Genomic DNA, 56489 nt, shown 5'->3' with positions numbered 1-56489 from the left:
GATGATGTAGCCGCCGGCGTTTTCGGGCAGCAAGGCTTTGAGGCGGGCACGCAATTCGTTGCGCTCTTCTTCGTCTTCAATGCGCTGGGAAATGCCGATGTGGTCGTCTTGCGGCAGATACACGAGAAAGCGGCCGGCCAGGGAGATTTGGGTGGAAAGGCGCGCGCCTTTGCTGTTAATCGGGTCTTTAATCACCTGCACCAAGATGGTTTGCCCTTCAAACAGCATATGCTCGATGCGCTGGGTTTCCTCCGGCTTCTGCCGCTGTTCGAGCACGTCCACAATGTGCAAAAAGGCGGCGCGCTCCAAGCCGATGTCGATAAAGGCGCTCTGCATGCCGGGCAGCACGCGTTTGACCACGCCCAAATAAATATTGCCCACCAGCCCGTGGCCGCTGTTGCGGTCGATGTGCAGCTCGCACACTTTGTTTTCTTCCAACAGCGCCACGCGTGTTTCCTGCGGCGTTACGTTCACCAAAATGGTTTCCGGCGGGCGGCCTGAATTATCGGCCAGCCGGATTGGGTTGATTGCCTGTAGCATGTTCAGCTTTCTGATTTCAATTAGATTTTGCAGAACAGGCTGATGGCCTGCCTGTTCTGCAAAATCTACTGTCTGCCGGCTGGCCAGAGGCAGAATCATACGATGAAAACAACCTTGCCGACAACCTGAACAGCAGCCGGAAAAGCGGTTTCAGGTAGCCTTTATCCAAGGAAAATAAGCTGTGTTTTCAAAGCGCAAACCTAAAAATAAGGCTACCTGAAAATCTGGCCGGAGCAGCTGGGTTTTCAGGTAGCCTTTAGTTATCATTCAACTCATTGCCACACCAAAAGCGCGTGGTTACGTTTGCCGCGGCGGAGGATGGTGTATTTGCCGAAGCGTTTGTGCGCGTCGGCCAGCAGATAGGCATCGTCGGGGCGTTCGGCGGCATGGTTCGGATTGTTCAATTCGGCGGCTTGGCCATTGAGCAATACCGCTTTGCTGTTCACAAAACCGCGCGCTTCTTTGTTGGACGAAGCCAAACCGGTTTTCACCAAGGCTTCCACCACATTGAGGCTACCTGAAACTTCAAATGCGGGCAGGCCGTCGAGGGCGAGCTGTTCGAAGTCGCTTTCTGTCAGGCTGCTTTGATCTTCGGCAAACAGGCTCTCAGTAATGCGCTGCGCGGCTTGCAGGGCGGTTTCGCCGTGAATCAGACGTATCATTTCTTCGGCGAGGATGCGTTGCGCTTCGGGCTTAGTGCCGCTGGCTTGGTCTTTCGCTTCGATGGCGTCGATTTCTTCGATAGACAGGAAGGTAAAGTATTTCAGGAATTTATACACATCGGCATCGGCCACTTTCAGCCAGAATTGGTAGAACTGATACGGTGAAGTTTTCTTCGCGTTCAGCCATACCGCGCCGCCTTCGGTTTTGCCGAATTTGGTGCCGTCGGATTTGGTGACCAGCGGCAGGGTCAGACCGAATACTTGTTTTTGGTTCAGGCGGCGGGTCAGGTCGATACCGGCGGTGATGTTGCCCCATTGGTCGGAGCCGCCGATTTCCAAAACCGCGCCGTGGCGTTTGTTCAATTCGGCAAAGTCGTAGCCTTGCAAGAGGGCGTAGGAAAATTCGGTAAACGAAATGCCCACGTCGTCGCGCTCGATGCGCTGTTTGACGGATTCCTTGTTCAGCATGGCATTTACAGAGAAATGCTTGCCGATGTCGCGCAGGAAGTCGAGGCAGTTCATGCTGCCGAACCAATCGGCGTTGTTCGCCATAATGGCGGCGTTTTCGCCTTCAAAGCTCAAAAACGGTTTCAGTTGGTTACGGATGCTTTCTACCCAGCCGGCAACGGTTTCGGCGGAATTCAAGCTGCGTTCCACCGCTTTGAAGCTGGGGTCGCCAATCATGCCGGTTGCGCCGCCCACCAAAGCAATCGGCGTATGCCCCACCTGTTGGAAACGGCGCAAGGCCAACACGGGCAGCAAGTGGCCGATATGCAGGCTGTCGGCAGTCGGGTCGAAGCCGCAGTAGAGGGCGATTTTCTGTTCGTTCAACAACGTGCTCAAAGCTTCAATGTCGGTGGTTTGCGCGATCAGGCCGCGCGCTTGCAGATCTTGGATAAGGGAGGCAGTCATAACAGATTTCTTTGCAAATAACTGGATGGAATAGAAAATAGTCAGCCTGGCCGAAACCTAAGTTTCAGGTAGCCTTTAAAACCGAGAGTGGCGCAGCGTTTGTGCCGCACCAAAACAAAAAGACTTGGCAGCACCAAGTCTTTTTGAAAAGCTGGTCGGAATGAGAGGATTCGAACCTCCGACCCCTTCGTCCCGAACGAAGTGCGCTACCAGACTGCGCTACATTCCGAAAGAAGGCGCATTATAAGCCCGGGAGCGGCGTTTAGCAAGCATCATCTCAACACTTTTCGCCCAAGCCCGCCCGCTTCTCGGCGCGCGCCGCCTGCACCTGCGCGGCAAAATACAGCGCTGCCGCCGCACCGGCCATATCTGCCGCCGCATCACGCCAATCGGCCTGCCGTGATGCCGTGAGCGCACCTTGCGCCCACTCGCTGCCCGCAGCCAATACCAGTGCCGCCAGCAGCAAAGCTTTCCACGGCACAGGCCGCCGCCGCAGCAAAAACACTTTAGCCAGCAGCCAAAACTGGCCGAAAAACAAAGCCGCGTGCACCACTTTATCGAAATGGGCAAACGGCAGCGGCGCGTTGCTGCCCTGATGCAGCAGCAGCGCATACATCATGCCCGCAAACCACAAAACGCTCAGCCACAGCCAGCGGTTCACGCCCGGTGCTCCTCAAGCCAGTCGGCACACATCATCGCCAGCCGCACAAACCGCCCGCCGCGCTCATCCAGCACCGCCTGCCACTGCGCCACTTCCTCTGCCGAAGGCGCTTCGTCCAAACTGCATTCGTTGAGCCAAAAATCCAGCGTTTCCGCCGCCGCACCCACGGTTTCAGTGCGGAAAAATTCCAAGAGTTCAGACATTTCACTCTCCAGCTGTTTGATTTATTGATGCGGCGGATTGTACTTGCCTTTCATTCTGCACGCCATCGGGTTTCAGGTAGCCTTTGTCGCTCAACAGGCTACCTGAAAGTTTATAGCCGTCTCCATGAAGGATATGGCATTGTCTTATTCTGATTTTGAAACACCTATGCCTTCTCTGCCCTGTCCCATATTTTTCAGGTAGCCTCCACTCCCGCCCAAGCCCTCCCATAATCTTCTATAATACCCGCCTCTTTCCAGCCACCACCTCCATGCTCACTGATTTAGAAAAAGACGCCATCCGCCGCCACTACCAGGCCATCAGCGAAAATCTGCCCCATTTCCGCCCACGCAAAGCACAGCGCGAAATGCTGGCTGCCGTGGCCAACACCCTGTCGCGTACGCTGGAAAAAGCCGACGGCGAAGAGCCGCCCAAGCGCGAGGGCGAGAGCATTGCCGTGATTGAAGGCCCCACTGGCGTAGGCAAAAGCCTGGCCTATCTTTTAGCCGGCGGCATCATGGCGCAAACGCGCGGCAAGCGGCTGGTGGTATCCAGCGCCACCGTGGCCCTGCAAGAGCAACTGGTGGGGCGCGATTTGCCGTTCTTGGTGGAAAAAAGCGGGCTCGAGCTCACCTTTGCCCTGGCCAAAGGGCGCGGCCGCTATCTCTGCCCCTACAAGCTCTACCAGCTCACCCAAAGCCAGGCGCAGCAAAGCCTGGCCGGCTTCGACACCCCGCAAATCCTGTGGGACAGCAAACCCAAGCCCGAAGAAATCCAAACCCTGCGCGAGCTGGCCGACGCCTTCGCCGAACGCCGCTTCAACGGCGACCGCGACACCTGGCCGGAGAAAATCGACGATACACTCTGGCTCAAGGTAAACAACGACAACTACGGCTGCCTCAAAGCCGCCTGTCCCAACCGCCCCGAATGCCCCTTCTACCTTGCCCGCGATACGCTCGAAACCGTGGATGTAGTAGTGAGCAACCACGATTTGCTCACGGTGGACATCGGCATGGGCGGCGGCGTGATCCTGCCCGCGCCCGAACACAGCTTCTACTGCATCGACGAAGCGCACCACCTGCCCAAAAAAGCGCTCAACCAGTTTGCCGCCGAGCATTCGTTGAACCAAGCCGTGTGGGCGCTGGAAAAACTGCCGCAAATCACCGACAAAATCGCCGCCGTGGCCGACAAAGCCGAGCTGGCCAACCTGGCCGACGAAGCCGCCGCCCTGCTCGACAGCCTCTACGAATGGCAGTTCCACCTCGGCGACACCCCCGAGCTCGCCTACAACGACAGCGGCCGTGATCCGCAATGGCTGTGGCAAGACGGCCAAATCCCCGAAGGGCTCGCCCTGCTCGTATCCAACACCGCCGCCGCCGCGCAAAGCCTCTACAAACACGCCAACGGCCTCAACGACGCCCTCGCCGCCGCCCGCCGCGAAAAAGACAGTGACAGCGCCCAAATCGACCGTCTCAGCAGCGAATTCGGCATTTTCCGCGCCCGCATCGAGCAAATCAGCGCCGTGTGGGACTTGCTCGCCACCGAGCCCGTGGGCGACGCTCCGCCGCTGGCCAAATGGATCGAATGCAGCCACAACAGCGACAAAACCGACTACTCCTTCCATGCCTCCCCCGTGAGCGCCGCCGCCATGCTTGCCGCAGGCCTGTGGCGCCGCGCTGCCGGTGCCATCCTCACCTCCGCCACCCTGCAATCACTCGGCAGCTTTCAACACCTATTGCAGCAAACCGGCCTACAATGGCTACCTGAAACCACCACCCTCGCGCTGGAAAGCCCCTTCAACTTCCCCGCCCAAGGCGAGCTCTACATCCCGCCCGTGGCCGCCAGCCCCAAGCAGGCCGATGCCCACACCGCCGAAATCGCCGAATGGCTGCCCAAGCTCATCAGCCCCGAAGAAGCCGTCGGCACCCTCGTTTTGTTCTCCTCGCGCAAACAGATGCAAGACGTAGCCTTAAGGCTACCTGAAAGCCACCTGCCCTTATTACTCATCCAAGGCGACGTGCCTAAAGCCATCCTGCTCGAACGCCACCGCCAAGCCATCGCCGAAGGCCGCGCCAGCATCCTGTTCGGGCTCGACAGCTTCGCCGAAGGCCTCGACCTGCCCGGCAGTGACTGCGCCCACGTCATCATCGCCAAACTGCCCTTCACCATGCCCGACCACCCCATCGAAAAAACCCGCAGCCGCTGGATCGAGCGGCGCGGCGGCAATCCCTTCATGGAAATCACCGTGCCCGAAGCCGGCATCAAACTCACCCAGGCTGTAGGCCGCCTCATCCGCACCGAACACGACTACGGCCGCATTACCATCCTCGACAACCGCATCCTCACCGCCCGCTACGGCAAACAACTCCTCGCCTGCCTGCCTCCATTCAAACGTATCGGCTGAGCTTGGGGTAAAAGGCTACCTGAAACTGATTAAGAGGTCATAAAGAGGCTACCTGAAAGGGCAGCTTCAACGAAATTAAACCCCCATATCCTTCCAATACCTAGGAACACTACCCTACGCCAGCCTGCCCAAATGGCAACACCGTCAATGCCGTACCGCCATCAGCTGCTTCCACAAGCTCGGCGACGTGCTCGACTTCCAACAATTCACCTACACCGCCGCCCATGGTGAAGCCGAACGCCACAAATACCATTTGCATATCGCCAACCACACTCTGCACACTGTTATCGCCAAACGTAATGAACAGGCTGTGCAGCGCGCAGCCCGATACCAAGTGCCTCCCTCGCTCGACTTATCCAACATTTCAGCCTGCAAGCCTATACAGGGCACAAAATCAGTGTGGCGGAGTTCTACGGTAACCAGCTCGATTTGCAGCAAAACCACCTCATCGTGCGCGACAGACAGAACAAAATGCCGGTGTGGCAACGTCTACCTACCCACAATCCAACATTACCGCACCCTACTACCCAAACAAAAGGCTGCTTGAACAATTTCAGGTAGCCTTTCTCGCATCAATCAAGCCATATCAAGACCCGCTAAACAGGCTCTTAAACCACAGCACGATGCTGTCCCACAGGCGGCCGAAGAAGCCGGCTTCAGCCACGTCGTTGAGCGCCACCACGTCTTTCTGTGCCACCACGCGGTTTTGCGCATCCATAAATTTCACCGTGCCGAGTACTTGGCCTTTGCTAATCGGCGCAAGCACGGGCTGCACGGTTTCTAGCACGGGCTGAAGCTGGGCGGCTTGGCCGTGCGGCACGGTGATGTAGGTGGTGTCGATAAAGCCCACGTTCACGGCGTTTTCTGTACCTTTATACACTTTCACCTGTGAAATGGCGGTCTCGGCATCATACAGCTTGGGCGTATCATAAGATTGCAGCGCCCAATTGAGCAATTTGCTGCTCTCGGCGGCGCGCGCCTGCATGCTTTCAGTGCCCACCACTACAGAAATCACGCGGCGGCCGTTACGTTTGCTGGAGGCAACTAGATTGTAGCCGGCGCTGTCGGTGTGGCCGGTTTTCATGCCATCCACATCAGGGTCGCGGTAAAGCAGCAGGTTGCGGTTGGGCTGGGTGATGTTGTTGTAGCTGTAAGACTGGATGGCGTAGAGCCGATAGTATTGCGGATAGTCGTGAATGATAGCGGCGGAAAGGGTGATGAGGTCTTGCACCGAGGTGTAGTGCTGCGCGCCGGGCAGGCCGGTGCTATTTTCAAAATGGGTGTCGTTCATGCTGAGCCGTTTGGCTTCGGCGTTCATCAGCTGCACAAACTGTGCTTCGCTGCCGGCCACAGCTTCGGCCAGGGTAATGGAGGCATCGTTGCCAGACTGCACAATCACCCCTTTGAGCAAATCATCCACGCGAGCAGGGGTTTTCGGATCGAGAAACATGCGCGATCCTTCTACTTTCCAGCCTTGCTCGGAAACGGTAAAGGTTTGATCTGGCTTGAGCTTGCCTTCTTCTAGGGCTTTGAACACCAAATAGGCGGTCATCAGTTTGGTGAGGGAAGCGGGCTCGATGTGTTCGTTTAATTTGTGCGATGCAAGTATCTGGCCGCTTTGCGCGTCATACACAGCATAGGCTGAAGCTTTGATTTCAGGTAGCCCCACGGCAGCCACGGGCTGAGTGGCGGCAGAACTGGCGGAAACAACCGAAAGAGAAGCAGCGGGAGCAGAGGCTTGGCGGGGGGAAGAAGCAGCTTGTGGCGCAGCCTGCACCTGCCAGCCGGCCACTAAAAGGGATAAGGTGAGGAGGGTGAGTTTTTGTTTCATTGCGTTGTCTGTTTGATTTGGTTGAATGGTTTGCCGGCAACAACGTTTGGTTTGAGTCTATCTGAAACTGAAACCTTTTCAGATAGACTGCTGCCAAATGCCAATCATGCAGCAAAATCGCACTAATTATAGCCATTCAAACCCGCTTTGCTAAGCGTTTAACCTGATTTTTCTTGCCAGCGGCGGCGCAAACAGAGTATCTTGCTTTTTAGTCTCATTCAAAACACCCTATCATGCCACTGCCCTACACCGACTACCTCACCCGCATCCTCACTGCCTCCGTTTACGACTTGGCTGTTGAAACGCCACTAGATTTCGCTCGCAACCTTTCCGCGCACACCGGCAACTGCATTCTGCTCAAGCGCGAGGACCTACAACCGGTTTTCTCCTTCAAAATCAGAGGGGCATACAATAAAATGGCTAAGCTTCCACCAAAAATGCTGCAAAAAGGTGTGATTGCCGCCAGCGCCGGCAACCATGCGCAGGGCGTGGCGCTTTCCGCGCAGAAGCTCGGCTGCGAAGCCACCATCGTGATGCCTGAAACCGCGCCGCAAATTAAGGTGGACGCAGTACGCTCGCGCGGCGGCAAAGTGGTGCTCAAAGGCGTGTCGTTCAACGATGCCTACGACCACGCCATGCAGCTTGCTGACGCCAGCGGTCAAACCTATATCCCGCCGTTTGACGATCCTGATGTGATTGCCGGCCAGGGTACCATCGGGCTGGAAATCGTGCGCCAGCACTCCAAACCGATTGATGCCGTGTTCGTACCTATCGGCGGCGGTGGGCTGGCGGCCGGCGTGGCCGTGTTCATCAAGCAGGTGCGCCCTGAAATCAAGGTAATCGGCGTGCAAACCCACGATTCCTGCGCCATGAAAACCTCCATCGAACACGGTCGGCTGGTCGAGCTCAAAGACGTCGGCCTGTTTTCAGACGGCACGGCAGTAAAACTGGTGGGAAAGGAGACCTTTCGCCTGTGCCGCGAATTCTTGGATGAAATCATCACAGTCGATACCGATGCCATCTGCGGCGCACTCAAAGACATTTTCGACGACACTCGTAGCATCTGTGAGCCCGCCGGCGCGCTGGCCTTAGCCGGCCTCAAAGCCTACATCGCCCGTGAGCAGGTGCAGAGGCAAACCTTGATTGCCGTAACCAGCGGCGCCAATATCAATTTCCACAGCTTGCGTCATGTTTCCGAGCGCAGCGAGCTGGACGAGAGCAACGAAAGTATTTTTGCCGTATCGATCCCCGAGCAGCCTGGTAGTTTCTTAAAATTCATCAACATATTGGGTAACCGAAACATCACCGAGTTCAATTACCGCTACAGCGACAACTCCACCGCCCACATCTTTATGGGTATCCAAAGTAAAGGCGCAGCCGACCTGGCCGCAGTCAGTGCCGCGCTCGCCGCCGCCGGCCTGCCCAACACCAACCTTACCAAAAATGAAACCGCCAAAATTCACATTCGCTACATGGTGGGTGGGCATACCGGCAAAGTAGCGCACGAACGTTTGTTCAGTTTTGAATTTCCCAAACGCCCCGGTGCGTTGGCCTATTTCCTCGACCGCATGTATAGCGGTTGGAACATTACCCTGTTCCACTACCTCAGCCACAGTTCGGATTATGACCGTGTGCTGGTGGGTATCGACATACCACCCGCTGACAACCAAGCCTTTGCCACCTTCCTGCAAGAGCTGGGCTATGTGCACACCGAACAAACCGACAACACCGCCTACCGTCTGTTCCTTGGCTAGGCCTAGAGCATTACCTGCCACTAGTTTTCAGGTAGCCCTCAAACCCATTCAGGCTACCTGAAACTTGCAGTGGATTAAGTTTAAATCAGGACAAGGCGGTGAGCTGCAGATAGTATAGTAGTACAGCAAGGCAAGCCAACGCTGTCTTGCTTTAAAATTAATTTACTATGAATCTCATTCACAAACTAAAAAACTATGCTAACTCCACAACACCTACTCTGGATAAACGGCCCTGCCGGCCGCCTGCACACCATCTACCTGCCGCCCGAAGCCCCCGAGCGCGGCGTGGCCATCATCAACCACCCCAACCCCCTGCACGGCGGCACGTTTACCAACAAAGTGATCCAAACCGCCGCCAAAGCCTATGCCCGTCTAGGCTTCCACTGCTACCTGCCCAACCTGCGCGGCGTGGGCGAAAGCGAAGGCCAACACGACTACGGGCGCGGCGAAACCGACGACTGCCTCGCCGTAATCGACTACGCCCAGAGCCAACACCCCCATGCCGCCCAATTCATCATTTCCGGCTTCTCCTTCGGCGGCTACGTGAGCCTGTTTGCCGCCCAACAGCGCCGACCCGATGCCCTCGTGCTACTCGGCCCCGCCGTGGGCATGTATGAAGTGCCCGCTGCCCAAGCCGCCGACCCGGCGCACACTTTGGTGATCCACGGCGAAATTGATGAAGTGGTGCCGCTGGCCAACGCCCTCAGCTGGGCCGCCCCGCAAGACATCCCCGTGGTTGTGCTGCCCCAATCCTCCCACTTCTTCCACGGCAAACTCATTCCCCTGCGCGACACCCTGCTGCGCTTCGTGCCCGGCCTGTTGGAAAAATAAGCCGACCGGTTTCAGGTAGCCTTTGAATTGGAAAGGCTACCTGAAACCCTATCTTCTCCTTACCACCATGTCCGCCTGCCAACCCGCCATCGTCCTCACCACCTGCCCCAGCCAAACCGAAGCCGAACGCATCGGCGGCCTCCTGCTGCAACATCAATTCGCCGCCTGCGTGCAATACGAAACCGTTCAAAGCCAATACATCTGGCAGGGCAAACTCTGCTGCGACAATGAAATCCGCCTCACCATCAAAACCGCCACTCGGCACTATCCCGCCATTGAACGCCTCATCCTCGAACACCACAGCTACGATTGCCCGCAAATCCTGCTGCTGCCCGTATCCGACGGCGTGGAAGTCTACCTGAAATGGCTGCAAGACAACCTCGCACCGTAATTCGGCAAACGTTCATCACTCAATCTTCTCCCTATATCTTGCCACCCGTTAAAAAGCTGCCTAAAAATTTCAGGTAGCCTTTCTCTCCGCCCTCTGCATATAGCTGAAGCAATTATTTTTGGAGCTGTCCTAGATAATTAGGAATACTCAGATTTGATTAAAGCATTCCCATGAGGGAAGTCGCCTCAGCCAGCCCGTTCAAAACAAACTGATCGAATTGTTCGTTGCAGGAGCAACCGCCCGTACTGCCGCTGAATTGGCCGGAGTCAATAAAACCACCGCTGCCTACTACTTTCACCGTTTGAGTTTGCTTTTTTTCATAGTTACGAGCACTTGGAACGATTTGATGGCGAAGCAGAAGCAGATGAAAGTTATTTGGACGGCTGCCGCAAAGGCAAACGCAGTCGCGGAACAGCCGGCAAAGTTATGGTATTCTGGCTGTTAAAGCGTAACGGCAAGGTTTATACCGTTACCGTAGCCAATATTAGCGGCTACCCTACTGCCGATTATCCGGGAGCAGATAAGGCCGGACAGCGTAGCTTATACCGATTGTCACAGTATCCCAATGTATTGGATGTTAGCGAGTTTAGCCGCTTGCACATTAATTACCGCACTCGTTTTGCAGGCAGGCAAAACCACATTAACGGGATTGAGAATTTCTAGAACCGGGCCAAACGTCATTTACGCAAGTTCAACAGTATTCCGAAAAAAGTATTTCGAGCTGTATTTGAAAGAGTGCGAATGGCGATTTAACAACAATGAAATGAAGTCTCAGATTGCCATGTTGAAACAAATGGTAAGAGATAGTCTGTCCTGGCTATCTAGGTCAGGCTATAATATTTTCATACAAGGCGGCGAGACCACTGATACAGTACAGCACACAGTACAAGTAGTACCGTAAAGCAAGCCAACGCAGTAAGAAGCAAGTAAGTACCTTAACTATAACCACCGAATTCAGCTACAATACAGCGCATTAGAGTTAAATAAACTCCTCCCCTTTTTTACCCAACGAACTGCAAATAATGCAAGTAGCACGGTTGGGGGCAAGAGAAGGTCTGTTCAGCTTATCCCCCCCGACACCACCAGCGTCCTACCATTGCCTTTACTAAAGGAGATCCAAGCATGTTTTCCCGCAGCATCACCATCGAACAATATGACCCCGAACTCGCCGCTGCTATTACCGCTGAAGAGCACCGCCAACAAGACCACGTTGAGCTGATTGCCTCCGAGAACTACGTCAACTGCGCCGTGATGGAAGCCCAGGGCAGCCAGCTTACCAACAAATACGCCGAAGGCTACCCCGGCAAACGCTACTACGGCGGCTGCGAACACGTGGATGTGGCCGAAGAGCTTGCCCTCGAACGCGTGAAAAAACTGTTCGGCGCCACCTATGCCAACGTACAACCCCACTCCGGCTCGCAAGCCAACCAAGCCGTGTATGCCTCCGTATTGAACCCCGGCGACACCATCCTCGGCATGAGCCTCGCCCACGGCGGCCACCTCACCCACGGTGCATCGGTAAACATTTCCGGCAAGCTCTACAACGCCATCACCTACGGCCTGGACGAAAACGAAGTGCTCGACTACGCCGAAGTGGAACGCCTCGCGCTTGAGCACAAACCCAAAATGATTGTGGCCGGCGCCTCCGCCTACGCTTTGGAAATCGACTGGGCGAAATTCCGCGAAATCGCCGATAAAGTAGGCGCGTACCTGTTTGTGGATATGGCGCACTACGCCGGCCTGATTGCTGCCGGCGAATACCCCAACCCCGTGCCGCACGCCGACTTCGTTACCACCACCACCCACAAAACCCTGCGCGGCCCGCGCGGCGGCGTGATTCTGTGCCGCGACAACACCCACGAAAAAGCGCTCAACTCCGCTATTTTCCCCAGCCTGCAAGGCGGCCCGCTGATGCATGTGATTGCCGCTAAAGCCGTGGCCTTCAAAGAAGCCCTGTCGCCTGAATTCAAGCAATACGCCAAACAGGTGAAAATCAATGCTGCTGCCATGGCCGAAGAGCTGGTAAAACGCGGCCTGCGCATCATTTCCGGCCGCACCGAAAGCCACGTTTTCCTGGTGGATCTGCGCCCGAAACACATCACCGGTAAAGCTGCTGAAGCTGCACTGGGCAAAGCGTTGATTACCATCAACAAAAACGCCATCCCGAACGACCCGGAAAAACCCTTCGTTACCTCCGGCATCCGTGTAGGCACCGCCGCCATTACCACCCGCGGCTTCGACGAAGCTGCCGCCCGCAAACTGGCGAATCTGGTAGCCGATGTGCTGGACAAACCCGAAGACGAAGCCAACCTGGCTCGCGTGGCTGGTGAAGTGAAAGCCTTGTGCGATGCCCATCCGGTATACGGCGCATAAGCAGATAGCTTGGATCGCTTCGCTTAAAATAAAACCAGCCGGCTGTTTCCAGCCGGCTTTTTTATGCCATTCAATATATAGCGGATTACAGATAAGGCGGCGAGTCACCGTCAGTATGAGTAATACGGCAAGGCAAGCCAACGCTGTAGCATTCTTGTTTAAAAGGCTACCTGAAACTTTCAGGTAGCCTTTCATTCATGCGATTGAATCAATCAAACCGAAAACGAAGAACCGCAGCCGCAGGTGGTTACGGCATTCGGGTTGCTGCGGATAACGAATTGCGAGCCTTGCAGGCCTTCGGTGTAGTCGATTTCCGCGCCGAGCAGGTATTGGTAGCTCATCGGGTCGATTAGGAAAACGAGGCCGCTTTTTTCGATTTGGAAGTCGTCGTCGTTCACGATTTCGTCGAAAGTGAAGCCGTATTGGAAGCCGGAGCAGCCGCCGCCGTTCACGAACACGCGCAGTTTCAAATCGGGGTTGTTTTCTTCAGCAATCAGCTCGGCTACCTTATTGCAGCAGCTTTCAGTGAAGATAATGGGATCGCTGTGATCAATATCAGACATGGTTTATTCCTTTTTCTGTGTTATGCGGGATGGGCTTATTGTGGCGCAAAGCGGGGTTTGCGGGCAAGTCGGCTTGGGTAAATTCTAAGCGGCAAATAAGGGCGGATGCGGCGGGTTTAAAGTGCAGGCAGGCGGTGCCTGCGGCGAAATATTTTAAGGCAGGCGTTGCGTTTCGCCATCACTGCATATAAAGGCTACCTGAAAAACCGTTTGCCATTTTTCAGGTAGCCTTTTGATTTCAGGCAGCCCTAAGCCAATTCTTCCTGCCATTGCTCCAAGAGCTTCTGCCACTCGCCTTCGTTCTTATGGCCTTGGGCGATGGCGGCCTTGAGGTGGGAAATCGCTTCACCGGCGTTGGCGCGCACACCCCAGCCGTGGTAGTAGAGGCAGGCGAGGTTGTAGTGCGCCACGGGATCGTGCCGGAGGGCGGCTTTTTTAAACCAAGCAGCGGCTTTTTCGTAGTCTTTGCCCACAAATTCGCCAAGGAAAAACATCATGCCGAGATTGGTTTGCGCACGCGGCAGGCCGTATTCAGCGGCGGCTTTATAGAGCGAGAAAGCTTGGCCGATGTCTTGTGTGGCACCATTGAGGCCGAAATGGCAAACGAAGGCTTGCCGGTAGTGCTCTTCGGCCAACTGTTCTTCCGGGTCGGGCAAGTGGCACACTGGATCGGACGCACGGCGCTGGGGTTTCACCGGCTCGGCCAGCTTTTCTTTGGCTTCTTCATGCCCGTTGAGCACAGCCTGTTCATACCATTGCCGCGCCAGTTTGTCGTCTTTAGATACGCCCAAGCCGTAGCGGTACACATCGCCCATTTGATACATAGCATCAGCATTGCCCAAGCGCACAGCTTGCTCCAAGCAGCGCACGGCGGCATCGAAGTTTTGCTGGATGCCCTGCCCGGTGAGCAGCTGTTTGGCCAGCAGGTTCAACGCTTCCGAGTCGTTGGCGTTGGCAGCTTGGATAATCCATTGTACGGCGGCTTTGGGGTCGGCAGCACAACCGATACCATTGAGCCGCATGTGCCCGGCCTTGCTTTGGGCAGCCACCACGCCTTTGGCGGCTACACGTTCATACCAATGCAAGGCTTTGGCTTTGTCCATGCCGCCGAAGCGGCCGGTTTCATACAGGCGGGCAAGCTGCCATTGCGCATCGCCGTAGTCGTGTTCGGCGGCGCGTTTGAGCCAGCTGATGCCTTGGCGCACATCGGTTTTGGTGCCCAATCCGTGCAGGAGGGCATAGGCCATATGATATTGTGCCTGCGGTTCACCCAGCGCAGCGGCATGGGAGGCCCAGGCGAAGGCTTTTTGGTGCTGGCCGTGGGCGGCCGCATTTTCCATCAGCCACACGATAGCCGGCGGGAATTTTTGCGCAGCCAGATGCTGCATCACTTGGCTAGCGGCCAATACGTCTTGCTGCATGCCTTCGCCGTTGGCCTGCATCAAAGCCAGGCTGTAGGCGGCTTTCAGGTAGCCTGAAGCGGCAGCACGCTCCAGCCAATATAGTGCAGTAGCATGGTTTTGCGGCACATTTTGGCCTTGGCGGTTCCACTCGCCCAGCTCGTATTGCGCCTGCTGGTGCCCCATTTCGGCGGCTTGGAGCATATCGGCCACGGCTTTTTCGCGGGTGTCTTCTGCTTCCAGCAGCTGTTGGGCGCGGCGGTAGTAGGCTTCAGCATCAGGCAGATTATCCTGCCCCGTCCGATTTGTTTTCACAAGCTTAACGGCTTTGCGCCCGAGTGCAAATTTAATCATTCGTTCCAACCGTATTTAAATCTTTCTTTTGGCGGCTATTGCGGCCAGGCCGCATGCTGCCCCTCCCTAGTTAAGGCCGGTTGGCAAGGGCTATTCCCCTGCCCGCTAACTGTTCTGTTGCACGGCATCTTGTTAATATGCAGACATTTTAGCATGCCGGCATACCCTGTGGCAGCCCGTTTAAGCTATTTGAGGCTACCTGAAAAGCCGGAACACACCGATAATTTGCTAACGGAGCCTCTTTTACGCATAAATTGCCAAACTTTCGGGCTATGAATTGTCGTTCATTTGATTTTGGTCAATATTTCTCCCAGCCATTATCTTTATAATCCCTCCAAGTTGAAAGGATTTAGTGCCCGGCTGGCAAGCAAAGCCGGTTGGTTGAAATAGAGATGCTCCTGTTTCTTGCAACATTGGATTCATTTTCCTCTTGATGTGTGTGTGTTTAGGTGTGGCCAACTGCCACACCTTTTTTTATCTGCAATATTCAGCCAAAGTAGCGAAAGCCGCCCTACCCGCTATAAAATGCCGCCTTTTCCAACTCAGCGCCATCTCATGCTCAGCTACCGCCACGCCTTCCATGCCGGCAACCATGCCGACATATTCAAACATTTTATCCTGTTTCTCACTCTCAGCTACTTCAACCGCAAAGACAAGCCCTATTGGTATATCGACACCCACAGCGGAGCCGGCTTATATCGCCTGACAGACGATGCCGCACAAAAAACCAGCGAACACCAACAAGGCATCAGTCGCCTGCCCGCCGCGCCCGCCCTGCCTGCCGAGCTGGAACAATTCCGCCAACACCTGAGCCATATCCTGCCTGCGCCCGATTTCTATTGCGGCTCGCCCCGCCTTGCCCAAAGCCTGCTGCGCGACAGCGACAAAATGCGCCTGTTTGAACTGCACCCCGCCGACTTCGCCCTGCTGCAGGAAAACACCCGCGCCGACCACCGCATCATCGCCAAACAAAGCGACGGCTACCAAGGCCTGATTTCCCTCCTGCCGCCCCCGACACGCCGCGCCCTGATCCTCATCGACCCGCCCTACGAACAAAAACAAGACTACCGCCAAGTCGTCAAAACCCTGCAGGCCGCCCTGCGCCGCTTCGCCACCGGCTGCTATTTGCTGTGGTATCCCTGCCTTTCGCGCGAAGAAAGCCGCCAACTTCCCGCTGAACTGCGCAAACTGCCCATTACCCATTGGCTGCAAGCCGAACTTCATGCCCATGCCCCGCGCAGCGACGGCTTCGGCATGCACGGCAGCGGCATGTTCGTTATCAACCCGCCCTACCTGCTGGCCGAACAGCTCGCCGCCAACCTGCCCGCCCTCGCCGAACTCTTGGCGCAAGACCGAGGCGCAAGATTTGTGCTGGAGCAAAAAAAGCGCTTAAGCATTTAAGTTTTCAGGTAGCCCTTTCCATGCAAAGGCTACCTGAAAAATACCACACCACGCCAAACCGGCAATCAATACACTAATTTGCCATACAGCTGCCCCGGCCGGCAGCGGTTTCTGATTTCCTCCGCCAATTCCAAAGCATTCCCCGCGCTGTTAAGCCACACCTGGTTTCCGGCTGCAGACGACGGCTTAATCCGATTTAAATTCAAACTGAGCGTTTGCGGCACTACGCCGGCCTGTTCCGGCATGCGGTATTGCAATAACAATTTGCTGGGAAAATTCCGCCCCACAAATTCACAAATTGCAACCATTCATAAGCCACAAAACCTTCGCCCGCACCCGATAAACAATAACGGATACCCTCTTCCTCCAAACGCACAAATTCGCGTGGCCCGGTACGTTTGCCATGCCACTGCCACCACACCAGCCTGCATACCGCCACTGCAATCAGCAGCAATATACCCAGGTGCAATACTGTTATTCGATATTGCCCAGACAGCAAAGCTATCTGGGCAAGAATAGTGAGCAAAGCCGCGGCACCAAATACAGTAGCCCATCCATTCAACAAACCTCTGCCAAACTCCCACTCCCGTATCTCTTTGCGACAGGAAAGATAATCATGATTTTCCATCGTTTTATTTCCTGAAAAAGCTATCTGAAAATACCATAAAGCAATAATGCAAAACCTTGCAGCATCATCTCTCCTTTGTTTGGCAACATCAATTTTCAGGCAGCCTGCTCCCTCTTGCCCCATCCTAACCGGCAGGCTACAATCCGCGCCCGTTTTAATACAAAACAAAAGGAAAGCCCTATGGCACACCAACTCAATAAAGGCAAAATCCGCGATAATGCACTCAAAGCGCTGGTACGTTCCAATCTGTTCCGGCACAAAACGGAACGTAAAAAGAAAGGCAAAGGCAGCTACAACAGGCAGGCAGCCAAAAAATGGCGGGACGGTTTTGAACAACCGTCCCGTTTCATTTGCACTATGCATAACCAAAGTGCTGCATACAGCCTTGACTGGCCTGTATGGAAAATATTTCAGCTACAGGCTACCTGAAAACTGCTTTACCGATTTTCAGGTAGCCTCATGCTTGGGCAGATTCCAAGCCTGCGCTATGGTTTGTTCCCAAACAATACCCCATAACCGAATGCAAGCAACAACAACACTACTATCAGCCAAGTAAGAGGCGATTCATTCAGCTCCTTGTAACGCAGCCCGATTGCCTTACAAGCCCGATAGCGCAGGAAAAACGGCAAAAGAGCGTAGACAAGCATCACACCCACCGCCAGCCAAAATAGGATTTACCCCGCCAGCGGCGACAATGAATCCAACACACCCACCATCCAAACAAACAAGGCAAGCAGAGCGGGAATCCCGAGTGTGTACGCCCATATCCGCCGAGCCTGACCCCAATGCACCGGCTGCTTGATAATTTGATAATTCGTGCCGGAGAGCATGGTCGGTTCCACCAACAAAATCCGTGCGCTATACAGCGGAATCAGCAGTATCCATAAAGCCACAATCCATGCCGTGGTGATGTAAGTGCCGTCCGGCTCGTAATCGCATTCGCCAACAAATGTGGTGCCAAACCCATTGAGTGTAAACATACTTTCCCTTTCTTACTTATATTTTTATTTGAACCATCTGCAAAAGGCTACCTGAAAATTGATTTCTCTTTCAGGTAGCCTTTTGGGGTTACACCAAGCCTTTCTTGGCTAAGTAACCTTCGTAATCGCCCAGATAATATTCATAGCCGCCTTTGCCGTCGAGCTCGATAATCTGCGTGGCGAGCGAGGATACAAACTGGCGGTCGTGCGACACGAAAATCAGCGTGCCTTTGTATTTTTCCAGCGCCATGTTCAGCGATTCGATGCTTTCCATGTCCATGTGGTTGGTCGGTTCGTCCATAATCAGCACGTTGGGGCGCAGCAGCAGCAGTTTGCCGTAGAGCATGCGGCCTTTTTCGCCGCCGGAGAGCACTTTCACTTTTTTCACCACGTCGTTGCTGCCGAACAGCAGGCGGCCGAGCGTGCCGCGAATCACTTGTTCGTCGTCGCCTTCCTGCCCCCATTGGCGCATCCATTCTGTCAGGTCCATGTCCACGTCGAAGTCGTTTTCGTGGTCTTGCGGGTAGTAGCCGACGGTGGCTTTTTCCGCCCATTTGATGCAGCCTGCATCGGGTTTGACATCGGAAAGTTTTTCGTCAAACGCGCCGGCCAAGAGTTTCAGCAGGGTGGATTTACCCGCGCCGTTCGGACCGATGATGGCGAGGCGTTGCCCTGCTTCCAAAATATAAGACAATTTTTCAAACAGGGTTTTGTCGAACGATTTGGCCAGGTTTTCCACTTCTACGGCTTGGCGGTGCAGCTTGTTTTTCTCGTCCGTTTCAAAACGGATATACGGGTTTTGGCGGGTGGAGGGTTTCACTTCCACTATTTCGGCTTTGATTTTGTCGGCCTGTTTCAAGCGGCTGGTCGCTTGGCGGGCTTTGGATTTATTAGCAGAGAAGCGTGCCACAAATTCTTGCAGTTCCTGCAATTTTTCTTTGGCTTTGGCGTTGTCTTTCAGCGCACGCTCGCGGGATTGGGCGCTGGCCAGCATATAGTCGTCGTAATTGCCGGGATAAACGGTGATGGTGTTGTAGTCCAAATCCGCCATGTGGGTGCAGACTTCGTTCAGGAAGTGGCGGTCGTGGCTGATGATAATCATGGTGGAATCGTATTGGTTCAGCACGCCTTCCAGCCAGCGGATAGTGTTGATGTCCAAGTTGTTGGTCGGCTCGTCCAACAGCAACACGTCGGGTTTGGAGAACAGGGCTTGCGCCAGCAGCACGCGCAGCTTGAAGCCCGGGGCAACTTCCGCCATGGTGGCGTTGTGCAGTTCTTCGGCAATGCCTACGCCGCTCAATAATTCGGCGGCGCGCGCTTCGGCGGTATAGCCGTCGTATTCGGCGAACTTGGCTTCCAGTTCGGCCGCGTGCATATAGTCTTCTTCGGTGGCTTCGGGGTTGGCGTAAATCGCGTCGCGTTCGGTCATCGCCGCCCACATTTCGGTGTGCCCCATCAGCACCACGTCCAGCACGCGCATGTCTTCGTAGGCAAACTGGTCTTGGCGCAGCTTGCCCAAACGCACGCCGTGTTCAATCGCCACTTCGCCGCTGGTCTGCTCCAAATCGCCGCCCAAAATCTTCATGAAGGTGGATTTGCCCGAACCGTTCGCGCCGATGAGGCCGTAGCGGTTGCCTTCGCCGAATTTGACGGAGACGTTTTCAAACAGCGGCTTCGCGCCAAACTGCATGGTGATGCCGGAAGTGGAAATCATGGGTGTGCCTTTGCGGAAAATTAGAATGTAAAAAGCGGGCGATTTTAACACAATCAATGAGTTCTGTATTGCAAACAACTCTCCCCACCATAACCGGCATTCTATGGCAGTGAAAGCCTTTCTTTCTTCTTGCCAGGCGAGGGCTGCAAACAGCATGAGCAATACCGCAACGCCAGCTAACGCGGCCGGCAGAAATACTTTAGCCATGCTTGCAAAATTTTCAGGTAGCCTTTACCCTAACGCCTTTATTCATTTCCATATCTTAACCAATATCATGAACAAACCGTTCCGCACACTCATCCTGGCCGCCACACTCGGCTGCTCCGCCCTCGCCGCCCATGCCGAAACCCGCGTGTTGCTTGAAACCAGCCAAGGCAATATTGAGCTTTCCTTGGATGAAACCCGCGCACCGAAAACCGTGGAAAACTTCCTCGCCTACGCCTGCAGCGGCTTTTACAACGGCACCATCTTCCACCGAGTAATCCCCGGCTTCATGATTCAAGGCGGCGGCCTCACCGCCCAAATGGCCGAAAAAGCCCCCATACGTCGCGCCCTCGATAACGAAGCCGCCAACGGCCTGAAAAACAACCGCTACACCATCGCCATGGCGCGCACTGCCCAGCCGCACTCCGCCACCAGCCAGTTTTTCATCAACCTGAAAGACAACGAATTCCTCAACCATACCGCCCCCACTGCACGTGGCTATGGCTATGCCGTGTTCGGCAAAGTAACCGCCGGGCAGGAAGTGGTGGACAAAATCGCCGGTATTCCCACCGGCACAGTGGATATGTATCAAGACGTGCCGCGCACGCCCATCGTTATCCGCCAAGTGCGCGTTCTTTCGCAATAATCCCAACATAAAAAGGCTACCTGAAACCCCAAACTGTTTTTCAGGTAACCTCTTCCCTTTCCTCCAACCCATTACAGGACGGCAAACATGATCAAACTCCATACCAACTTCGGCACTATCGGCATCGAGCTCGACCACGAAAAAGCCCCCGAAACCGCTGCCAACTTCGAACAATACGTGAAAGACAGCTTCTACGACGGCCTTATTTTCCACCGCGTGATCAAAGGTTTCATGATTCAGGGCGGAGGCATGGACGAAAACATGCAGGAAAAGCCCTCCCGCGCCCCGATTAAAAATGAAGCACAAAACGGCCTGAAAAACAATAAATACACCCTCGCCATGGCGCGTACCCAGGCCCCGCACAGTGCCTCCTCTCAATTCTTTATCAATACCAAAGACAACGACTTCCTCAACCACACCTCCCCCAGCCTGCACGGCTGGGGCTACGCCGTATTCGGCAAAGTGGTGGAAGGCCAAGATGTAGTTGATGCTATCGAAGGTGTTGCCACCAAACGCCACGGCTACCACGACGATGTGCCGGTTGAGCCCGTAGTGATCACCAAAGCCGAAATCGTATAAGCCAAACCAGCCGAGCCGGCCGCAACGTGCTGGCTCGGCTTTCACACATAACCATATAAGTACAAAGAGAAATCGCCATGATCTTCATCTGGGGCAGTAAAGGCTATTTTGACGACCTCGGCGAAAGCTGCCTCTGCGGCAACTGCAACAACCGCGTTAATCTACACATCACCAATGCCTACACCAAATTCACCTTCTTCTTCATCCCCCTATTCCGCATAGAATCAAAATACTACCTCACCTGCCTCGTTTACTCCCACGGCTGGAAGCTCAAACGCCAGGAAGCCAAACAACTGATACAACCCTGCTAAACCGCCATGCCCATCGATCTCGGCATCTACCACCGCCGCCTGCACAAACTCGCCTACTACACCCGCCACAGCCCATTCGGCCTGTTGCCACACCGCTTACTCGCCAAATCCATCGAGCCCGTATTGGCCGAGTTTGCCCGCCTCCCCAGCGAAACCCAGCAGCAAATCCGGCAGCGCGTGGACTACTGCAACCGGCAAAACCAGCCGTTTACCCTTTCAGCTAGCCTCACCCCGGTAGGCCAAGCCGGCAACTTCAAACGCGGCAGCCACACCTCCGCCTACTACTACGACCTCGCCACCCTCCTGCGCTACTTCCCGGCAGAAGCCCGCTTCGCCTACGAATTCGGCGATGTCACCCACATCTCCGCCCAGCCCGCCTTCGTGAAAAGCCGCCCTATCCGGAGCGACAACCAATACTCCGTTTTACTCAAGCTCGACAGCGTGCGCCATTTCTACATCTACCCCGACCGCACCCCATTTGCCGCCAAACGCAACCAACTCGTCTGGCGCGGCGCCGCCTTCCAAGAACAACGCCTGCACTTCTTGCGCCAATACCACAACCACCCTCTGTGCGACGTCGGCTGCGTACACAAACAATCCATCGGCCAGCCCTACCACCGCAGCTTCATGAGCGTAGGCCAACAGCTGCAATACAAATACATCCTCAGCATCGAAGGCAACGACGTCGCCACCAACCTCAAATGGATACTCGCCTCCCGCTCCCTCTGTTTCATGACCCCCCCCGCCTACGAAACCTGGCTGCTGGAGGGCCTGCTACAGCCTGAAGTCCACTACGTCCACCTCCAGCCCGACTACAGCGATTTCGAAGAAAAACTCGCCTTCTACCAACAACACCCCGATGCCGCCGAACGCATCATCCGCAACGCCAACGCCTATATGCAGCCCTTCTTCAATAGCAGGCAAGAACTGATCACCAGCCTGTTGGTGATGCAGAAATATTTTGAATTGGCCACAAGCTAATTGATCAGCCTGGTTTGCCCGGCCACAACAAAAGGCTACCTGAAAATCAAAAAACCACTTCAAGTAGCCTCTATACCGCCCGCCATCACAATGATGACACTAAGCTCACTCCTGCGGAATCTCCCAATCGCTCACCGCCACAAAATCCGGCTGGTGTAAATCCTGCTCAAACACCGAGCCGGTGGAGCTGTGCAGCAATTTGGCGATCGCCGGCTGGTAGTTAGCCATGCGTTGCAGGCTGTAGAGGTGGAAGTTGGCCGCATTTTCGGCATAATCATCGTCTTCAAAACTGGAAAACATCCGCCAGCCGCTATCGGGCGGGAAGGCCGAATCAGGCTCTTCCCGATACAGGAAACGGATCGGCATGCCTTCTTTGGCAACCTGGTCGGAAACGATGGCATAGCCCTGCGGCACGTCTTTTACCAGCAGCTCTTCTTCCGGCAGGCTGAAAATTTTCGGGTTTAACATAGGTATCCTCCTTAAAACGCCTCGCCCACTTTCACCCCGCCGGCCAAATCTTGCGGCGAGGAAAGTGCGGCGGTGAAGGCTTGGGCGGCTTGGAATTCGGGCTGCTGCATTACTGCGGCGTAATCACTTGGTGTGCCGCGCCCAGCCATGTATTGCCAGCGGTCGGCTAATTGCGGGTTTTCAGGTAGCCTGAAGCCTTCGAGCAGTTCGTCTACCCAATCGGGGCGGTTGCACACCAACACGATATCGCAACCGGCCGCGAAAGATTGCGCTGCCCGCTCGCGGATGCCGCCGGCCATGCTGGCGCCTTCCATGGTGAGGTCGTCGGAAAAAATCACGCCGTTGAAGCCCAAATCCTGGCGCAAAATTTGCTTCAACCAGATGCTCGAAAAACCGGCAGGTTGTTTGTCTACCTGCGGGTACACCACATGCGCGGGCATCACGGCGGCCATGCCTTCGGCAGCCAAAGCACGGAAAGGCTGAATATCTGCCTCCATCAGTTCGGCCAGGCTGCGCGGGTCTTCTGGCAACACATGGTGGCTGTCGCCGACAACAAAGCCGTGGCCGGGGAAGTGTTTGCCGCAGCTTTGCATGCCGCCACGGTTGAGCCCGCGTTGCAGCGCCAGTGCCAGCGTGGTAACGGTGTCGGCTTGGCAGTGGAAACTGCGGTTACCGATCACGGCGCACTGCCCCCAATCCAAATCCAACACCGGCGTAAACGATAAGTCCACCCCGCAAGCGCGCAATTCTGTCGCCAACACCCAACCCACCTGTTCCGCCGCCGCTTCTGCCGCTGCTTGGCCTTGCTTTTCCCAAATGCCGCCCAGCGTGCTCATGGCCGGTAGGCGGGTGAAGCCTTCGATAAAGCGCTGCACGCGCCCGCCCTCATGATCCACGGCAATCACCAACTCCGGCGTACGCAAAGCCTTGATTTCGGCACACAAAGCCTGAAGCTGGCTGCGGTTTTGGTAATTGCGGCGAAACAAAATCACGCCACCCACGGCGGGGTGCAGCAGGCGTTGTTTTTCTTCCTCGCTCAGGCGGTGGGCGGCAACATCGGCCATAATCGGGCCGCGCGGCAGGCAAACGGGTTGCATAACAAATCTTTCAGTGTATTCGGTAGAAAGGCGGGATTTCATCACTTCCGCCGCGAAAAAACAAGCCGAGGCCTTTTAATTCAGGTAAAACCGATTGAAACAGCACGGCGGAAATGATGTAATGCCCGCTGTTGTTTCTTTTCATTCACATTAGGGAGTTTTATGCAAACCAACACATTCCGCACCTGCCTGCTGGCCGCCGCCGTGGTATTCGCCCTGGCCGCCTGTAACCAACAGCCCACTTCCAGCAACGCCTCTGCTCCGACCTCATCAGCCCCTGCCGCCGCTTCAGCTGCCTCCGGCCCCGCTGCCGCTTCAGGCCCTGCCGCTGCCTCCGACGTATTGGCCGGCATGACCGATCAGCAAAAAGCCAGCTACCTCATCGGCTACCTCCAAGGCCAACAGCTGGGCGACGCCAACACCATCTTGGATTTCGACCAAGCTACCCTGATTAAAGGCCTGCAGGCCGGTATGGCCAGCCAGCCGCTGCCTGTAAGCGATGAAGAAGCCAACAACATCCTGCAGCAATACCACACTGCCCAGATGGGCAAACTGGCCACCCGCCAGCAGGAAGAAGGCAAAGCCTTCCTCGAAGCCAACAAAGCCAAAGAAGGCGTGAAAACTACGCCCTCCGGCCTGCAATACAGCGTGAAAACCGAAGGCACCGGCAAACAGCCCACTGCCAAGAGCACTGTAACCGTACACTACGAAGGCAGATTGCTCGACGGTACCGTGTTCGACAGCTCCATCAAGCGCGGCGAACCGGCCACCTTCAAACTTGACGGCGTGATCAAAGGCTGGACCGAAGGCCTGCAGCTGATGAAAGAAGGCGGCGAATACACCCTCTACATCCCCGCCGAACTCGCTTACGGCGACAAAGGCAACCCCAGCATTCCGCCCAACTCCGTGCTGGTATTCGATGTTAAACTGATTAAAGTTCAGTAACTCCATCAGCTAACTAAAAGGCTACCTGAAAAGCAAAAAACTTTTCAGGTAGCCTTTAATCCATTCCCTCAATCACACCAAGGCTACCTGAAAAAGAAACTCCAATCCCCCTACCCCAACTTTTCAGCTAGCCCCTATAATCCCATATCCCATTTCCAGTAAAACATCCCGCCATGCAAAAAATCTTCGTCCTCTACACCGGCGGCACCATTGGTATGAAGCCCAGCCCCACCGGCCTTGTGCCCGATGCCGAGCTCGCCGAACAAGCCCTGCAGCCCTATGCCGAACACGCCGTTTTTCACTGGCACATCTGCCAGCCCCTGATCGACAGCTCCAACATCACCCCACAACATTGGGCAGAATGGCTCGCCATCCTGCAAACCGCCCTGCCCGAGCACGACGGCATCCTCATCTTACACGGCACCGACACCCTCGCCTACACCGCAAATTTCCTCGCCCTTGCACTCGACAGCGGCGGCAAACCCATCGTCCTCACCGGCGCGCAAAAGCCCTACCACGCCGCCAACAGCGATGCCCCGGCCAACCTCCACACCGCCATTGCCGCCCTGCAAAATCCCCAACTGCACGGCACCGTTATCGCCTTCGGCGGCCAGCTCTATCCCGCTATCGGCAGCAGTAAATGCAGCACCGAGCTCGACCAAGGCTTCGACAACGCCCACTTCAACACCTGGCAGCCAAACACCCCGCCCCGCCGCCTCAGCGGCCTGCCCACCCGTTTCAACCCCGCCGCCCGTGTGTGCAGCCACCTGCTCACCCCCGGCAGCAGCCCCGAGCAAATCGCCCACAGCCTGCGCCACTTCCCCCAAGAAGCCTCCATCCTGCTTTCCTACGGCCAAGGCCACGCCCCCGCCAGCCCCGAATTGCTCGCCGCCGTGCAACACTTCAGCCAAAACGGCGGCCTGTTACTCAACATCAGCCAAGCTCACCACGGCCGCACCGGCACCGCCTACGCCCAAGGCAACGCCCTGCGCCAGGCCGGCGCGGTGGGCGGCGGCAAATGCAATATCGAAACCGCCACCGCCCTCATGACCCTCGCTGCCAGCAACCACTGGACGGCCGACCAGCTGCAACGGGCTTTAGCGCAATTGGATTTGCTCTGATACCTTCCTCTGCTACAAAAAGACTACCTGAAACCGTATAAACCGTTTTCAGGTAGCCTTTAACCTTTAGCAGCCTAACGCACCAAAAACCGCCCCTGCCACACCAAATACAACGTTCCCGCCAACAACAGTGCTACCCCAGCCGAGCCACTTACCGCCAGCACCGTGCCCAGCCACACCAACCTGCCCGCCTCCAGCAGATGCAACCCGCAGCCGCACATGGCCGCCAAGCCGAACGAGAAGCCCCACCAGCTCATGCTAAACCCGCCCTCGGCAAACCAGCCCAGCAGGCGCAGCAACAGCAGAAACTGCAAACAGCCGTATCCCATCAAGGCCAGCGCAAAAATGTCGATTGCGCCGCCGTTCACCGCAAAATACGCCCCACAGCCCACAAAGGCCGGTGCAAGCTGGATGCCCACTATCCCGCGCACTTGCGGTGCAACCGCCACCGCCGTGCGCAGCCTGCCTAAAATCGCCGCCTCCAGGCTAAACCAAGACAGCAGCCCCGCACCGAAAAACAACACCGCATAATCATGCCTCCCCAGCACATCTAGCGCCGTGGCACTCACGAAATTAGCGGCCACCGTAGGCAGATAAATCACCGGCGTAGTGGCTGCCAAGCTGTGCAGCCCGCGCCACAGCCCGGCAGCACGATACATGGCAAACGCCAGCTGCCCAGAAATGCCGGCATACACCAGCACGCGTGCCGCCCCGGCGGCATACGGCAGTCCAGCAATGCCTGCCAAGGTGGTGGTAATCGGAATGGCACTGAGAAAACAGCATTGCACCAAATCAGTTAAGTCGCTTAAAAAATCATCGCGATAAGCCAATATCTTGCAAACGTAAGCCGCCACCAGCACCAACCACACCACAAACGCCGCTGCCAGCAGCCATTCACTCGGCCAAGCCGGCATCAGGCCTGCCGCTGCGCCATAGCGCCACGACAAACCCAACGCGAATAGGCCGATGGTGGTGCTGAAATAACTGAGCGGAATCGGAAATTTGCGGCGTGCGCCCATGATGTGTTCCTTATTGCTTGGATAATTTAAAACAGGTGGCATCATACTGGCATTCCTCTGCTCCAAACTATCCGATTTTGCTCAATCTGCCGCCATTTTGTCTCGTGCAATCATGGGACAAAGGCTACCTGAACCTGCGAAAGGCAGCAGCCAGGGCAAACATTCGGTATAAAAAAGCCACCTGATTGTTCAGGTAGCCTTTTCATTCTGCCTTACAGCGAGTAATACATTTCAAATTCCAGCGGGTGCGGCGCCATGCGGATGCGGCGCACGTCTTCTTCTTTGAAGGCGATGTAGCTGTTGATCCAGTCTTGGCTGAACACGCCGCCGCGCAGGAGGAATTCGTGGTCGGCTTTGAGGGCGAACAAGGCTTCTTCCAAAGAGGCACACACGGTCGGCACCAATACATCCTCTTCCGGCGGCAGGTCGTAGAGGTTTTTGTCGGCCGGATCACCGGGATGGATTTTGTTTTGGATACCATCCAGCCCAGCCATCAACAGCGCGGCGAACATCAAATAGGGGTTCGCGGTAGGATCCGGGAAACGCACTTCAACGCGGCGGGCTTTCACGCTGTGCACGGTGGGAATGCGGATGGAAGCGGAGCGGTTTTTGGCGGAATAAGCCAGCTTGGTGGGCGCTTCAAAATGCGGCACGAGACGTTTGTAGGAGTTGGTGGAGGGGTTGGCGATGGCATTCAGCGCTTTGGCGTGCTTGATGATGCCGCCGATATAGTAAAGGGCGGTGTCGCTCAAGCCGGCATAGCCGTCGCCGGCGAAGAGGTTTTGGCCGTTTTTCCAAATGGATTGATGCACGTGCATACCGCTGCCGTTGTCGCCCATCAAAGGTTTGGGCATGAAGGTGGCGGTTTTGCCGAAGTTGTGCGCCACGTTGTGGATCACGTATTTCATGTCTTGGGTTTGGTCAGCACGGTGTACCAAGGTACTGAATTTAGTACCGATTTCCATCTGGCTGCCGGTGCCCACTTCGCCATGGTGCACTTCCACTTCAATGCCGATTTCCTGCAAGGTATTGACCATGGCGGAGCGCAAATCCTGCCCGGCATCCACCGGCGCAACGGGGGCGTAGCCACCTTTCACCATCGGGCGGTGGCCAGTATTTTGGCCGTCCAAATGCAGGCCGCTCGACCACGCGGCGCTTTCGGAGCTGATTTCGAAGCGGGCTTTGTGCATATGGGTTTCAAACTCAATGCCATCGAACACGAAAAATTCAGGCTCGGGGCCGAAATAGGCCGTATCGCCCACGCCGCTGGCTTTCAAATAGGCTTCGGCTCGGCGGGCGATGGAGCGCGGGTCGCGGTCGTAGCCCTGGCCGCTGGCCGGGTCGATCACGTCGCAAGTGAGCACCACAGTGGCATCGTCGTAGAAGGGGTCGATGAAGGCAGTGGCCAGATCGGGGCGCAGCAACATATCGGAGGCCTGAACGCCCTTCCAGCCACCGATAGACGAACCATCGAACGGATGGCCGTTTTCAAACCATTCTTCCGGATCGTCCAGCACCACTGCGGCAGGCACGGTGAAATGGTGCTGTTTGCCTTTAGTGTCGGTGAATCGCAAATCAACGAAACGGACATCGTTCTCTTCAATCATGCGAACTACATTGCTGATGGACATGGTGGCACTCCTTAAAATATACAGAAATAAAATCAAGCAGGCATTTTGCCATAGCCGTCGCCCGGGCGTATAGCTTTGATTGCAGTTTTTCTCAAACCAACTGCAGGAACAAGCGAAGAACACGGCATACACGTTACCTGAAATCACAACACCTGTCCAAAATGAATACACTAAAGGCTACCTGAAACTCCAACTTCGCAAAAACTCTGCCGTGCCGTATTTTCAGGTAGCCTTTAGCATATTCATAGTGGATTAAAATAAGAATGAGACAAGGCGGCGAGCCGCGGACACAGTATAGGTAGTACAGCTAGGCGAGACAACACTGTAGCATTCTTATTTTAATCTGCTATCTTCCCAATCAAAACCGCTCGTGCGGCGCCAGATAGCGCCACTGCCCCGGCGGCAGTGCACCGAGTTTCACCCTGCCGATGCGGATGCGCTTGAGCCCCACCACGCGCAGCCCCACCAGCTCGCACATACGGCGGATTTGGCGTTTTTTGCCCTGTTTCAGCACAAAGCGCAGCTGGTCTTGGTTTTGCCACGACACCTTGGCCGGCCGCAACGCTTCACCGTCCAGCTTCAGGCCGTGGTTCAGCAGGCGCAGGCCTTCTTCGGAAAGTTTGCCCTTCACGCGCACCAGGTATTCTTTTTCCACACCGCTGTTTTCACCGATCAGGCTTTTGGCCACGCGTCCATCTTGCGTGAGCACCAGCAGCCCGACCGAGTCGATATCCAGCCGGCCGGCGGGAGCGAGGCCGTGGCGATGTGCCGCTTTAAACTTTTGCGGGCTGCGGTCTTCCGGCCAATGGTTGGCTTCGGTAATCAGCTCGGCGGCGCTGCGGTAGCCTTTTTCGGCCTGCCCGCTCACGAAGCCCACCGGCTTGTGCAGCAGGATGGTCACCCGCCCGGCCTGTTCTTCGTGCGCAGCGCGGTGCAGCTCGATGCGGTCGTCCGCGCCCACCTTTTGGCCGAGCACGGCTTTCTCGCCGTTCACGCTCACCCAGCCGCGCTCGATATAGGCATCGGCTTCGCGGCGCGAACAGAGGCCGAGCTCGGCCATGCGTTTGGAAAGGCGGACGGTGTTGTCGGGTGTGGTCATATTCGTTTCTTTGTTAGACAGATTTTGATTTCAGGTAGCCTGCTTGGCATGAGAAGGCTACCTAAAAAACAGCATCAGGCTTGGCCGCACCGCCACTTCACGGCGCCATATTGGGCGGGCTGCCTGAAATGGCCGACGATTTCGTGGCGGAACAGGATGTCCTCTTCACGCGTGCCTGCGCCGATATTGTGGATAATCAGCGGTGTATCACCCTGTTTGCGGTCGGATACGATGCCGATGTGCGGCAGCCCGCTGCCCGCCAGCCGCCAAGTAACGATGTCGCCCGCACGGTATCCGTCTTGCGCCGCCCAGCCGTGCCGCGCGAAATAAACCTCCAGATTCGGCACGCGGCGGTGGTCGATATTCGGGTCGGGGCGTTTTAGCCCCCAGCGGTTCGGGTAGGCGGAAAAATTCGCTTTCATGTCTTGGTGAACCAGCTGCTGCAAGTCTATGCCCTGCTGCCGCAGTGCGCGAATCACCACATCGGTGCACACTCCTTTTGCTATCGGCACATCGCCCATCGGATAATCTAGCGCAGTATAGGCGGGGTCATAGCGCACGGTTTGGCCGATTTGGCTGCGGGCGGCGCGGACGATGGGCGGCGCCTTATCCGCGTTGCCGACCTGTGCCGATGCGGGCGGCGGCATGGTTTCAGGCAGCCGAACAGCTTTGGCGCGGGCAGCGGGATTTTGCGGCGGGCGGGTGGTGTTCGCAAAATAAGCGGCAGAGAGGGCAACAGCAATCAGGAGAGCGGAGAAACCAACGCGGCGGAGCAAACGCATAACTCAACTCCTTAAAATCGGTCGTTCAAGGCGAAGGCAAGCCGTTTCGGGGAACAGGCTACCTGAAAGCGAAGCTTCAGCGAAATCAAAATTATAGGCTTTGCTCGGCCGGGCGATTTGTTTTCAGGTAGCCTCTTCGGGATGCCGGGCAAACCAATCGCGCACGCGCTGTAAATCTTCGGCGGTGTCCACCCCGGCGGCGGGGGCGTTGTCGCACACGGTTACAGCGATTTTGCCGCCGTGCCACAACACGCGCAGCTGCTCGAGCGATTCGATACCCTCCAGCGGCGAGGGCGGCAGGCCGACGTATTGGTGCAAAAAACCCACGCGGTAGGCATATAGGCCGATGTGGCGCAACGGGGCAAAGCCTTCGGGCAGCACGGCTTGCGTTTCGGCGAAGGCATCGCGCGGCCAGGCGATGGGGGCGCGGCTGAAATAGAGGGCGTTGCGCCGCTGGTCGAGCACCACTTTCACGCAGTTGGGGTTGAGAAACTCGGCCGCGTCGGCAATCGGGTGGGCGGCGGTGGCCATTTGCGCACTGCTGCTGCCGAGCAATTCGGCGGTGCGGTTGATGAGGGCGGGATCAATCAGCGGCTCGTCGCCCTGCACGTTTACGGCGATGTCGCTATCGGCCATGCCCAGCAGCAGTGCGGCTTCGGCCAGGCGGGCGGTGCCGCTGGTGTGCTGTTTGCCGGTGAGCACGGCTTCAATGCCGTATTCGGAGCAGGCGGTGGCAATGGCGGTGTGGTCGGTGGCCACGACGATGCGCTGCGCCTCGCTCAGCTTGGCGCGCTCGGCCACGCGCACCACCATGGGTTTGCCGGCAATATCGGCCAAGGCTTTTTCAGGTAGCCTGCTGGAGGCCAGGCGGGCGGGGATGATAACGGTAAACGGGGTGCTCATGCGCGCAGCTCTTCTTCGGTGAGGGGGCGGGCTTCGTTTTCCAGCATGATGGGAATGCCGTCGCGGATGGGGAAGGCCAGCTTGGCTTGGCGGCTCCACAATTCTTGGCGGCCGGCATGGTATTCGAGTGCGCCTTTGGTGAGCGGGCAAACGAGGAGGTCGAGGTATTTTTTGTCCATGGTTTGGGGTCTCCTGTGTTGTTTTGGTTGAAGCTTAGGTTTTGGCTTCGCAGAAATTCCGCTTGCTGCGGCAACTTCGTTTCAACTTGTGTGTTAACTGCGTTGAAGCTTCGCTTTCAGGCAGCCTGTTCCTTATCCGGCAGGCAGCGGCGGATTACGGCCTGCACTAAGGCTTCCGGCAGTTCGGCGCGCACGGGCAATACCCATACTTCCTGCGCGGTGTCGGCGGCGAGCTTCACTGCGTCTTTTTCAGTGACGATGTAGCAATCGGCTGCGGGCAAATCGGCAATCTGCCAGGCAGCGTGGTCAGGCAGTGCCATTTGCCGTTCGGTTTCGATGCCAAGCCGCGCCAGTTCGGCAAAAAAACGTTCTGGCTTGGCGATGGCGGCGGCGGCGATAACGCGGCGCTGTTTCAGGTAGCCTTCGGGCAAGGGTTCGTGCGGGCGGTGCAGACGGTAAATCTGCCCGCATTGCAGGCGGCTGCGGCAAAGCAGCACGTTATCCGGCAGCGCCCAATCCGGCTCGGGGCTGTCGGGCGTGCTGTTGGCGAGCAGCACGGCGTTTACGCTTTCCAGGCGCTGCAAAGGCTCGCGCAAATTGCCGTTGGGCAGCAAATCCAGCGGCCGCCCCACATCGGCGGCGGGGAACACGGCCAGCTCGAAATCACGTTGCAGGGCGTAGTGTTGCAAGCCATCGTCGGCAACGATGATTTGCACTTCGGGATGCGCGGCCAAAAGCGCCCTGCCCGCTTCGGCACGGCGGCTGCCCACGGCGGCGGGGGCACCGGTGCTGCGGTGCAGCAGCAGCGGCTCGTCGCCGGCCTGCGCGGCGGTGCTTTGGCTGTTTAACACGTGCACGCCCTGCCCGCTGCGGCCATAGCCACGGCTGATGATGCCGGGGCGGATGCCGCGCTCCTGCAAGGCGCGCACTAAGGCCTGCGCCACAGGGGTTTTGCCGCTGCCGCCGGCCTGCACATTGCCTACCACCACCACCGGCACGGGCAGCTTTTCGCTGTGCCGCCGGCCTTTCAGGTAGCCTTCACGCCGCCGCGCTGCCAACAAGCCGAACAGCCGCGCCAACGGCCATAAAATCGGCGTGAGCAGCGGCTTGGGCGTTTGCCAATGGCGTTCGATCAGGCGGTGCAGCATTTTTCAGATAGCCTCAATCTTTCAGGTAGCCTGCCGGGCGCGGCGGTAGTGCACGAAATCGAAGCGGATGCCGTTGGCGGCAGCGGTGTGGCTGCTGCGTTCAACCTCCTGCCATTCGGCGGGGGCAAAGGCTGGGAAAAAGGCGTCGCCGTCGATATCCAACCGCACTTCGGTGAGGCGCAAATCGGTGGCCAGCGGCAGGGCCTGGGCATAAATCTGCGCACCTCCCATGATGATGATCTCGGGCACGTCGGCCAGCATGGCCAGCGCGGCATCTAAGCTGTCGGCACGTTCTGCGCCTTCGGCCTGCCAGAGCGGCTGGCGGGTAATCACGATATTGCGGCGACCGGGCAAGGGTTTCTTGGGCAGCGAATCCCAAGTTTTGCGCCCCATCACCACGGGTTTGCCCAAGGTGTAGCGTTTGAAAAAGGCGAAATCTTCGGCAATATGCCAGGGCATGGCGTTGCCGCTGCCGATGCAGCGGTTATCCGCCACGGCGGCGATAAGAGTGATGGTTGGCATGGAAGGCTACCTGAAAAGTGGAGCAAAACGCCGCCATTGTAACGCAAGCCATCTTCCTTCACAGCCCCAAAACGTGCGCTTTGGTGTAAAATCCGCTTTCTTGCGGCGCATGCCGCTTTTGCTTATTTCACTACAACGGAGCAGCGGACATGACCATCATCCCCCCCAACCACGACGGCGCAGGCCTGAATATCGGCATTGTACAAGCCCGTTTTTCCAACGAAATCGGCAGCGCCATGCTTGAAGTGTGCACCAAAAAACTGGTGGAAATGGGCGTGCCCGACGGCAACATCACCGTAGCCACCGTGCCCGGCGCGCTGGAAGTACCGCTGGCGCTGCAAAATATGGCACAGTCACACAGCTTTGATGCACTGGTAGCCTTGGGCGCGGTGATTCGCGGCGAAACCTACCATTTCGAATTGGTGTCAAACGAATCCGCCGCCGGCATCAGCCGCGTGGGGCTGGATTTCAACATCCCGATTGCCAACGCCATCCTCACCACCGAAAACGACGAACAAGCCCACGCGCGCATCCAAAGCAAAGCCGCCGAAGCCGCCGTGGTGGCGGTGGAATGCGCCAACCTGCTGCGCCGCCTCAATCCGGCCGGCAACAACCTGCCCGATGCCCTCGTGTAGACATTGATTTCAGAAAGCCAAGTAATGAAACCGAAAAACCGCACCCCGCGCCGCCGCGCGCGCGAATTTGCCGTGCAGGCGCTGTATCAGGCCGCGCTCAACCAGCTGCCCGATACCGAAGTGGCCAAAAATATCCGCGAAAACGAATACTTCGCCAAGGCCGACAACGAGCTCTTCACCGCCATTTTCTTCGGCGTTCAGGCCAAACGCCGCGAGCTGATGCAGATTATCCGCCCGCTGCTCGACCGTGACGAAAAAGACCTCAGCCCCATCGAATGCGCCGTGCTCCTAGCCGCTGCTTTCGAGCTGCGCGATATGCCGGAAACGCCCTACCCCGTGATCATTAACGAAGCGATTGAAGTCACCAAAACCTTCGGCGGCATCGACGGCCACAAATTCGTCAACGGCATTTTGGATAAACTGGCGGCCGAACTGCGGCCCAATGACCCGAAACGCACTTATAGCTAAAGCACTTATTTCTTATATACGACGTTAGCTTGTCTTGCCATACTTTTACCTATACTGTCTGCGGCTCGCTGCCTTGTATGAAGAAATAAGTGCTTTAGCTATGACCCACGCTCATTTGCTCATGCCGCAAGCTACCTGAAACCGCTGTATCCGTTTTCAGGTAGCCTCAACCGCCATCACAACACCCCGTTAAAACAAGTAAAATACATCCTTTTCCACAGGCCACCTAAGCCACACCATGTACTACAAACTCGCTCCCATCATCCACATCTTCTCCCGCCTTGGCTTCGTATTTTCGCTATTGCTCTTGGCGCCCACCATCGTGTCGTATCTCTACCAAGATGCTGCTTTCTGGATATTTGCTGACACCGCCGCTGGCACCATCTTCGTTTCCGGCATCATCTGGCTCATCACCCGCCGCCACCACCGCGAGCTGCGCGCCCGCGACGGCTTCACCCTCGTCTTCCTTTTATGGGTAGGCTTTGCCATGGTCGCCTCCCTGCCATTCTACTGGCATTTGCCCGGTATCAGCTACACCGACGCCTTTTTTGAAGCCATATCCGGCCTTACCACCACCGGCGCCACCGTCTTCACCAACCTCGACAGCTTCCCCCCCTCACTTAACTTCTGGCGCCATCTGCTCAACTGGGTAGGCGGAATGGGCATCATCGTGTTAGCCGTGGCCATCCTGCCCATGATCGGCGTGGGCGGCACCCAGCTCTTTAAAGTCGAAATCCCTGGCATCCACAAAGACAGCAAACTTTCCCCTCGCATCTCCCAAACCGCCAAAAACCTTTGGTTAATCTACGTTTTTTTCACACTCCTTATCTGCCTTGCCCTGCGCCTGGCCGGTATGAGTTGGCTCGATGCCGTGTGCCATGCCATGTCCTGCCTCGGCCTAGGCGGTTTCTCCACCCACGACCAAAACATCGCCTATTTCAATTCTCCACTCATCGAAATCATCATCACCATTGGCAGTGTTATGGCCGCTATCAACTTTACCAACCATTATTACGCCTTCCGCCAATGCAGCCTCAATGCCTATCGCTGCGACAGTGAAGTGCGCGTGATGATTACCACCCTAATTGCCAGCATTATCGTATGCTCCCTCTATTTGTGGCACAAAGATTTTTACGCCGACTGGCCGCACGCCCTGCGTTACGTCGGTTTCAACTTCGTCTCCATCGGCCTGGCCAACGGCTACGCCAACACTGACTTCGCCACCTGGCCGCTGCCCGTATCCCTGTGGATGTTTTTCCTCGCCAACATCCTCGCCAACGCCGGTAGCGCCGGTGGTGGGCTCAAAACCATCCGCGCCATCGTATTGTTCAAATTCAGTCTGCGTGAAATGATGCTGCTCTTGCACCCCAACGCCGTGCACACCGTAAAAATCAATGGTATGCACATCGCAGAGCGTACCGCCATGACCGTGCTCGTGTTCACTGCCGTTTATTTCCTCACCATCATCTTCGCTACCTTCGCCCTCATGGCCACCGGCCTCGACTTCGTAACCGCCCTCACTGCCACCACCGCCTGCATTACCAACGCTGGTCCCGGCCTCGGCAGCGTGGGCCCCGCCGGCAGCTACGCCAACCTAGCCGACGCCCAAAAATGGCTGTGCTCTATCGTCATGCTACTCGGCCGCTTGGAAATCTTCACCGTGTTCATGCTTTTTACCCCTGCCTATTGGCGCAAATAGCGTTTGATGATTTCAGGTAGTCTCAAACGGGAAGAGGGCTACCTGAAATAAAGCTGTTGAAAAGCTGAAGATAGGTAGGCCAAGCTCTCGAATCCGACAGCCGCTTACCCCGCCACAATGGTGGCTACCTGAAAGGCAATAGCAAGAGCAGCTTGTTTGGGTGAAGCAGCCCCAAACACAAAAGGCTACCTGAAAATTTCAGGGTAGCCTGAGACCTTTGCAAAATCCCGTTTTCGGCATATTTCCTCTCGGTACGTTTCTCGAATGCTTGAAAATATTTCCATATTATCTGTGCCCAATAAAGCCAAATGATTTGCGATGCTGCTGCTTTGAACCGCACTCAAATCCGTGGTTTTGAAAAGGTCTCGGTCTTCATCATCCAAGCATTCCTCAGCCGCCCAGTTTCTCTAGCAGTTCCATCAACCCATCGGTGCATTCCTCCGCCTGCGCCCGGATTTCTCGCGGCTGTAGAGCGCGGCTGAGGCATTTTAGTTTTCAGGTAGCCTCCTTTATCAGGCTACCGGAAAATCTTTTCCTGCGTAAAAAGCAGTAAAACCCGCCGTCTGTTCGCGCCTGCCGCTTCATTGCCCCACCGCTTTCAGGTAGCCTTAGGCCATTCCGAATTATCCAAGCCGACATCAAGCATGAAAAAAACCGTATATCAACACAGTCTCCCCCTCCTCGCCGCCGGCCTACTCGCCGCCTGCTCCAGCCAAACCGAAACCCGGGTCGAGCCCATCAATGCCGACAGCAGCGCCGCCGTCCAGCTGCCCGGCGTCCGCCGCAGCGATTCCGAAGACAAAGTGCTGGCCGACTACCAGCTCTTTCAATCTGCCCAAGCCACGCTCAAACAGGGCTATGCCGGCCAAGCCGCCCAATTCCTCGCCCAAGCCCAGCCCAGCGCCATGGCCAACAGCCTGCGCAACCAGTGGCTCAAACAGCTCGGCCGCAACGGCCAATGGCAAGAATTTGTTCGGCAATACGCCTACCTGAAACCCGCCGACCGCGATAAAGAAACCCGCTGCTATGCCGCGCTGGCCGGGCAGGAAAACCAAAACGCCGCCCAAGAAGTGCTGACCGAACTCGGCCGCCAGCCCGAAGGCTGCAACCGCCTGCTCGAACAGCTCGCCGCCCAAGGCAAACTGCCCGCCGATGCCGCTTGGCGGCGCGTGCGCGGCTTGCTGGCCAACAACCAAATCAGCGATGCCCGCCGCTTGGCCGCCGCCTTGGGCTCACCCCTGCCCGAGCCGCTCACCAGCGCCACGCCCGACAGCCAAGGCGGCCGTGAAGCCATGCTGCACAGCGTAATCGGCCAAAATGCCCGCAAACAGGCCGATACCGCCCAACGCCTGCAAAGCCTCTCCACCAGCCTCAGCCCGGCTCAAACCGGCTTTGCCTGGGCCGTGCTCGGCCACCACTACGCGTTGAACCAACGCTTCTCCGCCGCGCTCGATGCCTTCAATCGCGCCGACCGCGGCCAGCTGGGCAAAGAACACTGGGAATGGTATGCCCGCAGCGCCCTGCGCCTCGGCCGCTGGAACGAGCTGCAGAACATCATCGAAGCCATGCCCGACACCCTGCGGGCCGACCCCACCTGGCAATACTGGCTTGCCCGCAGCCTGGCCGCCAGCGGCGATTCCACCCGAGCCCAGCAGCACTACCGCCAAGCCGCTGCCTCCGGCCGCAATTTCTACGCCCTGCTCGCCACTGAAGCCCTCGGCGGCGAAGTGAACACCCGCAACACTGCTGCCGAACCTGGCAGTAGCCAAACCAGCCAAGTGGCCGCTGATGGTGCAGTTTCCCGTGCACTCAACTTATTCCGCGCCTCTCAGCGCAGCGGAGATTGGGATATGCGCAAGCAAGCCCAAGCCGAGTGGCGCTATGCCATGGATGGCTTTAACGAACCAGCCCTGCTCGCAGCCTCCAAGCTCGCACACGATGCCGGCTTCTACGAGATGGGCATTTATGCCGCCGACAAAACCAACAGCCAAATCAACTACAACCTGCGCTATATCTCCCCCTTCCGTGACAGCGTGGATCGCTACGCCGCCCAAGCCAATATCGACCCCGCCTGGGCCTACGGCATCATCCGCCAAGAGAGCCGCTTCATGATCGGCGTGCGCTCCCGCGTGGGCGCCACTGGCCTGATGCAGGTGATGCCCGCCACTGCCCGCGAGATCGCCAGCAAAATCAGTATGGATCCTGCCGAATTGCATACTGTTGAAGGCAACATCCGCATGGGCACTTGGTATCTAGGTGATGCCCGCAACCGGCTGGGCAACGAAGTGCTCGCCACTGCCGGCTACAACGCCGGCCCCGGCCGTGCCCGCAACTGGCAAGCCGCCACAGCGCTCGAAGGCGCGGTGTATGCCGAAACCATCCCGTTTGACGAAACCCGCGACTACGTCAAACGCGTGATGACCAACGCCACCTATTACGCCAGCCTGTTCAACGAGCCGCACACCTCCCTCACCCGCCGCATGGGTACTATTCCTGCGCGGTAATGCCGGCCAGTTGAACTATTTTGCTACCGACACAGTTATAACAGATTAATTAATTTTTAATACAAAGCAGCAAACTGCAGACAGTACAGAGCACGGTAAGGTAAGCTAATGCTGTATCGGAAGTTAAGTTAATCTGCTATAAACCAAAGGCTACCTGGGACTTTTCAGGTAGCCTTTTTGTATCGAAAATCGATTAATAAAAATAAAACTGTTGTTTGAATTGCGAAATATCGGCGTGGCAACGTTGACATTTTGTTATGCCTATCCTCCTGAACCTTCAGGTAGCCTTCAACCGAATAGCATGGGCAATTCATTGACCACACAAAAGTTTCTACTATCCCCTGCATAATAACGAATTTTGTGCTTTAAATCCGTCAAATCTACCCTCCTCCATATCAACGGTGTCTGGCATTAGCCCTAATTTCACAAGCATCTTGACCATCTAAAAGCATATCGCTTAAAGTAATATGGATTTTCCGTTGGGTAAGACTTGCATCGGCTTCTCTAAATTATTAAGAAATAAGAAGCATATTATGAACGCCAACCAAACCACCACACACAGTGGCGGCAAGCCTGCCGAAGTTTAATTTTTCGGCTCTGCCTTTTGGACTTGATACTGCGAAGAGGCGTTCAATGTAGCCAAAGCCCAGCTCGCTTTATTCACCGAAAACTACTCATCATTATGCTTTCCGGCTCTTGCGGCAGTATGATGAAGCACCATTGGCCCAAATTATTTAAAGGCAGCGAATACGAACAGCTCGCCAACGAATTGGCCAGCCGTGCGTTGAGTTCACCAATTTTCTGGTGGGCATCGGCTACGAGTCTAAAGACGTGGGCGAGCCAGTGAAAGTGGCGGTGCATACTTCCTGTACGGCACGCCGCGAAATGGGCGTGCACATCACAGGCTGGAAGCTGATTGAAGCCTGCAAAACGTGGAGTGTATCGTGCACGACCACGAAAGCGAATGCTGCGGCTTCGGCGGCACATTCTCCGTTAAATAATCCGACATTTCTGGCGACATAATGAACGATAAAGTGACCATACTGAAAGAAACACAGGTCACGGAAATCGTGAGTAACGCACGCGAAGCCCTTACCGACAAACCTTTGTGCAAAAAAATCCTGTGCACGGCAATGAATATGCTGATGACCAAGCGCAAAATTGTGTTGTCGGACGAACAGGAATTGCAGATGCTGTGCACCCTTTGCAAGCACATTCGCCAGCGTTCGCTGTCCAAACACCTGATTTGCTGGAACAGCTGGAAAGCAATCTCACCAAACTGGGTGTGAGAGTGCATTGGGTGGAAATACCCAAAGAAGTCTGCTGCATTATCCACAGTATCGTGATGCACCACCAAGGCAAATCGATGGTGAGAGAAGAGATCGAGCTGAACCATTATCTTGCCGAATGCGGCATTAAAGCGGTGAAAATCGATTAGGGCAAATATATTGCGTAAATGGCCGGCGAAAGCCGCCCCCACATTGTGATGCCCGCCATCCACAAAACTAAAAAGCAATTGAACGAACTGCTCCACAAAAACATCGGCACGGAGCTGACCGACGATATGGACAAACTCACTGGCTTTGTCTGCATGATATTGTGCAACATTTACTACACCGCCGATATCGGCTTGAGCAGTGTGAACTTTGCCGTGACCGAAACCGGCACACTGTGTCTAATGGGAGGCGATGGTAAAGGCCGATGCGGGTAATGCGCGCGTCGCCATTGAAAAAGTGGTGGCCAAATTGTCGGATGTTCCGACACTCTACAACCTGATACCGCACAGCGGTATCGGGCAAAGTATCACCACCTAAGAACAGATGCATAAGAACAGATGCACCGCACGCTGCAATGTATATGCTGTAGCGCCTACATGAACCACTGCCCGGTGTATACCATATCGGCGGTTCGGCACATGGCACCGCTTACCTCGGACCAATTGGCAAAATCCTGTTACCGCATCTGCTGGGATCGGAAACCACCCACGACCTGCCTACCGCCTGCACCATGTATGACACGTCTTGGAAGGCTGCCCCGTGAAAATCCTGATTACCTAGCAGATATAGCGCCTGTGCAAAGAAGCACAACACACGCCCGATGAAGCTGTGCCCTATCTAAATTAAAAACTAAGGAGCTTTGTACACTTTTGAGCAAATAACTGGCTTGATGCGGATTTGACGGCATTTTATTCAGCAAAACTGCCTACCGCGTGTTCGGCATAATGACCACCAAATTCCGCAGGCTGCCCCTCTGGCGAGCAGCTCAGCTGGACAGACAGCCATGTACCGATGAAACCTGCGCCCAAATCGCTGCACCAGTTGTTGAAAGCAAAACAACAAAAATTCCGGCTAAACCGAATGCAGGCTGCTTTGGCAGCAATTAAACAATGGCACGCGGACATTTCCATCTGCATTTTTTGTAGAGCAAAAACTGTTTTCGGGTAGCCTGTAGTTCCTACAAAGCTAAAGACTACAATTTGGCGTTTGCCCTGTTACGAACCAGAACGCTCACGCTCCAAGTTTTAATCAGCTACACACCCCAAACAACACCTGTACCTCATGCCCCCAGTCTTTACGGCGTTTCATTGACATATAACGGAGACATCATGAGTATCGCCCTTTCTGTCTTTCCAATCTTATTTCTAATTATTTCGATGATTGGCTTCAAAATGCGCGGCGATCACAGCGCAATATTAGCAGCATTGTCCGCTGTTTTGATTGCCATTTTCGCCGTTCCCAATATCAGCGGATTTACGCCACCGGAAGGCTACAGTGTCAGATACATCGGCTGGGCATTTGCCGAAGGTATCTTGAAAGCCATTTTCCCTATTCTAATTGTGATTCTGATGGCATTGTTCAGTTACAACGTGCTACTGGAAAGCAAACAAATTGAATTGATTAAACAGCAATTTATAAATATTTCTAGCGACAAGCGCATTCAGGTGCTGCTGATTGTTTGGGGCTTCGGCGGCCTGTTGGAAGGCATGGCTGGCTTCGGCACGGCAGTGGCAATTCCAGCCGCTATCTTAATCGGTTTGGGCTTCACACCGCGCTTTGCGGCACTCGTATCGTTGATTGGCAACAGCGTAGCCACCGGTTTCGGTGGGGTTGGCATCCCCGTGATTACGCTAGCAAAAGAAGTGTTCGGTTCTGCGGTTACTTCCGAGCAAACCCATGCTATCGCCAGCGACGTGGTGATTCAATTGGGATTCTTAATGTTCTTGGTGCCATTTGTCATCTTAATGCTGACCGACACCTCTAAAAAATACATCGTTCCTAATATTATCCTATCTACCGTGGTAGGCGGATTGTCGCTAGGCGTACAGTTTATCGCCGCTTATTTCATCGGCGCGGAAACGCCTGCCATTTTGGGCAGCATCGCCTGCATCGTCTTCATCGTGTTGTATGCAAAAATGACCGAGAAAAAAGATACGCCTGCCGATAAAGCCATCAGCATGGGGCAAATGGCGAAAGCATGGGCGGTGTACGGTTTCATCTTGTTCTTCATCATCATGGCCAGCCCCTTGTCCGGCCCCATCAGCGCGTTTTTGAAATCCACTCTGGTGAGCAAAATCCACCTGCCGATTTATGCGGAAGGCAAATATTTCGCCTTCGGCTGGTTGTCTAACGCCGGCCTGATGCTGTTTTTGGGCGCATTTATCGGCGGCTTGGTGCAAGGCGTTTCCGCCAGCAAACTGTTCCAGATTTTGGGCCAGACTTTGGTGAAAATGAAGGCTTCGGGCATTACCGTCATCTGCCTGGTGGCCATGAGCGCGATTATGAGCCACAGCAGCATGATTGCCGTGATTGCCAAAGGCTTGGTGGACGCCACCGGCACATTCTATCCGCTGGTTGCACCGCTGGTGGGCGCCATCGGCACATTCGCCACCGGCAGCGACACCTCTTCCAACATCTTGTTCGGCAAACTGCAAGCCTCCGTGGCCGACCAGCTGAATATGGATAAATCATGGCTGGCTGCCGCCAACACGGCCGGCGCTACCGGCGGCAAAATCATTTCGCCGCAAAGTATCGCCATCGCCACCGCCGCCTGCGAACAGCAAGGCCAAGAAGGCGCCTTCCTGCGCTCCGCCATGCCTTATGCGATTGTGTATGTGATTATTGCCGGCATTACCGTGTATTGTTTCACCGCATTTGCACTGTAACGCCGTCGGCATCAAAACAGCCTGCACTCTAGTTTGAAGAGTGTAGGCTGTTTGTATGGAAAGGCTACCTGAAAGTTTGCTGGATTAGTTTTTAAATCTGATCAGTCAAATAAGGCTGCAATAATTTGTATTGTGAAGATGGTAGGAATTGCGGTTGGGTGGACAGCCGAACAACTATTTTCAGGTAGCCTGTTGTATGAGCAGGGAGGAGGGAATATTTGGACAGATCGCACTGCTACAGGCTATCTGAAAATTTATGTAGGTAGGGAATGCAAAATACAGCTTGCTATGCTACGTAAACTTTCCCCCCTAGAGAAGCGTTTACTCATGCTGCAAAATATTCACCAGTCGCCGAAACGGATCACGCACAAAAAAGCGGCGCACGCCCCAAGGCTCAGTGGCCAGCCCGTATTCAGGCGTGAAACCAGCATGCTGTATTCGTGCTAATAATTCGTCTAGATTGTCCACCTCAATAGACAAATCAGGCACAGGCATGCCAGAACCGCCTTCACTGGCAAAACTAACCTGCACAGACATGGTCGTATCCTATCTGTAGGTCTGTATCCACCCATGATCCATCAGCAATTCCAGCCCAAGCAAGTCATGGTAGAAAGCCTTTGCTGCGGCGGGTTGGGTTGCGTTTATATTAGCCACAATGCGTTTAACGCCCATGCTCGGTCCTTATTTTAAAATGGCTGAATGATTAGGCATAAATGTTCGATCTATGGGTTTTAGGCTACCTGAAACGTGTAACATAAGGAGTGTGTAGCACAGCCTGTACATATTGATGAAAAACTTAGGGTATAGCTTACTAAATATTTTTCCAAATAACACATATTTATTAAAAATCGTTATAATACTATTATGTATATTATTAATGGTGCTAGGGGATATATATGGAAAACGAAAATTGTGTGGGATATTTAAAATTCTATGGAGAAAATATTGAAAACGGAATTATTCAAGCAGACGTTGCTGGACAGGCACTGTTAGGTTTCGATGAGTGTATAAGGTTTTTTAATAAGAAACAATATCCAACAATTGTTTTATATGACTATAAGATACCTGTTAAGACGGAAAAAGGCTCCTGAGTTGTTTTGGTATTAGGTGGTTTGCTATGGGGAACTGGTGTATTTGGAACCGCTTATCTAAAAAAAGCTGGGGAAAAAATGGCTGAAAAAGATTTTCACGGTATTGGTCTTGCTGATGTTTTTAAAAAATCACTTACAGCCTTAAAAAATCTCATTGAGCTAATAAAATATAAAAAGGGAAAGATTGATTGGGAGAGTGAGGATTTTAAGCTTGAGCAGGTTGATGAACAATTCTTTGTTTCTATTAAAAATGAATTTGGAGATTTAATATTAATCCCTGTTGAACAATTAGAATGGTTCAAAAATATCCCTAAAACGTCGCTTGAGAAAATGGTACAGGGTGTAATGGTAGGACAAAGTCTATCTATTGGTGTAAGAAATGAAAAAGAACAATTTGATGTAGCAACTATTACAAATGCAGAAAAATCTTTATTTTTCTCCGAAGAGGATGAGGAAGATGAATTTATTTTCCCCGAGCTGATTCATGGTGAAGTAGCTGAATTACAGGGGAAGCTGATAAGAGGTAATGAAAAAACCAATTCTTTAGGATTTGAATATAAAGGAGTAATTTTGAATTGCCACCCTCAGAGAGGATCTATACGACAATATAAATCTTCTTTATTTTTGAAATGTAAAATTAGTTGTTATGTCAATAGACATGAAAAAAGTAACGCTCATTTTGACAAGAAACCTACCTTATATGTAGAAAAGGTAGAGCCACTAGAACACGATCAGTTCGAACTATTTTAGGTTTATTTGTTAAAAATAAAGGCTACCTGAAAATTTCAGGTAGCCTTTATTTAGTTAAGCCAGTTTGCTATTAACCCAACCTTCCACGCTTCCCAGCATTTCAGGCAGTTTCGCAACATCTGTACCACCAGCCTGTGCCAAATCCGGCCTGCCGCCGCCTTTGCCGCCGACTTGTTCGGCTGCGAATTTGACCAAATCGCCGGCTTTCACTTTGTTTGTTAGCGGTTTGGATACGCCGGCGCACAAGGAGACTTTGCCGTCGTTTACGGCAGCGAGCAGGATGACGGCGTTGTCGGATTTGCCGGTTAAATCGGTAACGATTTCGCGCAGGGCGGCTGCGTCGGCTTCGATTTGGGCGGCGACGAGTTTGGCTGCGCCCAAGTCTTTTGCGTCGTCCAAGAGTTTTGCACCTGCGTGGACGGCGAGTTCAGCTTTGGCTTTTGTCAACTCTTTTTCCAAGGCTTTGGCGTTTGCGGCGTTGGCTTGGATTTTGGCGAGTACGTCTTTTTCGGTTTGGGCTTTGACTTCGGCGATGATGTTTTTCATCAGGCTTTCTTGGTTTTGCGCCCATACCAGCGCGGCAAGGCCGGTGATGGCTTCTACGCGGCGGATGCCTGCGGCAATGCCGCCTTCGCTGATGATTTTGAAGAAGCCGATGTCGCCGGTGTGGGCGACGTGCGTGCCGCCACACAATTCAATGGAGTAGTCGCCCATGGTAATCACTCGGACGAAGTCGCCGTATTTTTCGCCGAAGAGCATGACTGCGCCGGATTTTTGCGCGTCTTCAATGGACATGGTTTCGACTTTGACGGGCACGTTGGCGATAATCGCGGCGTTGACGCGGCGTTCGACTTCGGCGATTTCTTCCGCGCTGATGCCTTGCGGGTGGGAGATGTCGAAGCGGGTCAGCTCGGCGTTTTGCAGGCTGCCTTTTTGTTCGACGTGCGTGCCCAAAACATCGCGCAGGGCTTTGTGCATCAGGTGGGTAACGCTGTGGTTGCGCATGATGCTGTCGCGGATGTCGTTGTCGATTTCGGCGGATACGGCATCACCGACTTTCAGACGACCTGATACGACTGCGCCGAATTGTCCGTGTACCGCGGCTTTGATTTTCTGCGTGTCTTCAACGCGGAAGCGGTTTTCGCCCGCGAAGATAAAGCCTACGTCACCGACTTGGCCGCCGCTTTCGGCGTAGAACGGGGTTTGTTCCAAAACGACCACGCCTGCTTCGCCTGCTTGGAGTTCGTCCACGGCTTCGCTGCCTTTGTATAAGGCGATGATTTTGGTGTCTTGGCTGCGTTTTTCGTAACCTGTGAACTCGGTGTCCGCACCTGTGTAATCCAGTTGCGCGTTGGCTTTGAAGTTTTGCGCGGCACGGGCGCGGGCGCGCTGGGCTTCCATTTCGCGGTTGAAGCCTTCTTCGTCCAAATCAATGCCACGTTCACGACAAATATCGGCAGTTAAGTCATATGGAAATCCATATGTGTCATAGAGTTTAAAAATCACTAACCCATCAAGTACATTAAGGCTACCTGAATTAGTAGAAGACAACTGTTCAATGATGGTATCGTATGCTTTTTTAGAAAAAATAGTGCTATCTGGAAGTATAGTAGTGGTCTCCCCAGAAGCATTAGTTGATGAAATTGCAATAAATTTTTCACCTGATTTAACATTGACCGCTGCAAAACGGTAGCCATCCGCTAATAAACCATAGCTGCTATCAATATTAAGTTTTCCTTCTAAATTTTCCAATTCAATCTTGGGTAGTAATGACCAAGCCTCATTGAACATCAAAGTATTTTCTAATAAAGCCATACCTGTTTCTAATGTTTGAGCAAAGCGCATTTCTTCGCCACGCAACACTTCCATAATATGCGTTTGTTTTTCTTTCAACTCGGGATACGCGTCGCCCATCGCTTTCACCAAATCGGGCACGAGTTTGTAGAAAAACGCCTGTTTCTGACCGAGTTTGTAACCGTGGCGTACGGCGCGGCGGATGATGCGGCGCAGTACATAGCCGCGGCCTTCGTTGGACGGCATCACGCCGTCGGCAATCAGGAAGGAGCAGGAACGGATGTGGTCGGCAATCACTTTTAGGCTCGGCTCGTCCATGCTGAACGGCGCGCCGGTTTCGCGGGCAACGGCTTTGAGCAGGTCTTGGAACAGGTCGATTTCGTAGTTGCTGTGGACGTGTTGCATCACGGCCGCCATGCGCTCCAAGCCCATGCCGGTATCGACGGACGGCTTGGGCAGCGGGTTCATATTGCCTTGCTCGTCGCGGTTGAACTGCATGAAAACGCAGTTCCAAATTTCAATCCAGCGGTCGCCGTCTTCTTCAGGGCTGCCGGGAATGCCGCCCCAGATTTCCTCGCCGTGGTCGTAGAAAATTTCAGAGCAGGGGCCGCAGGGGCCGGTGTCGCCCATCTGCCAGAAGTTGTCGGACGCGTATTTCGCGCCTTTGTTGTCGCCGATGCGGACGATGCGCTCGGCAGGCATACCGATTTCGTTCAGCCAAATGTTGTAGGCTTCGTCGTCTTCGGCATACACGGTCGCCAAGAGTTTTTCTTTGGGGATGTTTAGCCATTCGGGGGAAGTGAGGAACTCCCAAGCGAAGTGGATGGCGTCGCGTTTGAAGTAGTCGCCGAAGGAGAAGTTGCCCATCATTTCAAAAAAGGTGTGGTGGCGGGCGGTGTAGCCGACGTTTTCCAAGTCGTTGTGCTTGCCGCCTGCGCGCACGCATTTTTGCGCGGTGGTGGCGCGGTTGTAGGCGCGTTTGTCGAAGCCGAGGAACACGTCTTTAAACTGGTTCATCCCGGCGTTGGTAAACAGCAGCGTCGGGTCGTCGTGTGGCACGAGCGATGAGGAGCGGACGATGGTATGGCCTTTGGATTCGAAGAATTTTAGGAATTTTTGACGTAGTTCGGAGGTTTTCATGGCTTTTTGGTATCTTTCAAAAAGTGATTTGGGCGGTTTGTGCGCTTAACAAAAATTGAGCATGATTTTACTGCATATTGCAGGAAGCTGCCTACTTAAATACCAAGGGAGAATCGGCGACTTCAGCCATATCCGAATCGGGTAGGCAGAAGTTTTCAGGTAGCCTTATCTATATCTATTTGCGCAAAGGCTACCTGAAAGAGACTGCTTGAAAATACCCACCCAGCGATGTTGATTTAAATCAGTGCCAAACCGCCATCTAGCTCATAGCCCGTCGAGCACAGCAGCATCCCCGAACTCGCCTGCCTCGCCGGCAGCCTGCCTTCCCTGAAAACCGCCGTGGACAACGGCACGGACACGGTTTACACGGAGCCGAAAAACACGACTAACGTGCGCGACTTCCCTGGCCTGAATTTCGATCAAAAATTCATCATCGAAGGCATACGCTACATCCATGAGTGCAGGCGGCATGTGTTAATAGCCATCAGCACCTATGCGCAAGCGGGACAAGTGGAATACTGGGGCAGCGCGCGTAGACACGGCGGCTGCCAACCCTGCGCGCTACTGTATAACACCCGTATGGGATGCGGCTTCGAGTAAGGCATCGGAAGGCAGCCAAAGCACACTGGGGCCATATAGCCAGCCTTGAAAGTAGGTTTCAGGTAGCCTTTCTACAGGAGGGAAACTATTATGAAACAAGAATGGAAGAAGGTTAACTAAAGATTCATACGGTATTAAGGTGTCGCTTGTATTGCTGGATGTACTGCCGCAATCGTTCATTATGATAAACGGCGAAGGCAACCCCCAATGCTGCGATGCTGCTAATTTTTCCGAACGCATGAGCGCTCTGTACAACTTGACGTATGCCGTGAAGATAAATTACAAAATCCACTGCCAGGCAGGCTGTTGACGATTTTTCCGTGTAGCCGCTGGAAGGCGTTTAGCAGCAAAAAACGGCGGGAGAGGATAAGTTGGATAAAGGCAATTTGGTCTACGCCATTATGATCGCCCAGTCTGATTTCATCACGCCTGAAATGTGACAAGATGCGCAGGCCAAAACACGCATTAAGAAACCTGTATAAAGAAGTATGCTTTGAACGCATGGCTAATAGCAAATGCGTGAGCATTCTACATGTTGGCAGGTTTGATGACGAACTCACTTCGTTCGCCAAAATGGACAAGTTCTGCCAAGAACACGGCCTACAACGCAGCAGCGCTACGAACTGCGAAATTTATCTGAACAACGCCAACCGCACCGGAAAAGCTCAAAACTATTTTGTGCTATGCCGTAGAATGATTTCAGGCAGCTTCAAGGCCGTCTGAAAGGCTACCTGAAACAAAGGAATGCCATGAAACTATCACCACCATCAGCAGCGAAACCAAAATAACCCATGCATGTTATTGGCAATACACAGGCAAACTCTATGTACCAAGAATCCCGTACTGCTCTAAGCAGCAACCCTAACTACATCGTATAATATAATATTCCGGTAAACCTCAGCAGCAAAACTGTAGGCCGGCATGGCCATGTCGACACCGGCATAAGAAAATTTTCAGGTAGCCTTTGCTAGACTCATCGAAGACTGAATGAGAACAATCAACCAAATGATTTGAAACCTATTTAATTTAAAAAAGGAAGCTGTCATGGCACAATCCGTATTTGTGGAAAAAATTGAGCTAGCCTGCCGCAAAAAGGTGGGGTTGTTTGAGCGCAACAAGGCGAAGTATGCGCTGCGTTCGCTGATTGCCGGCATGCTGCTCACGCTCACGTCGGCCACGGGTGTGATTGCAGCGGATGTACTCAACACAGCGCATCCTTCACTGGGGCGTTTTGCCTTTCCGTTTTTCTTCTCTTGGGGGCTGGTGTATATCTTGTTTCTTAATGCGGAACTTACCACTTCCAATATGATGTACCTCACGGCCGGTACCTTCCTCAAAAAAATCAAATGGGAAAAGGCGCTGATTATTTTGCTCTACTGCACGGCATTTAATTTAATCGGCTCGATTTTCACCGCTTGGCTGTTCAACCAAACCAGCGCGTTTGCCCACATTTCGGCGGATGGCTATTTGGCCAATATGGTGGGGCACAAGCTGGAACGGCCGAACGGCCTAGTGCTGTCGGAGGGGATTTTCGCTAATCTGTTTGTAAACGTGGCGGTGTTATCCTATCTGCTGCTGAAGGAACAGGCGGCGAAGATTGCGGCAGTGTTTGCGGCGGTGTATATGTTTGTGTTTTTGGCCAACGAACACGTGGCGGCAAACTTTGCTTCGTTTGCGCTGGTGGGCTTCAATCAGATTGCCGATAGCGTGCCTCATTTTGAGGTGCTGAATATCCTGCGCCATTGCAGTGTGGCTTTTGTAGCGAATTGGATTGGCGGCGGGCTGCTGATTGGCGTGCCGTATGCGTTTTTGAATAAGGATGAGGGAGAATATGTGGATTAAGGTTTGATATAGCTAAAAATGCTTCACTTCCTGCGTTGGATATGGTGTTGGCTCGCCTCGCCGTACTCCTGTACTGTCTGCGGCTCGCCGCCTTGTATGAAAAAATAATTAAAAATTTCAGGTAGCCTATTTAACGGAAAACAGGCTACCTGAAATTTTGCACGCTCCTTAGGGCGAAAGTTATTGGGCAGCGGGCATTTGGAAGTGGCAGCGGGCCACGACGATGGGTTTGGCGGAATCAGACTGCCAGGCTTCCACGGCCACATTAGCAATGCGGCTGCCTTGGCGGGTGAGGGAGCAGCGGGCGTAGGTGGTTTCCGGCTTGCCGCTGCGCAGGTAGTCGAGCGAGAAATCGATCATTTTAGGCAACTCGGCGAGGCCGGCCTGGCGGTAGAGGAAGAGCACGGCGCAGCTTTCGATGAAGCCGCCGAGCATGCCACCGTGCAGGGCAGGCAGGAAAACGTTGCCGATATTTTCGCGTTTGTATGGTAAGGCAAACAGGGGATTTCCGTTGGATTCGCCGCATTGCAGGCCAATGAATCCGGTGTAGGGGATGAGGTCGGCGGCTTCTGCCGTGAGTTCTCTGGAAAGGGTGAATAGGGTGTTGTTCATGCTTGCAACATCTCCTGTAGTTTAGCTTGTTCTTCTGGGGTGAGCGGGGTACGCATGAAAGTGGCCATGCCCAAGGCGAAGGGGTCGGCAGGGTCTTCTTGGTAGCAGCAGCTACGCACGAAGGCCACTTGGCCAGCTAGGCGGTAGCATTCAGCGCGTCCGTAGATGCGGCGGCCGGGGGTGGCGGGGTGCATATAGTCGATGCGCATATCGAGGGTGGCGAGGATTTCGGCACTGGGCAGCTGGGCGGTTACCGCGCAGGCGGAAACCATATCGACCAGGGTGGTGATGGTGCCGCCGTGGATGATCTGGGTGTCGTGGCGGCCAACAAGATGAGGCCGCCAATCGAAACTGAGCATGGGGCGGCGGGCACGGATACCTTCATAGCACAGGCCGATGGCGCGGGAGTGGGGGAGGTCGAGGTAGTGTTGGATGAGGATGCGATAGAGAGCGGAATTTGCGGGCATGGTGGTTTCTACTGTAAGACAATATGTTTTCAGGTAGCCTTTGGGAGGCGGAGGGGCGTTATTGTTTGACTGGCAGGAGGCTTTGTCAAGGCTACCTGAAAAATGGCAAACGGTTTTTCAGGTAGCCTTTCTATTTATTTTCATCTTCGCCTTCTCTTTGCAGCATGGCAGTTTCATCTGCCTCTCCGGGTAGGCTCACTAAAATATTGCCAAATGCGCCGTCTTCCTGAGTGAGGCGCACCAGCCCTTCTTTCACCAGCTCCAACAGGGCGATAAAGCACACCACCACTTGCGCCACGCCGCTTTCCGGCTCAAACAATCGGCTGAAGCGGCAGCCGCCGTCTTGCAGACGCCGCAGGATGCGGCTCATGGTAGCACGCACTGAAAGGGCTTCGTTCTCCTGCACCACGGTGTGGCTGCGGCGTTGGCCGGCGCGGGAGAGGATGGCGAGCCAGGCCTGGGTGAGGTCGGCCAGCCGCACCTCCGGTAGTTTGGCGGCGGTGGCGATTTCCAGCGGCAGATACGCCCAGGCGAAATCGCGGCCGGCGCGGGGCAGCGCGTCCAACCCTACGGCGGCGAGCTTCATCTGCTCGTAGGCCAAGAGGCGGCGCACCAATTCGGCGCGCGGGTCGGCAATGTCTTCATCTTCGGCGGCGGGCGGCGCGGGCAGGAGTAGGCGTGATTTGATTTCAATCAGCACCGCCGCCATCAGCAGGTATTCCGCGGCCAAATCCAAGTTTTGCTCGTCCATTTGCGCGATATAGGCCAGATACTGCTCGGTGATTTTGAGCATGGGGATATCCAGCACGTCAATGTTTTGCTTGCGGATAAGGTACAACAGCAGATCGAGCGGGCCTTCAAAGCTGTGCAACACCACCTGCAACGCATCGGGCGGGATAAAGAGGTCGGCGGGCAGGTCGGTAACCGGCTGGCCGAACAGCATGGCGATGCCGGGGCTGTTCGGCGTATCGGATGGGGGAGCGGACATTTTCAGGTAGCCTTTAGCGGGCAGAAAGCGGGGATTATATCGCCTTTACCGTATTGGCTTGCCAATCTGCTATTCGTATAATCTGCCTACTTTCGGACAAGATTGAGCTAGTAAGGAATATTAAGATGAAATTTGTAGCAGACAAACAATTGTTTACCCAATTTCCTGGATTACGTATTGGTATTAGTGTGGCACGTGGGGTGAACAATAAGGCAGATATGGCTGTTTTCCTGCCACAATTGCAGCAGGTGGCAAATAATGTAGCGGAAAATTGTGGAGGACAGCCTGTAGCACAATTGCCGAAAATTGCTGCCTGGCGCGAGGCATATCGACAATTTGGTGTGAAGGCCAAAGAATATCCAAGCTCGGTAGAAGCACTATATAAACGCGTTTCTAAAGGCAAAGGGTTGGGCAGCATCAGCCCGTTGGTAGATATTTATAACTATATTTCGCTCAAATACACCGTGCCAGTGGGCGGAGAAAATTTGGATGCCATGCAGGGTAATTTGCAGCTAACCTACGCTGGAGCGGATGAAGTGCCGGTGGTTGTGTTGGGCAAAGATGAGGCACAGGCGCCAGCAGAGGGCGAGATTTTCTATAAAGACAACGCTGGCGCCATTTGCCGACGCTGGAACTGGCGTGAGGTGGCACGTACAGTCATTAGCCCAGATACAACTGACTGTGTGTTTGTGATTGAAGCATTAGTTGAAGTGGGAGACGACGAACTACGTTCAGCACAGGAAGAGTTGGGCATACTGATCACACAATACTGCGGCGGTACAATTGTCCACCAAATTGTGCGTGCTGGTCAGGAAGAGGCAGAATTGCGCTGAGGCAGCCCGGCTTGAAAGCAGCAGCCAAGCGGCGCATACTGGCTGCATTTCCCACATCAGAATAAGGAGCGATTGATGAAACTCGTGATTGCCGCACCGGCCAACGGCGTTGAATTGAAAAACGCACTCAAAACGCATCTGCAAAACGACCCGCGTGTGTCGAGCTTGGTGGATTTATCGTCGCCAGATGGCAGCTATCCGCAGCTCTCTTTTGCCGCCGCGCAAGAAGTGGCCGCCGGCCGCGCCGCCCGTGCCATTCTGATTTGCGGCACGGGCGTGGGCACCGCGATTGCCGCCAACAAAGTGCGCGGCATCCGCGCCGCCACCGCCCACGACCTGCTCACCCTGCGCGGCTCGGTGGAAAACTACAACGCGCAAGTGCTGTGCATGGGGCAAAATGTCATCGCCGCCCCTGCCGCTTGGGCGCTGGTAAACATCTGGCTGGATTTGCGCCACGACACCTCCAGCGGCTATGCGCCGAAGGTGGGTGAGATTGAGGCCTTCGAACGCGGTGTTTGACAGGCTTGCAAACCGTAAACGCAAAAAAGGCTACCTGAAACTTTAGCTAAGCAGAAACTGTGCTGCGTTCGTTTTAGCTTCGCAGAAACTCACTACGTTCGTTTTCAGGTAGCCTTTTCTTCATTCACACCATCAACTCTTATTCAGCCTCACCCTCCTCTTGCGGCTGTGTCTGGTTCGCAGGAGCAGCGGGATTGAGGCTTTGCGTGAGGCCGTTGATGTCACCGCCGCTCAAGCCCAGCTCTTTGAGCAAACCGTCCACCAGCGGAGCCTGGGCGCGGTAACGCAGGGCGCTGTTCACCACCTGGTCGGACAAAGCCGCGTTGCCTTGGGCGCTGGGGCTAGCTGAAACACCGTCTGCGGCAGCGCCGCCGAAACCGCCCAAGCCGTTAACTTGCAGAATCTTGATGTCGTCGATGTTTTCCATCGGGCGCACGGATTCGCGGATGATGTCGGGCAGGTGTTTCAACAAGGCGAGGCGCACTTGCATTTCGACTTGCTCAACGCTCAACACGTTGGCGGCCTCATTCACGGCACGGGTACCTTCGGCATCGACTTTGTATTGCTGCTCTTGCGCTTGTGCCAGCAGGACTTTGGCATCGGCTTCACCTTTGGCTTGCAGGCGCTGTTTCTCAGCTTCGGCTTCGGCGGCGATGCGCACGGCTTCGGCGCGGTCTTGCGCGGCCTGTTTCTCGGCTTCGGCGGCGACGGTGAGCGAAATCGCGTCTTTTTGCGCGGCTTCTTCGGCGGCAATCAGTTCGACCGCTTTGGCACGTTCGGCGCGTTCGGTTTCGCGCACGGTAATCACGCTCTCTTCTTCACGCACGGCGGCGGCGCGGGCTTTGTCAGCTTCGGCTTTGGCTTCGGATTCGGCACGCGATTTCTCGGCAACGGCGATGGCGCGATCTTGTTCGGCCAGCTCGATGGCTTTGCGGCGCTCAACCTCCGCCTGCTCAACGGCTTGGGCTTTGCGGATGTCTTCGTTTTTAATGTCGCGTTCGGCGGCGATGCGTTTCAAATCCACTTCGCGTTCAGCGGCGATTTTGGCTTCTTCCGCCTCGCGTTTTTTCTGCGCTTCCTGCTCGGCGATACTGGCTTCCTGTTCGGCGCGGCGCACGGCGATTTCGCGTTCTTGTTCGAGTTTGGCGTATTCTTCTTCGCGCGAGATTTTCAAGCGTTGCTGCTCGGCTTCGAGGTTTTTGGTTTTAATCGCCAAATCGGTGTCTTGTTCGATTTCGTTGCGTTTTTTGCGGCGGCCTTCGATGGTTTCGGTCAGTTTGGTCAGACCTTCCGCGTCAAAAGCGTTTTGCGGGTTGAAAAACTCAAAGCTGGTTTGGTCGAGGCCGGTCAGGGAAACGGTTTCGAGTTCGAGGCCGTTTTTAAACAAATCTTCGCTCACGACTTGTTGCACTTTCTGAACGAAATCAACACGTTTTTCATGCAACTCTTCCATCGCCATTTCGGCGGCGACGGCGCGCAGGGCATCAACGAATTTACCTTCGACGAGGTCTTTCAATTCGTCGGGCGACATGGTTTTCATACCCAGCGTTTGCGCGGCGGTGGCGATGCTCTCGGCACTGGGTTTGACGCGGACGTAAAATTCCGCCATCACATCAACGCGCATCCGGTCGCGGGTAATCAACGCCTGCTGCGCGGCACGGCGCACTTCAAGGCGCAGCGTATTCATGTTCACCGGAATAATTTCGTGCAGCACGGGCAGCACCATCGCGCCGCCGTTCATGATGACTTTTTCACCGCCGAAGCCGGTGCGAACAAAAGAAACCTCTTTGCTGGCGCGGCGGTACAGTCGGGTGAGGATGAGGCCGAGCACAAACAGCGCGACGAGTATCACGCCGGCAATAGTGGCAATGGAAATAAGGTTCATGGTTTTCCTTTCTTGAGTGGATTTCGGCAGCCTGGTGCTACCTGAAATGGTTAAACAAAACTGCAATCCCAAATTGAACAACACGAGCACAACTCAACACCAGTTCTCAGATAGCCGGCCAAATAGCAGAAAAGGCTACCTGAAAACCATAGAACTCCATTAAACAACATTCCCGCCATTTTCCCCTAAAACGCTTTTCAGGTAGCCTGTGGGTCTGCAAACCGCAGGCATTTTTCAATTGTCCGGCATAGCGTTTGTACCTGATTTGCAACAGTACTTGTCTTTTACACGGGAAGTTATATTTAAAAAACAAAAATCTAAATTAGGCATCATTTGGCACTGATTGCCAAAATTAGAGCAGGCATTAAAATGCAAATCGTTCTTAATATAGTTTACTAACCGATATGGCAGTAGGCTCATCCCAACTGCCTATTTTTAATGTTTAAGGGAAACATCCTCATGAAACAACCGCGCACACACCTCAAAGCCCTAATCCTCGCCCTGGCCGCCATCAGCAGCCCCGGCCTGCTTTATGCCGAAGGCACGAATGAAGCCCAGCCTGCCCAAGGGCAGGAGCAGCAGGCCGACAGCACCGAGCTCGAAGCCATCGAAATCACCGCCCGCCGCCGCTATGCCAGCGGCTACCAGCCCATTTCCGCCGATGTCATCGGCGGTGGCAACACCCCGCTGCTCGAAGTACCCCGTAGCGTAAACATCGTTACCCCCGCCGTGCTGGAAGACCGCCGCCCCGGCTCGCTGGACGAAGCCCTGCTCACCGTGAGCGGCATCCGCCAGGCCAACACCTTGGCCGGCACGCTCGAGGCCGTGGTGAAACGCGGCTTCGGCGATAACCGCGACAACTCCGTGCTGCGCAACGGCATGCAGATGACCCAAACCCACGTATTCAGCCCCACCGCCGAGCGCGTGGAAGTGCTCAAAGGCCCGGCCTCCACACTCTACGGCGTGCAAGACCCCGGCGGCGTGGTGAATGTGGTAACCAAACAGCCGCAGCTCAAACCTGCCCGCTCCGTGAGCACCAGCTTCGGCAGCCACAGCGCCCGCCAAGTGGGTGTGGATTTCACCGGCCCCATCGGCTCCAGCCAAAGCTGGGCCTACCGCTTCATCGCCGACTACCGCCAAAGCGACTACTGGCGCAATTTCGGCGAAATCAAGCAAACCACCATCGCCCCCTCGATCAAATGGATTGGTGAAAACACCACCATCACCGCCGCCTACGAATACTTAGACTACACCGTGCCATTCGA

At 54.9% G+C, this 56489-nt stretch carries 52 protein-coding genes, 1 tRNA gene and 4 pseudogenes (2 of these 57 cut by a window edge); 29 read left to right on the top strand and 28 right to left on the bottom strand.

The window, feature by feature from the left end:
* The 5 genes from rng to A7Q03_RS01680 all read right to left on the bottom strand — a co-directional run.
* Positions 1–540, bottom strand: the 5' portion of a protein-coding gene (gene rng / locus A7Q03_RS01700) for a ribonuclease G (RefSeq protein ID WP_067447360.1). It extends 960 nt beyond the left edge of the window; only the first 540 of its 1500 coding nucleotides appear in the window; the start codon lies at positions 538–540; the stop codon falls past the left edge of the window.
* Between the two features lie 272 nt (positions 541–812).
* A complete protein-coding gene (gene tyrS / locus A7Q03_RS01695; RefSeq protein WP_067446777.1) occupies positions 813–2114 on the bottom strand; it encodes a tyrosine--tRNA ligase in 1302 nt (433 codons plus the stop codon).
* Positions 2115–2266: 152 nt separating this feature from the next.
* Positions 2267–2343, bottom strand: a tRNA-Pro gene (locus tag A7Q03_RS01690).
* Positions 2344–2391: 48 nt separating this feature from the next.
* Complete coding sequence (locus A7Q03_RS01685) at positions 2392–2775, bottom strand: hypothetical protein (protein ID WP_082880642.1); 384 nt, start codon at positions 2773–2775, stop codon at positions 2392–2394.
* The gene (locus A7Q03_RS01680) at positions 2772–2978 is read right to left on the bottom strand and encodes a hypothetical protein (protein ID WP_064104855.1); all 207 of its coding nucleotides are present in this window, start codon (positions 2976–2978) and stop codon (positions 2772–2774) included. Before A7Q03_RS01680 ends, A7Q03_RS01685 begins: the two co-directional genes overlap by 4 nt.
* A 269-nt stretch (positions 2979–3247) precedes the next feature.
* Between A7Q03_RS01680 and dinG the strand changes: the two genes are divergently transcribed.
* The gene (dinG, locus tag A7Q03_RS01675) at positions 3248–5380 is read left to right on the top strand and encodes an ATP-dependent DNA helicase DinG (protein ID WP_067446775.1); all 2133 of its coding nucleotides are present in this window, start codon (positions 3248–3250) and stop codon (positions 5378–5380) included.
* Positions 5381–5489: 109 nt separating this feature from the next.
* Here the strand turns inward: dinG and A7Q03_RS01670 are convergent, their stop codons facing one another.
* Together A7Q03_RS01670 and A7Q03_RS01665 are read right to left on the bottom strand one after the other, a co-directional pair.
* Positions 5490–5660: a hypothetical protein gene (locus A7Q03_RS01670; RefSeq protein ID WP_156496183.1), complete on the bottom strand. Its 171-nt coding sequence runs from the start codon at positions 5658–5660 to the stop codon at positions 5490–5492.
* A gap of 306 nt (positions 5661–5966) precedes the next feature.
* The gene (locus A7Q03_RS01665; protein WP_067446771.1) at positions 5967–7211 is read right to left on the bottom strand and encodes a D-alanyl-D-alanine carboxypeptidase family protein; all 1245 of its coding nucleotides are present in this window, start codon (positions 7209–7211) and stop codon (positions 5967–5969) included.
* Positions 7212–7444: 233 nt separating this feature from the next.
* On the opposite strand from A7Q03_RS01665, the gene ilvA reads away from it, so the two are divergent.
* The 5 genes and pseudogenes from ilvA (at position 7445) to glyA (ending at position 12560) form a co-directional block, all read left to right on the top strand.
* Positions 7445–8965 (top strand): threonine ammonia-lyase, biosynthetic, encoded by a 1521-nt coding sequence (gene ilvA, locus A7Q03_RS01660; RefSeq protein WP_067446768.1) that lies wholly within the window; start codon positions 7445–7447, stop codon positions 8963–8965.
* A 195-nt stretch (positions 8966–9160) separates the two neighbouring features.
* Positions 9161–9796: an alpha/beta hydrolase gene (locus tag A7Q03_RS01655; protein ID WP_067446766.1), complete on the top strand. Its 636-nt coding sequence runs from the start codon at positions 9161–9163 to the stop codon at positions 9794–9796.
* Positions 9797–9863: 67 nt separating this feature from the next.
* Positions 9864–10187, top strand: coding sequence for a divalent-cation tolerance protein CutA (gene cutA / locus A7Q03_RS01650; protein WP_067447358.1), 324 nt, complete (start codon positions 9864–9866; stop codon positions 10185–10187).
* Positions 10188–10395: 208 nt separating this feature from the next.
* Positions 10396–11088, top strand: a pseudogene (locus tag A7Q03_RS09660) (IS1595 family transposase).
* A 221-nt stretch (positions 11089–11309) separates the two neighbouring features.
* A complete protein-coding gene (glyA, locus tag A7Q03_RS01645; RefSeq protein ID WP_067446764.1) occupies positions 11310–12560 on the top strand; it encodes a serine hydroxymethyltransferase in 1251 nt (416 codons plus the stop codon).
* Positions 12561–12772: 212 nt separating this feature from the next.
* Here glyA and erpA read toward each other — a convergent pair whose 3' ends face one another.
* Both erpA and A7Q03_RS01635 read right to left on the bottom strand, forming a co-directional pair.
* On the bottom strand, positions 12773–13123 hold the full coding sequence (gene erpA / locus A7Q03_RS01640; protein ID WP_003821808.1) for an iron-sulfur cluster insertion protein ErpA: 351 nt from the start codon (positions 13121–13123) through the stop codon (positions 12773–12775).
* 248 nt (positions 13124–13371) lie between these two features.
* The gene (locus A7Q03_RS01635; protein WP_067446762.1) at positions 13372–14877 is read right to left on the bottom strand and encodes an SEL1-like repeat protein; all 1506 of its coding nucleotides are present in this window, start codon (positions 14875–14877) and stop codon (positions 13372–13374) included.
* Positions 14878–15432: 555 nt separating this feature from the next.
* Between A7Q03_RS01635 and A7Q03_RS01630 the strand changes: the two genes are divergently transcribed.
* Positions 15433–16278, top strand: coding sequence for a 23S rRNA (adenine(2030)-N(6))-methyltransferase RlmJ (locus A7Q03_RS01630; RefSeq protein WP_067447356.1), 846 nt, complete (start codon positions 15433–15435; stop codon positions 16276–16278).
* Between the two features lie 223 nt (positions 16279–16501).
* Here the strand turns inward: A7Q03_RS01630 and A7Q03_RS01625 are convergent, their stop codons facing one another.
* Positions 16502–17074: a hypothetical protein gene (locus A7Q03_RS01625; RefSeq protein WP_153705454.1), complete on the bottom strand. Its 573-nt coding sequence runs from the start codon at positions 17072–17074 to the stop codon at positions 16502–16504.
* Between the two features lie 12 nt (positions 17075–17086).
* On the opposite strand from A7Q03_RS01625, the gene A7Q03_RS10515 reads away from it, so the two are divergent.
* Positions 17087–17335, top strand: a complete 249-nt coding sequence (locus A7Q03_RS10515; RefSeq protein ID WP_067446758.1) for an alternative ribosome-rescue factor A — start codon at positions 17087–17089, stop codon at positions 17333–17335.
* Positions 17336–17580: 245 nt separating this feature from the next.
* On the opposite strand, the gene A7Q03_RS10510 is transcribed toward A7Q03_RS10515, so the two are convergent.
* On the bottom strand, positions 17581–17886 hold the full coding sequence (locus A7Q03_RS10510; protein WP_231863695.1) for a hypothetical protein: 306 nt from the start codon (positions 17884–17886) through the stop codon (positions 17581–17583).
* An 88-nt stretch (positions 17887–17974) separates the two neighbouring features.
* Positions 17975–19600, bottom strand: a complete 1626-nt coding sequence (locus tag A7Q03_RS01610; protein WP_067447354.1) for an ABC-F family ATPase — start codon at positions 19598–19600, stop codon at positions 17975–17977.
* Positions 19601–19874: 274 nt separating this feature from the next.
* On the opposite strand from A7Q03_RS01610, the gene A7Q03_RS01605 reads away from it, so the two are divergent.
* The 4 genes from A7Q03_RS01605 (at position 19875) to A7Q03_RS01590 (ending at position 22321) form a co-directional block, all read left to right on the top strand.
* Entirely contained in the window at positions 19875–20450 is a 576-nt protein-coding gene (locus tag A7Q03_RS01605; RefSeq protein ID WP_067447352.1) for a peptidylprolyl isomerase, read from the top strand.
* Positions 20451–20537: 87 nt separating this feature from the next.
* Positions 20538–21029, top strand: coding sequence for a peptidylprolyl isomerase (locus A7Q03_RS01600; RefSeq protein WP_067446756.1), 492 nt, complete (start codon positions 20538–20540; stop codon positions 21027–21029).
* Between the two features lie 77 nt (positions 21030–21106).
* The gene (locus tag A7Q03_RS01595) at positions 21107–21340 is read left to right on the top strand and encodes a zinc-ribbon domain-containing protein (protein ID WP_067446754.1); all 234 of its coding nucleotides are present in this window, start codon (positions 21107–21109) and stop codon (positions 21338–21340) included.
* 6 nt (positions 21341–21346) lie between these two features.
* Positions 21347–22321, top strand: a complete 975-nt coding sequence (locus A7Q03_RS01590; protein WP_067446752.1) for a glycosyl transferase family 90 — start codon at positions 21347–21349, stop codon at positions 22319–22321.
* 105 nt (positions 22322–22426) lie between these two features.
* Here the strand turns inward: A7Q03_RS01590 and A7Q03_RS01585 are convergent, their stop codons facing one another.
* Positions 22427–22789 (bottom strand): DUF2185 domain-containing protein, encoded by a 363-nt coding sequence (locus tag A7Q03_RS01585; protein ID WP_067446751.1) that lies wholly within the window; start codon positions 22787–22789, stop codon positions 22427–22429.
* Positions 22790–22800: 11 nt separating this feature from the next.
* A complete protein-coding gene (nagZ, locus tag A7Q03_RS01580) occupies positions 22801–23886 on the bottom strand; it encodes a beta-N-acetylhexosaminidase (RefSeq protein WP_067447350.1) in 1086 nt (361 codons plus the stop codon).
* 162 nt (positions 23887–24048) lie between these two features.
* Here nagZ and A7Q03_RS01575 point away from each other — a divergent pair, with 162 nt between their 5' ends.
* A complete protein-coding gene (locus A7Q03_RS01575; protein WP_067446749.1) occupies positions 24049–24831 on the top strand; it encodes an FKBP-type peptidyl-prolyl cis-trans isomerase in 783 nt (260 codons plus the stop codon).
* 173 nt (positions 24832–25004) lie between these two features.
* The gene (locus A7Q03_RS01570) at positions 25005–25952 is read left to right on the top strand and encodes an asparaginase (protein WP_067446747.1); all 948 of its coding nucleotides are present in this window, start codon (positions 25005–25007) and stop codon (positions 25950–25952) included.
* Positions 25953–26026: 74 nt separating this feature from the next.
* Here A7Q03_RS01570 and tehA read toward each other — a convergent pair whose 3' ends face one another.
* The 8 genes from tehA to A7Q03_RS01530 form a co-directional block, all read right to left on the bottom strand.
* Positions 26027–26971: a dicarboxylate transporter/tellurite-resistance protein TehA gene (gene tehA, locus A7Q03_RS01565; protein ID WP_067446745.1), complete on the bottom strand. Its 945-nt coding sequence runs from the start codon at positions 26969–26971 to the stop codon at positions 26027–26029.
* A gap of 212 nt (positions 26972–27183) precedes the next feature.
* The gene (gene glnA / locus A7Q03_RS01560; RefSeq protein ID WP_067446743.1) at positions 27184–28602 is read right to left on the bottom strand and encodes a type I glutamate--ammonia ligase; all 1419 of its coding nucleotides are present in this window, start codon (positions 28600–28602) and stop codon (positions 27184–27186) included.
* 358 nt (positions 28603–28960) lie between these two features.
* Positions 28961–29701, bottom strand: coding sequence for a pseudouridine synthase (locus tag A7Q03_RS01555; protein ID WP_067446742.1), 741 nt, complete (start codon positions 29699–29701; stop codon positions 28961–28963).
* Positions 29702–29775: 74 nt separating this feature from the next.
* Positions 29776–30348 carry a DUF1287 domain-containing protein gene (locus A7Q03_RS01550; protein WP_231863708.1) on the bottom strand — a complete coding sequence of 191 codons (573 nt, stop codon included), beginning with the start codon at positions 30346–30348 and terminating at the stop codon, positions 29776–29778.
* Positions 30349–30606: 258 nt separating this feature from the next.
* Positions 30607–31386 carry a 3-deoxy-manno-octulosonate cytidylyltransferase gene (gene kdsB / locus A7Q03_RS01545; protein WP_067446738.1) on the bottom strand — a complete coding sequence of 260 codons (780 nt, stop codon included), beginning with the start codon at positions 31384–31386 and terminating at the stop codon, positions 30607–30609.
* Complete coding sequence (locus A7Q03_RS01540; RefSeq protein ID WP_067439304.1) at positions 31383–31565, bottom strand: Trm112 family protein; 183 nt, start codon at positions 31563–31565, stop codon at positions 31383–31385. The genes kdsB and A7Q03_RS01540 overlap by 4 nt, the downstream gene beginning before the upstream one ends.
* 116 nt (positions 31566–31681) lie before the next feature.
* The gene (gene lpxK, locus A7Q03_RS01535; protein WP_067446736.1) at positions 31682–32713 is read right to left on the bottom strand and encodes a tetraacyldisaccharide 4'-kinase; all 1032 of its coding nucleotides are present in this window, start codon (positions 32711–32713) and stop codon (positions 31682–31684) included.
* Positions 32714–32734: 21 nt separating this feature from the next.
* Positions 32735–33235, bottom strand: a complete 501-nt coding sequence (locus A7Q03_RS01530; protein WP_067446734.1) for a dihydrofolate reductase — start codon at positions 33233–33235, stop codon at positions 32735–32737.
* 149 nt (positions 33236–33384) lie between these two features.
* Between A7Q03_RS01530 and ribH the strand changes: the two genes are divergently transcribed.
* The 7 genes and pseudogenes from ribH to A7Q03_RS01490 all read left to right on the top strand — a co-directional run bounded on the left by ribH (position 33385) and on the right by A7Q03_RS01490 (position 42703).
* The gene (gene ribH, locus A7Q03_RS01525) at positions 33385–33870 is read left to right on the top strand and encodes a 6,7-dimethyl-8-ribityllumazine synthase (RefSeq protein WP_067446732.1); all 486 of its coding nucleotides are present in this window, start codon (positions 33385–33387) and stop codon (positions 33868–33870) included.
* A gap of 24 nt (positions 33871–33894) precedes the next feature.
* Complete coding sequence (gene nusB, locus A7Q03_RS01520; RefSeq protein WP_067439316.1) at positions 33895–34338, top strand: transcription antitermination factor NusB; 444 nt, start codon at positions 33895–33897, stop codon at positions 34336–34338.
* Positions 34339–34576: 238 nt separating this feature from the next.
* Positions 34577–36037 carry a TrkH family potassium uptake protein gene (locus A7Q03_RS01515; RefSeq protein WP_067439319.1) on the top strand — a complete coding sequence of 487 codons (1461 nt, stop codon included), beginning with the start codon at positions 34577–34579 and terminating at the stop codon, positions 36035–36037.
* Between the two features lie 644 nt (positions 36038–36681).
* The gene (locus A7Q03_RS01510; protein WP_067446729.1) at positions 36682–38541 is read left to right on the top strand and encodes a lytic transglycosylase domain-containing protein; all 1860 of its coding nucleotides are present in this window, start codon (positions 36682–36684) and stop codon (positions 38539–38541) included.
* A gap of 623 nt (positions 38542–39164) precedes the next feature.
* A pseudogene (locus A7Q03_RS10505) lies at positions 39165–39617 on the top strand (heterodisulfide reductase-related iron-sulfur binding cluster); the annotation flags it as partial.
* Positions 39612–40883: pseudogene (locus A7Q03_RS10055) on the top strand (LUD domain-containing protein); the annotation flags it as partial. The pseudogenes A7Q03_RS10505 and A7Q03_RS10055, both read left to right, overlap by 6 nt.
* Positions 40884–41146: 263 nt before the next feature.
* Positions 41147–42703 carry an L-lactate permease gene (locus A7Q03_RS01490; RefSeq protein ID WP_067446721.1) on the top strand — a complete coding sequence of 519 codons (1557 nt, stop codon included), beginning with the start codon at positions 41147–41149 and terminating at the stop codon, positions 42701–42703.
* Positions 42704–43024: 321 nt separating this feature from the next.
* On the opposite strand, the gene A7Q03_RS10500 is transcribed toward A7Q03_RS01490, so the two are convergent.
* Positions 43025–43240, bottom strand: coding sequence for a VOC family protein (locus A7Q03_RS10500; protein WP_231863694.1), 216 nt, complete (start codon positions 43238–43240; stop codon positions 43025–43027).
* A 359-nt stretch (positions 43241–43599) separates the two neighbouring features.
* Between A7Q03_RS10500 and A7Q03_RS10050 the strand changes: the two genes are divergently transcribed.
* Positions 43600–43794 carry a hypothetical protein gene (locus A7Q03_RS10050; protein WP_067527627.1) on the top strand — a complete coding sequence of 65 codons (195 nt, stop codon included), beginning with the start codon at positions 43600–43602 and terminating at the stop codon, positions 43792–43794.
* A 6-nt stretch (positions 43795–43800) separates the two neighbouring features.
* Positions 43801–44544 (top strand): hypothetical protein, encoded by a 744-nt coding sequence (locus A7Q03_RS01480; RefSeq protein WP_153705456.1) that lies wholly within the window; start codon positions 43801–43803, stop codon positions 44542–44544.
* 54 nt (positions 44545–44598) lie between these two features.
* On the opposite strand, the gene alaS is transcribed toward A7Q03_RS01480, so the two are convergent.
* On the bottom strand, positions 44599–47478 hold the full coding sequence (alaS, locus tag A7Q03_RS01475; RefSeq protein ID WP_067446717.1) for an alanine--tRNA ligase: 2880 nt from the start codon (positions 47476–47478) through the stop codon (positions 44599–44601).
* 288 nt (positions 47479–47766) lie between these two features.
* On the opposite strand from alaS, the pseudogene A7Q03_RS09650 reads away from it, so the two are divergent.
* The 3 genes and pseudogenes from A7Q03_RS09650 to A7Q03_RS01460 all read left to right on the top strand — a co-directional run.
* Positions 47767–48009: pseudogene (locus A7Q03_RS09650) on the top strand (U32 family peptidase); the annotation flags it as partial.
* A gap of 513 nt (positions 48010–48522) precedes the next feature.
* Entirely contained in the window at positions 48523–48801 is a 279-nt protein-coding gene (locus A7Q03_RS10495) for a GyrI-like domain-containing protein (protein ID WP_369799376.1), read from the top strand.
* Between the two features lie 321 nt (positions 48802–49122).
* On the top strand, positions 49123–49920 hold the full coding sequence (locus A7Q03_RS01460; protein WP_067446713.1) for a formate/nitrite transporter family protein: 798 nt from the start codon (positions 49123–49125) through the stop codon (positions 49918–49920).
* A gap of 180 nt (positions 49921–50100) precedes the next feature.
* Here the strand turns inward: A7Q03_RS01460 and A7Q03_RS01455 are convergent, their stop codons facing one another.
* From A7Q03_RS01455 to A7Q03_RS01445, 3 genes are all read right to left on the bottom strand, one after another.
* The gene (locus A7Q03_RS01455) at positions 50101–50532 is read right to left on the bottom strand and encodes a PaaI family thioesterase (protein ID WP_067446711.1); all 432 of its coding nucleotides are present in this window, start codon (positions 50530–50532) and stop codon (positions 50101–50103) included.
* Positions 50529–50999, bottom strand: a complete 471-nt coding sequence (locus A7Q03_RS01450; RefSeq protein ID WP_067446709.1) for a PaaI family thioesterase — start codon at positions 50997–50999, stop codon at positions 50529–50531. The genes A7Q03_RS01455 and A7Q03_RS01450 overlap by 4 nt, the downstream gene beginning before the upstream one ends.
* A gap of 130 nt (positions 51000–51129) precedes the next feature.
* The gene (locus A7Q03_RS01445; RefSeq protein ID WP_067446707.1) at positions 51130–51987 is read right to left on the bottom strand and encodes a ScpA family protein; all 858 of its coding nucleotides are present in this window, start codon (positions 51985–51987) and stop codon (positions 51130–51132) included.
* Between the two features lie 125 nt (positions 51988–52112).
* Here A7Q03_RS01445 and A7Q03_RS01440 point away from each other — a divergent pair, with 125 nt between their 5' ends.
* Both A7Q03_RS01440 and A7Q03_RS01435 read left to right on the top strand, forming a co-directional pair.
* Positions 52113–52820, top strand: coding sequence for a B3/4 domain-containing protein (locus A7Q03_RS01440; protein ID WP_067446705.1), 708 nt, complete (start codon positions 52113–52115; stop codon positions 52818–52820).
* Between the two features lie 75 nt (positions 52821–52895).
* Positions 52896–53339: an RpiB/LacA/LacB family sugar-phosphate isomerase gene (locus tag A7Q03_RS01435; protein ID WP_067446703.1), complete on the top strand. Its 444-nt coding sequence runs from the start codon at positions 52896–52898 to the stop codon at positions 53337–53339.
* A 139-nt stretch (positions 53340–53478) separates the two neighbouring features.
* On the opposite strand, the gene A7Q03_RS01430 is transcribed toward A7Q03_RS01435, so the two are convergent.
* Positions 53479–55224 (bottom strand): flotillin family protein, encoded by a 1746-nt coding sequence (locus tag A7Q03_RS01430; RefSeq protein ID WP_067446700.1) that lies wholly within the window; start codon positions 55222–55224, stop codon positions 53479–53481.
* A gap of 459 nt (positions 55225–55683) precedes the next feature.
* Here A7Q03_RS01430 and A7Q03_RS01425 point away from each other — a divergent pair, with 459 nt between their 5' ends.
* Positions 55684–56489: the start of a TonB-dependent siderophore receptor gene (locus A7Q03_RS01425; RefSeq protein WP_082880641.1), read on the top strand. Its footprint extends 1432 nt past the window's final position; only the first 806 of its 2238 coding nucleotides appear in the window; its start codon is at positions 55684–55686; its stop codon lies off the right edge, out of view.

Origin of the sequence: Eikenella sp. NML99-0057 (assembly GCF_001648535.1) — a bacterium.
In the GTDB taxonomy this organism is placed as follows: domain Bacteria; phylum Pseudomonadota; class Gammaproteobacteria; order Burkholderiales; family Neisseriaceae; genus Eikenella; species Eikenella exigua.
The sequence above is the reverse complement of the archived record's forward strand: the minus strand, read 5'-3'. Positions and strand labels throughout refer to the sequence as shown.

Excerpts from the sequence above, each read along its gene's own strand:
- tyrS (WP_067446777.1), bottom strand. The coding sequence starts at position 2,114 with ATGACTGCCTCCCTTATCCAAGATCTGCAAGCGCGCGGCCTGATCGCG.
- A7Q03_RS01680 (WP_064104855.1), bottom strand. The coding sequence starts at position 2,978 with ATGTCTGAACTCTTGGAATTTTTCCGCACTGAAACCGTGGGTGCGGCG.
- dinG (WP_067446775.1), top strand. The coding sequence starts at position 3,248 with ATGCTCACTGATTTAGAAAAAGACGCCATCCGCCGCCACTACCAGGCC.
- A7Q03_RS01665 (WP_067446771.1), bottom strand. The coding sequence starts at position 7,211 with ATGAAACAAAAACTCACCCTCCTCACCTTATCCCTTTTAGTGGCCGGC.
- ilvA (WP_067446768.1), top strand. The coding sequence starts at position 7,445 with ATGCCACTGCCCTACACCGACTACCTCACCCGCATCCTCACTGCCTCC.
- A7Q03_RS01655 (WP_067446766.1), top strand. The coding sequence starts at position 9,161 with ATGCTAACTCCACAACACCTACTCTGGATAAACGGCCCTGCCGGCCGC.
- cutA (WP_067447358.1), top strand. The coding sequence starts at position 9,864 with ATGTCCGCCTGCCAACCCGCCATCGTCCTCACCACCTGCCCCAGCCAA.
- glyA (WP_067446764.1), top strand. The coding sequence starts at position 11,310 with ATGTTTTCCCGCAGCATCACCATCGAACAATATGACCCCGAACTCGCC.
- erpA (WP_003821808.1), bottom strand. The coding sequence starts at position 13,123 with ATGTCTGATATTGATCACAGCGATCCCATTATCTTCACTGAAAGCTGC.
- A7Q03_RS01635 (WP_067446762.1), bottom strand. The coding sequence starts at position 14,877 with ATGATTAAATTTGCACTCGGGCGCAAAGCCGTTAAGCTTGTGAAAACA.
- A7Q03_RS01630 (WP_067447356.1), top strand. The coding sequence starts at position 15,433 with ATGCTCAGCTACCGCCACGCCTTCCATGCCGGCAACCATGCCGACATA.
- A7Q03_RS10515 (WP_067446758.1), top strand. The coding sequence starts at position 17,087 with ATGGCACACCAACTCAATAAAGGCAAAATCCGCGATAATGCACTCAAA.
- A7Q03_RS10510 (WP_231863695.1), bottom strand. The coding sequence starts at position 17,886 with ATGTTTACACTCAATGGGTTTGGCACCACATTTGTTGGCGAATGCGAT.
- A7Q03_RS01610 (WP_067447354.1), bottom strand. The coding sequence starts at position 19,600 with ATGATTTCCACTTCCGGCATCACCATGCAGTTTGGCGCGAAGCCGCTG.
- A7Q03_RS01605 (WP_067447352.1), top strand. The coding sequence starts at position 19,875 with ATGAACAAACCGTTCCGCACACTCATCCTGGCCGCCACACTCGGCTGC.
- A7Q03_RS01600 (WP_067446756.1), top strand. The coding sequence starts at position 20,538 with ATGATCAAACTCCATACCAACTTCGGCACTATCGGCATCGAGCTCGAC.
- A7Q03_RS01595 (WP_067446754.1), top strand. The coding sequence starts at position 21,107 with ATGATCTTCATCTGGGGCAGTAAAGGCTATTTTGACGACCTCGGCGAA.
- A7Q03_RS01590 (WP_067446752.1), top strand. The coding sequence starts at position 21,347 with ATGCCCATCGATCTCGGCATCTACCACCGCCGCCTGCACAAACTCGCC.
- A7Q03_RS01585 (WP_067446751.1), bottom strand. The coding sequence starts at position 22,789 with ATGTTAAACCCGAAAATTTTCAGCCTGCCGGAAGAAGAGCTGCTGGTA.
- nagZ (WP_067447350.1), bottom strand. The coding sequence starts at position 23,886 with ATGCAACCCGTTTGCCTGCCGCGCGGCCCGATTATGGCCGATGTTGCC.
- A7Q03_RS01575 (WP_067446749.1), top strand. The coding sequence starts at position 24,049 with ATGCAAACCAACACATTCCGCACCTGCCTGCTGGCCGCCGCCGTGGTA.
- A7Q03_RS01570 (WP_067446747.1), top strand. The coding sequence starts at position 25,005 with ATGCAAAAAATCTTCGTCCTCTACACCGGCGGCACCATTGGTATGAAG.
- tehA (WP_067446745.1), bottom strand. The coding sequence starts at position 26,971 with ATGGGCGCACGCCGCAAATTTCCGATTCCGCTCAGTTATTTCAGCACC.
- glnA (WP_067446743.1), bottom strand. The coding sequence starts at position 28,602 with ATGTCCATCAGCAATGTAGTTCGCATGATTGAAGAGAACGATGTCCGT.
- A7Q03_RS01555 (WP_067446742.1), bottom strand. The coding sequence starts at position 29,701 with ATGACCACACCCGACAACACCGTCCGCCTTTCCAAACGCATGGCCGAG.
- A7Q03_RS01550 (WP_231863708.1), bottom strand. The coding sequence starts at position 30,348 with ATGCCGCCGCCCGCATCGGCACAGGTCGGCAACGCGGATAAGGCGCCG.
- kdsB (WP_067446738.1), bottom strand. The coding sequence starts at position 31,386 with ATGAGCACCCCGTTTACCGTTATCATCCCCGCCCGCCTGGCCTCCAGC.
- A7Q03_RS01540 (WP_067439304.1), bottom strand. The coding sequence starts at position 31,565 with ATGGACAAAAAATACCTCGACCTCCTCGTTTGCCCGCTCACCAAAGGC.
- lpxK (WP_067446736.1), bottom strand. The coding sequence starts at position 32,713 with ATGCTGCACCGCCTGATCGAACGCCATTGGCAAACGCCCAAGCCGCTG.
- A7Q03_RS01530 (WP_067446734.1), bottom strand. The coding sequence starts at position 33,235 with ATGCCAACCATCACTCTTATCGCCGCCGTGGCGGATAACCGCTGCATC.
- ribH (WP_067446732.1), top strand. The coding sequence starts at position 33,385 with ATGACCATCATCCCCCCCAACCACGACGGCGCAGGCCTGAATATCGGC.
- nusB (WP_067439316.1), top strand. The coding sequence starts at position 33,895 with ATGAAACCGAAAAACCGCACCCCGCGCCGCCGCGCGCGCGAATTTGCC.
- A7Q03_RS01515 (WP_067439319.1), top strand. The coding sequence starts at position 34,577 with ATGTACTACAAACTCGCTCCCATCATCCACATCTTCTCCCGCCTTGGC.
- A7Q03_RS01510 (WP_067446729.1), top strand. The coding sequence starts at position 36,682 with ATGAAAAAAACCGTATATCAACACAGTCTCCCCCTCCTCGCCGCCGGC.
- A7Q03_RS01490 (WP_067446721.1), top strand. The coding sequence starts at position 41,147 with ATGAGTATCGCCCTTTCTGTCTTTCCAATCTTATTTCTAATTATTTCG.
- A7Q03_RS10500 (WP_231863694.1), bottom strand. The coding sequence starts at position 43,240 with ATGTCTGTGCAGGTTAGTTTTGCCAGTGAAGGCGGTTCTGGCATGCCT.
- A7Q03_RS10050 (WP_067527627.1), top strand. The coding sequence starts at position 43,600 with ATGGAAAACGAAAATTGTGTGGGATATTTAAAATTCTATGGAGAAAAT.
- alaS (WP_067446717.1), bottom strand. The coding sequence starts at position 47,478 with ATGAAAACCTCCGAACTACGTCAAAAATTCCTAAAATTCTTCGAATCC.
- A7Q03_RS10495 (WP_369799376.1), top strand. The coding sequence starts at position 48,523 with ATGCGCAGGCCAAAACACGCATTAAGAAACCTGTATAAAGAAGTATGC.
- A7Q03_RS01460 (WP_067446713.1), top strand. The coding sequence starts at position 49,123 with ATGGCACAATCCGTATTTGTGGAAAAAATTGAGCTAGCCTGCCGCAAA.
- A7Q03_RS01455 (WP_067446711.1), bottom strand. The coding sequence starts at position 50,532 with ATGAACAACACCCTATTCACCCTTTCCAGAGAACTCACGGCAGAAGCC.
- A7Q03_RS01450 (WP_067446709.1), bottom strand. The coding sequence starts at position 50,999 with ATGCCCGCAAATTCCGCTCTCTATCGCATCCTCATCCAACACTACCTC.
- A7Q03_RS01445 (WP_067446707.1), bottom strand. The coding sequence starts at position 51,987 with ATGTCCGCTCCCCCATCCGATACGCCGAACAGCCCCGGCATCGCCATG.
- A7Q03_RS01440 (WP_067446705.1), top strand. The coding sequence starts at position 52,113 with ATGAAATTTGTAGCAGACAAACAATTGTTTACCCAATTTCCTGGATTA.
- A7Q03_RS01435 (WP_067446703.1), top strand. The coding sequence starts at position 52,896 with ATGAAACTCGTGATTGCCGCACCGGCCAACGGCGTTGAATTGAAAAAC.
- A7Q03_RS01430 (WP_067446700.1), bottom strand. The coding sequence starts at position 55,224 with ATGAACCTTATTTCCATTGCCACTATTGCCGGCGTGATACTCGTCGCG.